General features: G+C 72.4%; 43 protein-coding genes and 3 pseudogenes. 23 read left to right on the top strand and 23 right to left on the bottom strand.

The window, feature by feature from the left end:
- Window positions 1-92 precede the first annotated feature (92 nt).
- Complete coding sequence (locus ACIQVZ_RS36340; protein ID WP_402456121.1) at window positions 93-500, top strand: hypothetical protein; 408 nt, start codon at window positions 93-95, stop codon at window positions 498-500.
- Between the two features lie 158 nt (window positions 501-658).
- Here the strand turns inward: ACIQVZ_RS36340 and ACIQVZ_RS36335 are convergent, their stop codons facing one another.
- From ACIQVZ_RS36335 to ACIQVZ_RS36315, 5 genes are all read right to left on the bottom strand, one after another.
- Entirely contained in the window at window positions 659-1,909 is a 1,251-nt protein-coding gene (locus ACIQVZ_RS36335) for a glycosyltransferase (RefSeq protein ID WP_402456119.1), read from the bottom strand.
- Between the two features lie 87 nt (window positions 1,910-1,996).
- Window positions 1,997-3,013 (bottom strand): polysaccharide deacetylase family protein, encoded by a 1,017-nt coding sequence (locus tag ACIQVZ_RS36330; RefSeq protein WP_350887825.1) that lies wholly within the window; start codon window positions 3,011-3,013, stop codon window positions 1,997-1,999.
- 107 nt (window positions 3,014-3,120) lie between these two features.
- Window positions 3,121-4,830: a carbamoyltransferase N-terminal domain-containing protein gene (locus ACIQVZ_RS36325; RefSeq protein ID WP_402456117.1), complete on the bottom strand. Its 1,710-nt coding sequence runs from the start codon at window positions 4,828-4,830 to the stop codon at window positions 3,121-3,123.
- 97 nt (window positions 4,831-4,927) lie between these two features.
- Window positions 4,928-5,824 carry a class I SAM-dependent methyltransferase gene (locus ACIQVZ_RS36320; protein WP_402456115.1) on the bottom strand — a complete coding sequence of 299 codons (897 nt, stop codon included), beginning with the start codon at window positions 5,822-5,824 and terminating at the stop codon, window positions 4,928-4,930.
- A 187-nt stretch (window positions 5,825-6,011) separates the two neighbouring features.
- Complete coding sequence (locus ACIQVZ_RS36315) at window positions 6,012-7,181, bottom strand: glycosyltransferase family 4 protein (protein WP_402456113.1); 1,170 nt, start codon at window positions 7,179-7,181, stop codon at window positions 6,012-6,014.
- Window positions 7,182-7,613: 432 nt separating this feature from the next.
- On the opposite strand from ACIQVZ_RS36315, the gene ACIQVZ_RS36310 reads away from it, so the two are divergent.
- The 3 genes from ACIQVZ_RS36310 (at window position 7,614) to ACIQVZ_RS36300 (ending at window position 11,708) form a co-directional block, all read left to right on the top strand.
- Window positions 7,614-8,291 (top strand): response regulator transcription factor, encoded by a 678-nt coding sequence (locus ACIQVZ_RS36310; RefSeq protein ID WP_350884960.1) that lies wholly within the window; start codon window positions 7,614-7,616, stop codon window positions 8,289-8,291.
- A gap of 435 nt (window positions 8,292-8,726) precedes the next feature.
- Window positions 8,727-10,235, top strand: a complete 1,509-nt coding sequence (locus ACIQVZ_RS36305) for an MFS transporter (RefSeq protein WP_402456110.1) — start codon at window positions 8,727-8,729, stop codon at window positions 10,233-10,235.
- A gap of 363 nt (window positions 10,236-10,598) precedes the next feature.
- A complete protein-coding gene (locus ACIQVZ_RS36300; RefSeq protein ID WP_402456108.1) occupies window positions 10,599-11,708 on the top strand; it encodes a Rieske 2Fe-2S domain-containing protein in 1,110 nt (369 codons plus the stop codon).
- A gap of 56 nt (window positions 11,709-11,764) precedes the next feature.
- On the opposite strand, the gene ACIQVZ_RS36295 is transcribed toward ACIQVZ_RS36300, so the two are convergent.
- From ACIQVZ_RS36295 to ACIQVZ_RS36265, 7 genes are all read right to left on the bottom strand, one after another.
- On the bottom strand, window positions 11,765-13,303 hold the full coding sequence (locus ACIQVZ_RS36295; protein ID WP_402456106.1) for an alpha/beta fold hydrolase: 1,539 nt from the start codon (window positions 13,301-13,303) through the stop codon (window positions 11,765-11,767).
- A gap of 176 nt (window positions 13,304-13,479) precedes the next feature.
- Window positions 13,480-14,202 carry a ribonuclease H gene (locus ACIQVZ_RS36290; RefSeq protein WP_350884950.1) on the bottom strand — a complete coding sequence of 241 codons (723 nt, stop codon included), beginning with the start codon at window positions 14,200-14,202 and terminating at the stop codon, window positions 13,480-13,482.
- A gap of 42 nt (window positions 14,203-14,244) precedes the next feature.
- Window positions 14,245-16,461 carry an MGH1-like glycoside hydrolase domain-containing protein gene (locus tag ACIQVZ_RS36285; protein WP_402456104.1) on the bottom strand — a complete coding sequence of 739 codons (2,217 nt, stop codon included), beginning with the start codon at window positions 16,459-16,461 and terminating at the stop codon, window positions 14,245-14,247.
- Complete coding sequence (locus ACIQVZ_RS36280) at window positions 16,458-18,554, bottom strand: beta-galactosidase (protein ID WP_402456102.1); 2,097 nt, start codon at window positions 18,552-18,554, stop codon at window positions 16,458-16,460. Before ACIQVZ_RS36280 ends, ACIQVZ_RS36285 begins: the two co-directional genes overlap by 4 nt.
- Window positions 18,555-18,562: 8 nt before the next feature.
- Complete coding sequence (locus ACIQVZ_RS36275) at window positions 18,563-19,459, bottom strand: carbohydrate ABC transporter permease (RefSeq protein ID WP_350884944.1); 897 nt, start codon at window positions 19,457-19,459, stop codon at window positions 18,563-18,565.
- On the bottom strand, window positions 19,456-20,388 hold the full coding sequence (locus ACIQVZ_RS36270) for a sugar ABC transporter permease (protein WP_350884942.1): 933 nt from the start codon (window positions 20,386-20,388) through the stop codon (window positions 19,456-19,458). Before ACIQVZ_RS36270 ends, ACIQVZ_RS36275 begins: the two co-directional genes overlap by 4 nt.
- An 11-nt stretch (window positions 20,389-20,399) precedes the next feature.
- On the bottom strand, window positions 20,400-21,806 hold the full coding sequence (locus ACIQVZ_RS36265; protein WP_350884940.1) for a sugar ABC transporter substrate-binding protein: 1,407 nt from the start codon (window positions 21,804-21,806) through the stop codon (window positions 20,400-20,402).
- Window positions 21,807-21,902: 96 nt separating this feature from the next.
- Between ACIQVZ_RS36265 and gcvPA the strand changes: the two genes are divergently transcribed.
- From gcvPA to ACIQVZ_RS36240, 5 genes are all read left to right on the top strand, one after another.
- Window positions 21,903-23,261, top strand: a complete 1,359-nt coding sequence (gcvPA, locus tag ACIQVZ_RS36260; protein WP_402456099.1) for an aminomethyl-transferring glycine dehydrogenase subunit GcvPA — start codon at window positions 21,903-21,905, stop codon at window positions 23,259-23,261.
- Window positions 23,258-24,856: an aminomethyl-transferring glycine dehydrogenase subunit GcvPB gene (gene gcvPB / locus ACIQVZ_RS36255; RefSeq protein WP_402456097.1), complete on the top strand. Its 1,599-nt coding sequence runs from the start codon at window positions 23,258-23,260 to the stop codon at window positions 24,854-24,856. Before gcvPA ends, gcvPB begins: the two co-directional genes overlap by 4 nt.
- Window positions 24,857-24,939: 83 nt before the next feature.
- The gene (locus ACIQVZ_RS36250; RefSeq protein WP_402456095.1) at window positions 24,940-26,088 is read left to right on the top strand and encodes an ATP-NAD kinase family protein; all 1,149 of its coding nucleotides are present in this window, start codon (window positions 24,940-24,942) and stop codon (window positions 26,086-26,088) included.
- Window positions 26,089-26,154: 66 nt separating this feature from the next.
- Window positions 26,155-26,901, top strand: a complete 747-nt coding sequence (locus ACIQVZ_RS36245; RefSeq protein ID WP_350884931.1) for a glucose 1-dehydrogenase — start codon at window positions 26,155-26,157, stop codon at window positions 26,899-26,901.
- Between the two features lie 49 nt (window positions 26,902-26,950).
- Complete coding sequence (locus tag ACIQVZ_RS36240; protein ID WP_350884929.1) at window positions 26,951-27,604, top strand: GntR family transcriptional regulator; 654 nt, start codon at window positions 26,951-26,953, stop codon at window positions 27,602-27,604.
- A gap of 25 nt (window positions 27,605-27,629) precedes the next feature.
- Here the strand turns inward: ACIQVZ_RS36240 and ACIQVZ_RS36235 are convergent, their stop codons facing one another.
- A complete protein-coding gene (locus tag ACIQVZ_RS36235) occupies window positions 27,630-28,367 on the bottom strand; it encodes an MgtC/SapB family protein (RefSeq protein WP_402456093.1) in 738 nt (245 codons plus the stop codon).
- Window positions 28,368-28,482: 115 nt separating this feature from the next.
- Entirely contained in the window at window positions 28,483-29,142 is a 660-nt protein-coding gene (locus ACIQVZ_RS36230) for a ScbR family autoregulator-binding transcription factor (RefSeq protein ID WP_402456091.1), read from the bottom strand.
- A gap of 114 nt (window positions 29,143-29,256) precedes the next feature.
- Here ACIQVZ_RS36230 and ACIQVZ_RS36225 point away from each other — a divergent pair, with 114 nt between their 5' ends.
- Both ACIQVZ_RS36225 and ACIQVZ_RS36220 read left to right on the top strand, forming a co-directional pair.
- Window positions 29,257-30,216 (top strand): ScbA/BarX family gamma-butyrolactone biosynthesis protein, encoded by a 960-nt coding sequence (locus tag ACIQVZ_RS36225; protein ID WP_402456089.1) that lies wholly within the window; start codon window positions 29,257-29,259, stop codon window positions 30,214-30,216.
- Between the two features lie 249 nt (window positions 30,217-30,465).
- Entirely contained in the window at window positions 30,466-31,158 is a 693-nt protein-coding gene (locus ACIQVZ_RS36220) for an HAD family phosphatase (RefSeq protein WP_350884921.1), read from the top strand.
- A gap of 238 nt (window positions 31,159-31,396) precedes the next feature.
- Here ACIQVZ_RS36220 and dhaL read toward each other — a convergent pair.
- Window positions 31,397-32,053: pseudogene (gene dhaL, locus ACIQVZ_RS36215) on the bottom strand (dihydroxyacetone kinase subunit DhaL); the annotation flags it as partial.
- Complete coding sequence (locus ACIQVZ_RS36210; protein WP_402456086.1) at window positions 32,050-33,087, bottom strand: dihydroxyacetone kinase subunit DhaK; 1,038 nt, start codon at window positions 33,085-33,087, stop codon at window positions 32,050-32,052. The gene ACIQVZ_RS36210 and the pseudogene dhaL, both read right to left, overlap by 4 nt.
- 350 nt (window positions 33,088-33,437) lie before the next feature.
- Here ACIQVZ_RS36210 and ACIQVZ_RS36205 point away from each other — a divergent pair, with 350 nt between their 5' ends.
- The 5 genes from ACIQVZ_RS36205 (at window position 33,438) to ACIQVZ_RS36185 (ending at window position 39,224) form a co-directional block, all read left to right on the top strand.
- Window positions 33,438-33,530, top strand: a complete 93-nt coding sequence (locus ACIQVZ_RS36205; RefSeq protein WP_317620150.1) for an Ms4533A family Cys-rich leader peptide — start codon at window positions 33,438-33,440, stop codon at window positions 33,528-33,530.
- Between the two features lie 144 nt (window positions 33,531-33,674).
- On the top strand, window positions 33,675-35,393 hold the full coding sequence (locus tag ACIQVZ_RS36200; RefSeq protein WP_402456085.1) for an ABC transporter substrate-binding protein: 1,719 nt from the start codon (window positions 33,675-33,677) through the stop codon (window positions 35,391-35,393).
- A 32-nt stretch (window positions 35,394-35,425) separates the two neighbouring features.
- Window positions 35,426-36,499, top strand: coding sequence for an ABC transporter permease (locus ACIQVZ_RS36195; protein WP_402456083.1), 1,074 nt, complete (start codon window positions 35,426-35,428; stop codon window positions 36,497-36,499).
- A complete protein-coding gene (locus ACIQVZ_RS36190) occupies window positions 36,496-37,485 on the top strand; it encodes an ABC transporter permease (RefSeq protein WP_402456082.1) in 990 nt (329 codons plus the stop codon). The genes ACIQVZ_RS36195 and ACIQVZ_RS36190 overlap by 4 nt, the downstream gene beginning before the upstream one ends.
- 11 nt (window positions 37,486-37,496) lie before the next feature.
- Window positions 37,497-39,224 carry an ABC transporter ATP-binding protein gene (locus ACIQVZ_RS36185; protein WP_402456123.1) on the top strand — a complete coding sequence of 576 codons (1,728 nt, stop codon included), beginning with the start codon at window positions 37,497-37,499 and terminating at the stop codon, window positions 39,222-39,224.
- A 76-nt stretch (window positions 39,225-39,300) separates the two neighbouring features.
- Here ACIQVZ_RS36185 and ACIQVZ_RS36180 read toward each other — a convergent pair whose 3' ends face one another.
- Window positions 39,301-39,828, bottom strand: a complete 528-nt coding sequence (locus ACIQVZ_RS36180) for an NUDIX hydrolase family protein (RefSeq protein ID WP_350884975.1) — start codon at window positions 39,826-39,828, stop codon at window positions 39,301-39,303.
- Between the two features lie 286 nt (window positions 39,829-40,114).
- On the opposite strand from ACIQVZ_RS36180, the gene ACIQVZ_RS36175 reads away from it, so the two are divergent.
- The 4 genes from ACIQVZ_RS36175 (at window position 40,115) to ACIQVZ_RS36160 (ending at window position 44,682) form a co-directional block, all read left to right on the top strand.
- Window positions 40,115-40,933 (top strand): BTAD domain-containing putative transcriptional regulator, encoded by an 819-nt coding sequence (locus ACIQVZ_RS36175; RefSeq protein WP_402456080.1) that lies wholly within the window; start codon window positions 40,115-40,117, stop codon window positions 40,931-40,933.
- Between the two features lie 83 nt (window positions 40,934-41,016).
- A complete protein-coding gene (locus tag ACIQVZ_RS36170; protein WP_350884904.1) occupies window positions 41,017-41,805 on the top strand; it encodes an SDR family NAD(P)-dependent oxidoreductase in 789 nt (262 codons plus the stop codon).
- Window positions 41,806-41,867: 62 nt separating this feature from the next.
- Entirely contained in the window at window positions 41,868-44,174 is a 2,307-nt protein-coding gene (locus ACIQVZ_RS36165) for a condensation domain-containing protein (protein WP_402456078.1), read from the top strand.
- A gap of 28 nt (window positions 44,175-44,202) precedes the next feature.
- Complete coding sequence (locus ACIQVZ_RS36160) at window positions 44,203-44,682, top strand: SRPBCC family protein (RefSeq protein ID WP_350884898.1); 480 nt, start codon at window positions 44,203-44,205, stop codon at window positions 44,680-44,682.
- A 138-nt stretch (window positions 44,683-44,820) separates the two neighbouring features.
- Here ACIQVZ_RS36160 and ACIQVZ_RS36155 read toward each other — a convergent pair whose 3' ends face one another.
- Complete coding sequence (locus ACIQVZ_RS36155; RefSeq protein ID WP_402456076.1) at window positions 44,821-46,407, bottom strand: FAD-dependent monooxygenase; 1,587 nt, start codon at window positions 46,405-46,407, stop codon at window positions 44,821-44,823.
- A 77-nt stretch (window positions 46,408-46,484) separates the two neighbouring features.
- Between ACIQVZ_RS36155 and ACIQVZ_RS36150 the strand changes: the two genes are divergently transcribed.
- On the top strand, window positions 46,485-47,027 hold the full coding sequence (locus ACIQVZ_RS36150) for a CGNR zinc finger domain-containing protein (protein WP_350884892.1): 543 nt from the start codon (window positions 46,485-46,487) through the stop codon (window positions 47,025-47,027).
- Between the two features lie 245 nt (window positions 47,028-47,272).
- Here ACIQVZ_RS36150 and ACIQVZ_RS36145 read toward each other — a convergent pair whose 3' ends face one another.
- The 4 genes and pseudogenes from ACIQVZ_RS36145 to ACIQVZ_RS36130 all read right to left on the bottom strand — a co-directional run.
- Window positions 47,273-48,346 carry a PIG-L deacetylase family protein gene (locus ACIQVZ_RS36145; protein WP_402456073.1) on the bottom strand — a complete coding sequence of 358 codons (1,074 nt, stop codon included), beginning with the start codon at window positions 48,344-48,346 and terminating at the stop codon, window positions 47,273-47,275.
- 507 nt (window positions 48,347-48,853) lie between these two features.
- The gene (locus ACIQVZ_RS36140; RefSeq protein WP_402456125.1) at window positions 48,854-49,300 is read right to left on the bottom strand and encodes a hypothetical protein; all 447 of its coding nucleotides are present in this window, start codon (window positions 49,298-49,300) and stop codon (window positions 48,854-48,856) included.
- Window positions 49,222-49,512, bottom strand: coding sequence for a transposase (locus tag ACIQVZ_RS36135; RefSeq protein WP_402456071.1), 291 nt, complete (start codon window positions 49,510-49,512; stop codon window positions 49,222-49,224). The genes ACIQVZ_RS36140 and ACIQVZ_RS36135 overlap by 79 nt, the downstream gene beginning before the upstream one ends.
- Before the next feature lie 54 nt (window positions 49,513-49,566).
- Window positions 49,567-50,943, bottom strand: a pseudogene (locus tag ACIQVZ_RS36130) (rhodanese-like domain-containing protein); the annotation flags it as partial.
- Between the two features lie 644 nt (window positions 50,944-51,587).
- Here ACIQVZ_RS36130 and ACIQVZ_RS36125 point away from each other — a divergent pair.
- Window positions 51,588-55,616 carry a hypothetical protein gene (locus tag ACIQVZ_RS36125; RefSeq protein WP_402456069.1) on the top strand — a complete coding sequence of 1,343 codons (4,029 nt, stop codon included), beginning with the start codon at window positions 51,588-51,590 and terminating at the stop codon, window positions 55,614-55,616.
- Between the two features lie 205 nt (window positions 55,617-55,821).
- Here ACIQVZ_RS36125 and ACIQVZ_RS36120 read toward each other — a convergent pair whose 3' ends face one another.
- Complete coding sequence (locus tag ACIQVZ_RS36120) at window positions 55,822-56,328, bottom strand: rhodanese-like domain-containing protein (protein WP_402456067.1); 507 nt, start codon at window positions 56,326-56,328, stop codon at window positions 55,822-55,824.
- Between the two features lie 322 nt (window positions 56,329-56,650).
- Here ACIQVZ_RS36120 and ACIQVZ_RS36115 point away from each other — a divergent pair.
- A pseudogene (locus tag ACIQVZ_RS36115) lies at window positions 56,651-56,992 on the top strand (hypothetical protein); the annotation flags it as partial.

The raw sequence follows: 56,992 nt of genomic DNA, 5'->3' as shown, positions 1-56,992 counted from the left end.
CTCCACCCCGTCTCCACCACCTCCGGAAATCGACTTCGAAAGAGTTCCGGAAAGCGGCGGGGAAGAAAACCACCGCCGGTGCGGAAATACGGGTGGAATTCCGGCGGGACACCGGGGCGGTGGCGACGGCGGGCCCCGGGAGCGCGTCCGGCACCTCGCACCCCGCCTCCCCCACCGCCGGCTCGCCGGACTACTGGAGCGGGACCCACCTGGACCCGTACCGCGTCCAGCTGATCGCCTGCCTGGGCTCACCCGACGAGGGCGAGTTCCTCACCGACTGCAAGTTCACCTCGGACACCCTCAAGCTCTACCGCGGCACGTACGAGGTGACCGTGTACGAGGCCAGGACGGGGAAGAAGGTCGGCACCGAACAGCTGCTCGGCAGCGCCAAACCCAGCTGCCCCAGCATGGTCTACCTGAAGAAGGACGTCTCCAAGCTGCACAGCGAGCCGGAGTTCGCGGACTACCAGCAGGTACTGCGCAAGTACGTCGAGCCGTAGCCCGGGAGCCGGCCGCACCCACCGCCGCAGGTCACCTCAGCCCGTCGAGGTGAGCGCGGAACAACCCGCCGAACCGATCGACGGCGGCGGATGCGGCCCGGTTTCGGCAGGCCGCGGTACCCGGACACCGTGTCCGAGCCGCCAACCTCCCGGCCGGATCACCTCGGCTCCGGCGGGCCGAGAAGATCGCCTCCGATCCGACGCGCCTCGGCCCGGATCGTGCTCTCCCACTGGTCCCACAACGTCCGCAGCCTCGATGTCACGAAGACGAGATCGACCGAGTTGTCCGGCAAAGCGGTGCGCAGCCCGATGGCATGGTTCACCTGGTACGCGGCTTTCTCGACGACCTCACGATCGAAGTCGAACAGCTCGGCGGTGGCCAGCCAGTCCGGCACGTCGTCGCCACAACCCAGAACGGCTATCCGGGCGCTTCCCGCCATGTGGCGCAGCTGCGCCAGTTCGTCGGTGACGTCGACCGATCTGGCCTTGGCGACCGCGTCGAGGACGAGCAGGTACTCGTCCTCGACGTTCCAGTCGTGGTGGATCTGGAACTGGGAATGCTGTTCACGGGCGAACCAGGACCACAGGAGTTCGACCACGGTGTCCGGGTGTTTGTGGAGGACCATCAGCATGTTGGCGCTGCCGCTGCTCAGGTTCGGCACGACCGTCCTGGGGTGCGGCGCCTCGATAGCCCACGCGGCCCGGCTCACGACGAATCGCGCGCCGCGCCCGAACAGCCGGTACGCCAACTCCGTGTCCTCGCCTCCCCAACTGCGGAAGTCCTCGTCGAATCCGCCGGCCGCCCAGAAGTCCGCTGCGCGCACCGAACAGTTCCCCGACCAGAACCACTGCCACGGAACCGCGCAGTTCCCGAGGTCGAAGCCGAAACGCTCGAACGCGAGGTGCCGAGCATCCCGGAACTCCGGCGAATCGCCGTGGTTCCGGATCAGCTGTTCGGGGTCCAGGGTCCACGTGGTCTCGTCGAGTGCGGCGACCGGGCCGTCCGGCTGGTAGCCGAAGATGTACCCGGCCACGGCCGAACCCGGCAGCTGAGCAGACAGGTGGGCGGACAGGTGGGCGGACAGGAAGTCCGGACCCGGCAGCACACCCGCGTCGAGGAACACCAGGATCGGTGCGGATGTGCGCCGGGCCCCGGCGTTCCGCGCGGCCGAGGCCCGGAAGCCGAGGTCCTCCTGGAAGTGGTACTGCAGCCGGAGTCGGTCGACGAAACCGGCGACCGTGTCGCTGGTGTCGTCCGAGGAGCCGTCGTCGGAGACGACGACCTCGAACTCGCTCACCGGAAGCCGCTGCCTCGCCAGCGCCGCCAGCGTGCTGCGCAGCAGCGCGGATCGGTTGTACGTGGGGATCACGACCGCGATCCGGGGCTGGTTCGCGCGTTGCGGTGACATCGCTGCTCCGATCTGCGGCAGGTGGCGACGGGGGTGGGCGCGACGGTGGCGGGGGCGCGGCGACGCAGTGGGCGACCCGCCGTGAGTTCAGGATCCCGGGTCGGGGAGCACCGGCCACAGCGTGTCGACGCCCACGAAGGCGTATTCCTCGGAGAGGAACTGCTCGATGATCCCGGGCAGGGCCGCCACGGTCTGCGACCGGTCGCCGCCGCCGTCGTGCAGCAGGGCGATGGGCCCGTGGTGGACTTGCCGGACGACCCGCTCGGTGATCTCCGCTGCCCCCGGCGCGGCCCAGTCCCGGCTGTCGTTGTCCCACAGCACGCAGACCAGGTCCCGCTCGACGAACCAGTCCAGCACTTCGGGCCGGCCGGCCCCGTAGGGCGGGCGGACCAGGCGGGGCCGCAGCCCGGTGATCCTGGAGATCGCCGTGGCGGTCGCCTCGACCTGGAAGGCGAGTTCGTCCTGGCCGAGGTCGGGCAGAAAGGGATGTGACCAGGTGTGGTTGCCCAGCGTGTGCCCCTCCTCGGCGATGCGCCGCAGCGTCGTCGGGTAGCCGACCGCGTTCAACCCGACGCAGAAGAAACTGGCCGTCACCCGGTAGGACCGCAGGATGTCCAGGATCCGGTCGGTGTAGGGCGGGCACGGGCCGTCGTCGAAGGTCAGCGCGACCTGGAGCGGCTGCCCCCCGCCGCGTTCCGGCAGGGTGCCGGCGGGAGTGGCGCGTCGCTGGAGTCCGGCCGGAATGCGCATGTGGTGGTCGGACGCGTCGGTGCGACCGCTGAGCATGCCCGCACCGGCCGTCAGCCGCGTGATCGCGGTCGGGTCGGCCGCGGCTGCCCTGGCCAACTCGGTCGCGGGCACCGAGCCGTCGACCGGCCTGCCGGGCAACAGCCCCGGATCGGCCCGGCACACGGTCAGACCCGCGGTCAGCAGGTGCAGGTCCAGCGTTCCGTTGGTGCTGTCGATGACGCAGCTCAACCCGCCGTCGGCGGTCGCCGTCCGCTCGCGCAGAAAGGCGATCAGGGCATCGAGCGAACCCGGTGGGAAGTCCCGGGCGAAGACCTCCTCGCCGGTCGCGTCCACTCCGGCGGCGCGGTATCCCACCGCCCCCCAGGAAATTCCACAGAAAAGCATCGGATCCTCCAGAAAGCGCTGCCGGGCAACGGAATTCGCCGGCCGGGCCGGGGCAGCACCCGTCCCGGTCCCGTCGGTCAACCGCTGCGGCGCTGGTAGAGCGTTCCGGCGCTCCAGACGCGGTCCACCTGTCCCCACTCGATGGCCGAGGCCACGTCCGGGAAGAATCCGCTGCCGTTGAGATTGGCACTGGTGTTGCACAGCACCGGAATCCCGCTGAGCCGGTGGTACTCGACGAGCACCTCGCCCAGGACCGGGTCGTCGGCCGGGTCGACCGTCTGCAGCCGGGCGGTGCCGTCGAGGTGCACGACCGCCGGGATGCGGTCCACCCAGTCCGGCCGCACGTCGTGGTCGAAGAGCATGTACGGGTCCGGGACGCCCGGGTCGAAGATCTTCGGGGCGGCGTCGACCAGACAGATCGGGGCGACCGGACGGTAGGGCTCGCGCGCCTTGATCCGGTTGAGTTCGTCCTTCATCCCGGGAGCGGTCGGCGCGGCGAGGATACTGCGCCCGCCCAGGGCCCGTGGCCCCAACTCCGCGCGCCCGCTGAGCACCACCACCGGATCGCCGGTCTCGTGCAACAGCCCGGCGAGTTCGGCCGGTGAGCACGGACGGGCCGACCAGCCGCCGGGGATGTTCGACACGGGCAGCAGTTCGGGCCCCAGCCGGGTGGACCAGTCGAGGGCCGAAAGCTTCGCGTGCGCGGCCCGACCCAGCGCCGCGGCGCCGATGGCCGAGCCGGAGTCGTTGGGAAACGGGGGCACCCACATCTCGCGGACGGCCGGCAGCGCGCGGAGTGCGCTGTTCCACTTGATGTTCAGCGCACAGCCGCCGGTGAAGCACAGGTTCACCGGCCCGGCCGCGCCGGCCGCGCGCAACGCACCGGTGATCCGCTCGCAGAGCAGGTCCTCGAAGAACTGGTGGATGCTGGCCAGCACGTCCTCGTCGGACACCGCGGCCGGGTCGGTCCTCGTACGCACCGCGGCGTAGAACTCGTGCACCGGCGGCATCGAAGGTTCGAACGGGCTGCCGAACCCGCCGGTGCGGCGCCGGTATTCCACTGCTTGAGGCTGTTCGCTCTCGAAAATGCGGTGGAACTCCTCACGCAACACGGCGAGCACCGGTTCACGGGGTGTGCCGAGCGCGATGTAGGCCATGAGTTTCCCGGCCACCGTCAGGTCCCAGGTATCGGGCTCGCCGGGCTTGCGGAACGGGCCGAAATGCTGGCCGGCGACCGCGTAGGCGTGTCCCAGCACCGGGAACAGGTCGCCCAGGTTGCGCACCCCGGTGGCGGGATCCACCGAGTACAGGGCCGGGAACAGACCACCGTCCCAGATGAGCACGAACGCGGGCTCCCCACGCCGGGCGAAGGGGCTGGTGCAGTAGGTGCTGGACAGGTGGCCGGCGGCATGCGTGTAGCTGGTGTACTGGTAGCCGTGGCCGTCGATGGTGAACTCGTCGGAGTAGCCGGGCAGGAGCAGATCCGGGCAGGCCAGGCACTCGCGGTACGGCGCGACGGTGATCTCGACCGGTTTCCCGTTGTCGTGCATGGTGAAGAAGAGCGGCCTGGGCTGGTCACCGTCCCAGCCGTCGATCACCCACTCGTCCACGTCCTCGGGCCGGTAACCGAAATCGGCGAGTATCCCGGGGATGATGTTGAGGTCGGTGATCCAGCTGAACCGCTTGCCGTTGCCGATCTTCTCCATCTCGACGCTGAACACCAGCCGGTCGCCGTCGATCAGCGCCACGGCGCCGTCGTGGGTGAGCTTGAGTCCGCAGGAAATCATGCATCACGCTCCTTGTGCGATGACGGTGGAGCCTCGACGGGGCAGCGGTGAGTGGCGTCCGCCTGCCGGCGCCGCGGATCGCACCGGACCATGGGTTCTACGCCGTGCCGGTGTTCGGGTTGTCCAGCCGCGGTGCCCGAGCGACCAGCACAGTGGCCTGGTCACCCACGGCATGGGGGCGGCGCGCGAAGTGCTCGCGCAGCGCCGGTTCCAGAGCGCGCCGCATGTCGGCGGCACGGGCATGGCCCTCGAACCAGAAGTCGACCAGCGTCGCCGCCGCGGCGGTGATCCGGTCCGGCTCGGAAACCTCCGGGAAGTGCAGCGCCGCCTCGGTACGCAGCAGGCTGAACTCGGAGAACCCGTGGTCGGAGAAGACCCGGGCGGCTTCGGCGAGGAGGAAGCCCTGGTGATCGGGCTGCTCTCCGGCGATCGGAACGCACACGTCGTTGAGCAGGCGGACGAGTTCGTTGTCGGGGGATCCACCGACTACGACGATCGTGGCCTCGGGGTTGGTGTCGTCGCAGACCCGGGCGATCTCTTCGAGGGCCTGCTGCAGGTCCTGCACGTAGTGAAGGACCCAGGCGGTGTACACCAGGTCGAAGGAGCGATCGGCGAAGGGCAAGGCCTCCGCTCGGCCGGGATGCACTTCGACCGCGGCCGCGGCCGGCCCCCCGGCGTCGAGGACGGCCACCCTGTCACGGTGTGGTTCGACGGTCGTGCACTTGCCGATCTGCGCTGCCACGGCCCGGGTCAGCTCGCCGGTGCCGCCGCCGACGTCGAGGACACGGGCGTGGCCCGCGGTGAGCGACAGGATGGTGGCGATCTCCTCGGATCGTTCCAGCCGCTCGGCGAAGTTCGCCCATCCGTTTCGGGAGAGCTGATGGGGTCCCCGGTACTTTCGAGGTGCTTGGTCAACTGGTCCGCAGTGGGGATGGGTACGAACAGCGTTCGCGTCGAGCGTGTGCGTTGCAAGGGTGCTGCTGCCTGACCACATCTCGGAACTCCTCGGGCGAAGGGGATTGCGGGACCGACGGGTGCTGTCGGGGTCCGTCGTCAAAGTGATCTCGGATGGTGGGGTGTGGAGTGGTGATACGCCGCCATGAACCGGCCGGCGCCGAGTGGGAACCCGTCCACCCCGTCGCGCTGCTCGTGAGGTGGGCGTGGCGCTCTGACGGCGACTCCTAGTCGTGGACGCCGACACAGCGGAGGAACGTGCTCGCCACCGCGGCCGGTTCGTAGCCGGCCACCTGACGCACCGCCTGCTCGGAGGCCGCGTGGTAGCCGTCGGGATCGGAGAGCAGCGCCGTGGTGGCCGCCCAAAGCCTCGCGAAGCCTTCCTCAGCGCCAGGTGGTTGAGCGTTCCGGCTGGTGACGGCGCTGATGTGGTGGACTTCGGCAGCGGGTCCGAGCTCGACCAGGGCTCCGGCCGTGCCCACGAGATGCGGCAGATTTCCGAGGTGGAAGCCGACCACCGGTGTTCCGGCGGACAGCGCCTCGGCCGCGACGTTGCCGAAGGTCTCCGGCCACGTGGTCGGCATCATGGCGAGTGCGGCCTCGGCGAGGAAGTCCTGCACCTCGTCCCACGGCAGAGGAGGCAGCAGTTCGATCTGGGGCCGTCCCTCGGCCAACTTCTGGCATTCCCGGCGGACATCGTCCTGCATACCTCGCCACAGCTCGAAGCCCGCGTCCGCGAGCACGACCTGCACCGGCCGGTCGAAGTCGTCCGGGATGGCGCGAAGCAAGCCGGTAATGCCCTTGACCGGGTCCGGCCTGGCCAGGGTCCGCAGCGGACCGGTGCGCCGAAGTCCTTCACGGATACCGGATGGTGGTGGAGTGCCCCGGCGTGGAAGCGGATTCGGCAACACCTGCCACCCTGTGGTGTCCACACCTGCCCGTGCGGACTCGCTGACGAGGAAGGAACTGGCAGCGAGCACGGCATCAGGTTTGTGTGCCAGGCTCTCGTGCATCCGGCTGTCACCCCGCACGAGGTGTGCCATGAGGGCGGTTCGCACCCCGTCCGGGGCCGGGGCCAGATAGCCGAGGCCGACCACCGCGTCGGCCCAGCACACCACGTCGACGTGATGCTCGACGAGTATTCCCCTGACCTCGTCCCGCACCGGGCCGGGATCGGCGAGCACACGTGGCAAGTCGTCGAACAGCATGGGGCGGACCAGCGTGACCGAGTCCAGCCGGACCAGGTCCGGCTTGTCGGTGGCGGACGCCGGTCCGGCTACGATGGTGATGACCTGGTGACCCAGCTCACGCAGGCCGGCAGCGAGCGACCCGACGCTGCGTTCGATCCCCGCCGGCTCGTCAGGGTTGTAGGTGAGGAGGACGAAGGCGATCTTCACCGGCTCTCCTGCTCCTCGACGCGACCCGGCCCGCCGGCGATGTGGAGCGCGCGGGTGGATCCAAAGGACGTGGACAGCCCGGTGCCGCTGAGCACAGGCGGAAGCAAGGGGATGGAGTTCACATACTCCACCTTCGTTCCCCGACGAGGCCGGTCGCCTCGGCCGACTGGCCGGTTCTGCGCCGCGACATTGTCCTTTCGGTCGAGGCCGTACCACGGGGTAGCCCCTATCCTTCGCCGCGAGCTGTGCGGGACATGGGCGATCACACCCCGGATCCCCCGGGGCCGACCGCCCCGGGCCGACCACCGGATCCGGCCCACCGAGCGCCCGCAGGTGCACTGATGCACACTCAACTGGACTGCATCACGCCATCTCTGGCGATCTTTCGTTCGTCGGGGGAACCTCAAACGGCGCTGTGGCAGGATCGCCTATATGACCAATGCCAGTGGACCGGCGATCCGGGTCCTGATCGCCGACGACCAGGAAATGGTCCGCACCGGCTTCCGGCTGATCCTCCAGACCCATCCCGGCATCGAGGTCGTGGGCGAGGCGGCCGATGGCGCGGAGTGCGTGGAGCTGGCCCGGAGACTGCGGCCCGACGTGTGCCTGGTCGACATCCGAATGCCGAAACTCGACGGCCTTCAGGTGACCCGGCTGCTCGCGGGCCCGAACGCGGTCAACCCGTTGCGCGTGGTCATCGTCACCACCTTCGACCAGGACGACTACGTCGACGGGGCGCTGAGCAGCGGGGCCTGCGGGTTCCTGTTGAAGGACGCCGGTCCCGCGCTGCTGGTGGAGGCCGTCCGCGCGGCGGCCCGCGGCGACGTACTGATCTCCCCCGCCGTGACCGTACGGCTGCTGGAGCGGATCGACACGCAGCGGCCCCCTCCCCCCGGCGAGGTGGACTCCGGTCCGCTGACGGAACGGGAGTTGGACGTGGCCCGACTGGTCGCCAACGGGCGGACCAATCAGGAGGTCTGCGCCGACCTCTTCGTGTCGCTCTCCACCGTCAAGACCCATCTGGCGAGCATCCAGGCCAAATTGGAGCTGCGGAACCGCGTGGAGATCGCAGCCTGGGCATGGCGCTGCGGCGTGGTCGGCGACCGCTGAACCGGTCGCCGCACCGCCCGGCAGGTGACCTCTACACGCCCTCCTGCTCCAGCGCCCCGCGGTCAAGACTCACCCGGTCGCCGTACACACCCGTCACGGAGATCAGCATCGCCTTTTGCCCACACCCTCGACGACGGCGGTGCGGGACACCGCCTGGTCCATCCTCGCCGCCAGCCCGCTCGGGCAGCTCACGGACGGCGCGCCGTCCACCGCCCGGGAGGGCGCCGCGGGCCCTGGGCGCGGCCCCGGCGCCGCGGGACGGGCCGCCGCCGCCCGGCAAGGGGAACGCCTCCCCCGGCGGCGCCCCCACCTTCGGGGCATGATGGCGGAGGGGGCGCGAACGCTCACCCACCGTGACGGGCGGGCACCCCGTTCGGTCCTGCGGAAAGCGGGCAGACGGGAGGCGTCCCGAAACGGCGAGCGAAGGAGACCCGTATGGCCGATCCGGCGAAGTCACCCGCGCAGCGGCCGCACGACGGCACGGCCGCCACGGCCGGAGCCGGGGTCATCGAGACCAACGTGACGGCCCGGCTGGACCGGCTGCCGTGGTCCCGCTGGCACTGGCGGATCGTGATCGGCCTGGGCACCGTCTGGATCCTGGACGGCCTGGAGGTGACGATCGTCGGCAACATGGCGGCCAGGCTCGCGCAGCCCGGCAGCGGCATCGCCATCTCGACGACGCAGGTGACGACGATCGCGGCCGCCGTGTACGTGGCGGGCGCCTGCTCCGGCGCGCTGTTCTTCGGCTGGCTGACCGACCGGCTCGGGCGCAAGAAGCTCTTCATGGTGACGCTCGCCGTCTACCTGGCGGCGACCGCCGTGACCTCACTGTCCTGGACGGCCTGGTTCTTCTTCCTCTGCCGCTTCTTCACCGGCTTCGGCATCGGCGGCGAGTACGCGGCGATCAACTCGGCGATCGACGAGCTGATCCCGGCCCGGGTGCGCGGCCGGATCGACCTGATCATCAACGGCAGCTTCTGGATCGGCGCCGCGCTCGGCGCCTTCGCCTCCGTCGCACTGCTGAACACCGCGCTGTTCGCCACCGACGTGGGCTGGCGGCTCGCCTTCGGGATCGGTGTCGTGCTGGGCCTGGTGATCCTGCTGGTCCGCCGGCACGTCCCGGAGAGCCCGCGCTGGCTGTTCACCCACGGGCGGGCGCCGGAGGCCGAGGAGGTGGTGGCCGAGGCCGAACGGGTCGTGGAGCGGGAGACCGGCCACCCGCTGCCGCCCGTCACCGACCGGCCGATCCTGATCCGCGAACGCGCCCCGCTCGGCTTCGTCACGATCGCCCGCACCGTGATCAGCCGCTACCCGCGCCGCACGGTGCTCGGCCTCGCGCTCTTCATCGGGCAGGCGTTCCTGTACAACGCCGTGACCTTCGGCTACGCCGTCATCCTGACCCTCTACTTCGACGTGCCGGAGGGCGACACCGGCTACTACTTCGCGGTCATCGCGGTCGGCAACTTCCTCGGCCCGCTGCTGCTGGGCCACCTCTTCGACTCGGTGGGGCGGGTGCCGATGATCGCCGGCACGTACATCGGCTCGGGGGTGCTGCTGTTCGGCACCGCCGCACTGTTCCAGCAGGGCGCGCTGAGCGCGGCCGGCATGACGGCCTGCTGGACGGCCGTGCTGTTCCTGGCCTCGGCGGGGGCGAGCGCGGCCTACCTGACGGTGAGCGAGATCTTCCCGCTGGAGACCAGGGCGATGAGCATCGCCTTCTTCTACGCCGTCGGCACGGCGGTCGGCGGCATCAGCGGCCCGCTGCTCTTCAACGGCCTGGTGAGCAGCGGGAAGGTCTCCGACACCACGCTCGCCTTCTGCATCGGGGCGGCGCTGATGACGGCCGCCGGGCTGGTCGAGGCCGCGATCGGCGTGCGGGCGGAACGGCGCAGCCTGGAGGACCTGGCGGCCCCGCTGAGCGCCGTCGAAGCGGCGGACCGCTAGCCAGCTCCTGTCCGGCCGATCTTGTCGGGCCGACCGCGCCAACTCGCGCACCCCTCACCGCGTTTGCCACCGTCCCGAAGTCCAGGGCGTGTCTTCGGACCCCGCCTGCGCGCCGACGCCGGGCAGGCCGCACGGCGCTGCGGTGGATCGGCCCGCCCGGGAATCGCTCAGCCGTCCGGCCGTCGAAGGTCGCATCGGAGATTTTCTGATGAATCATCAGACTTCTTTGGTATCAGCCATGTTGTTCGCACGGGCCCCGTCGATCTGCGGTTAGCATGCGGGGCGTTCCGTTCGGAGACGAATTGCCCGGGAGGGCCGGCTGAGCTGCCGAGGTCGGAGCCTGGCAGGCCAGGAGGAGAGTTCATGCGCGAGTCCTTAAAGCACGTCCGGCCCATCGGTGAGGGCCCCACCGCGGGCGACGTCGCGCTGCCGCCGGGCCTGCCGTACCCCGACGGGTGGGCCTCGGTCGGCTTCGCCGACGAGCTCAAGCCCGGCACGGTGCTCACCCGCCGGCTGGCCGGGGAGGACGTCGTGCTGTACCGGCTGCGGAGCGGGGGGATCCGCGCGATCCGCCCCTACTGCCCGCACCTGGGGGCCCACCTCGGCCTCGCCGAGGTGGAGGGCGACGACCTGGTCTGCCCCTTCCACCGCTTCGCCTTCGCCCCGGACGGCCGGTGCGTGCGGACCGGGTACGGCTCCGCGCCGCCGAAGGCCTCCCTGGCGCAGCTTCCGGTGCGCGAGGTGAACGACGCCGTCTTCGTCTGGCGCCACCACGACGGCCGGCAGCCGGACTGGGAGATCCCGGAGTGGCACACGCTCGGGCACCAGCCGTCCCGGCACGCCGCCTGGGAGATGGCCGGCTACGCCCAGGACGTCATGGAGAACGCGGTGGACCTGGGCCACTTCGTCACCCTGCACGGCTGGCCGAGCGGCGAGTTGGCGGCCCCGATCGACTGGGACGGCACGCGCTTCCACGTCTCGATGCGGGTGCAGGAGGACTTCCCGCTGCTGGGCCGGCGCCAGGTCGAGATCGAGGTCGACGGTTACGGCCTCGCCTGCCTGCACACCGACGTGCACACCCCGGCCCTCGGCCTGAAGATGTGCTCGCTGGTGATGGCCACCATGGTCGCGCCCGGCCGGATGCAGTTCCGGCAGGCGAGCCGGTTCTCCTTCGACGAGCCGTCCCGGCTGCCGCCCGTGCTCGGCAGGGCGGTCAGCCGGTCGCTGTCGCGCCTGCTGGCGGGCCCGATGTTCAAGCGGAGCTGCGAGTTCACGGCGGCCGACTTCCCGATCTGGTCCACCAAGAAGTACCTGTCACCGCCCCGGCTCGCCCCCGGCGACGGGCCGATCGGCGCCCTGCGGCACTGGGCCCGGCAGTTCTACCCGCCGGACCACCAGGAACTCCTGCCCGCGCCGGCCGCCCTCACGGTCCGGGCCGAGAACGGTGCCCGCAGCGGGCTCGCCAAGCCCTGAGCGGACGTACGGACGTACGGCCGGGGCCCGGGTCGGGGCCCCGGCCGTACGTCTGCTCAGCTCGGGAGCCGGCCGCCGAGGAGGAAGGCGGTGAACGGCGCGAGCACCTGCGGGTCGGTGAAGTCGACGCCGTGCGCGGTCGTGTCGAAGGTGACCATCGCCGCCCGGTGCCCGAAGGCGCGCTGGGTCTGCCGGGCGCCGTTGTAGGTGGTGTCGGGGTCGTACCGGTTCTGCAGCATCAGGATGTTGCGCGGGCCGTCCGGGTCGGCCCGGACCGGCGGTTCCTTCGGGCCGTAGTGCCAGAAGGCGCACGGCCAGACGTTGCCGCTCATGCCGTTGGTGAGCGGGTAGCGGGCCCGGTCGGCGGCGGTGCGGGCGGCGTAGACGGCCGGGTCGCGGGGCCAGGCCGAGTCGCCGCAGATCACCGCGAACTGGTCCGCGAGGAAGTTGTCAGGGATGACCTGCGGCAGCGGGTTGGCGCCCGAACCACCGGTGCCCGCGCCCTCCGGCGCCGGAGCCGTAACCGGGGCCGGAGCCGGAGTCGGAGTCGTGTCGCGCTCCTCGGCCAGTTGCAGGACCCGCGCGCCGAGGGGGTAGTAGCTCGGCTTGACCAGCGAGGCGTAGACGACGCTGCGCAGGCCGCCGCCGGTGAGCAGCCGGCCGCCCGACAGCGGCAGCGGGTCGCGGTCGACCTCGCCGGCCAGCCGCAGGTAGCTCGCCCGGACCGCCTCGGGGGTGGCGCCGAGGTGCAGGGTGGCGTCCTGGGCGGCGACGAAGCGGGCCAGGGCCGGGAAGGAGTCGGAGAAGCCTTCGCTGAACAGGCTGAACCCCTGCTCCAGCCCGCCCGGCGGCACCGTGCTGTCCAGCACCACGCGGTCGGTGTGCGAGGGGAAGAGGGTGGCGTAGACCTGGCCGAGGTAGGTGCCGTACGAGCTGCCCAGGTAGGAGATCCGGGGCAGGTGCAGGGCCGCCCGGATCCGGTCCAGGTCGCGGGCCGAGTTGGCCGTGGTCACGTCGGCCAGGTAGTCGCCGCTCGCGGCCGCGCAGTCGTCGGCCACCCGCCGGGCCTGGTCGAGGTTGGCGGTGATCGAGCCGTCGGGGCCGGGGAAGGGGTAGTTGAGCTGGGCGTCCCGCTCGGCGGCGGACAGGTCGCAGTGGACCGGGGTGCTGTTGCCCACCCCCCGCTCGTCGAAGCCGATCAGGTCGTAGGAGCGCAGGACGTCCGCCGGCAGCAGCTTCGCCATCGAGCCCGGGTAGTCCAGTCCGGAGCCGCCCGGCCCGCCCGGCACCACGGCCAGGGTGCCGCGCCGGTGGGCGGGGTCGGCGGTGCGCAGCCGGGAGACGGTGAGGGTGATCGTGCCCTCGGCCGGGTCATGGTAGTCCCGCGGTACCCGCAGGGTCGCGCATTGCTGGCGCGGGTCCCGGGGGAACGGCACGCCGTTGGCGTTCGGGGTCGGCGCGGGGCAGGACCCCCAGGCGAGTTGCGCCCTCGGGGCCGCGACGGCGGTCGGCGCGAGCGGTGCGGCGAGCAGGAGGGCGGCGGTGAGCAGCGCGCCGCCGGCGCGGGCCGTGGTGCGGCCGGTAGGTCGGGTCATGTGTCCGACGCTAGGACTGCTGAGGTCCCGTCAGCCTCGGCGCGGGGGTGGAGAATTCGCCGAGGCGCTTTCTCCACCCGGCTCCACCCGGCTCCACCCGGCTCCACCTGGCTCCACCCCTGGGGTGAGTCGGACCCGGGCGGGCCGGTGTCGGCCCGCCCGGCGTCGGGCCGGACCTACGCGTGGGCGCCCGCGCACTCCGGGTGCCCCCAGCTGCTGCCCACCTTGGTGATGGTGTCGCCCTTGGCGTACGAGCGGGTGCAGGGGCAAGTGCCGGGGAAGCGGGCGGCGAGGGTCCGCGAACCGCCCGACGAGCGCTTCTTCGCCGTGGACGAGCCGGCCGACGAACTGGCCGACGAGCCCGCCGACGAGGAGGCCGGGCGGGCGGCCCGCGCCGGGGTGGTCCGGGCCGGGTCCGGCTCGGGGAGGTCGGCGGCGGTTCCGCCCGCGGCCTGCTGCCGGCGGGCGGCGTCGCTGGCGGCCTTGTCGGCGATGGCGTTCAGCGGGTCGCCGTTCACCTGGTGGGCGGGGACGTACACGAAGGTGACGTCCCGCCCGGTCAGGAGCTCGTCGATGTGCTGGATCAGCTCGCGGTTGGCGACCGGCTTGCCGGCGGCGGTCTTCCAGCCGTTGCGCTTCCAGCCGACCAGCCACTTGGTCACCGCGTCGCGGGTGTACGTGCTGTCGAGCCGGACCTCCAGCGGGACGGCCGGGTCCGTCGACGCCAGCAGCTGCTCCAGTGCCGTCAGCTCGCCCACGTTGTTGGTGCTGTGCCCGAGCGGACCGGCCTGCCAGCGCTGGGGCACCCCGGCGGCGTCCGCCACCACGTAGGCCCAGGCCGCCGGGCCGGGGTTGCCCTTGGCTGCTCCGTCACACGCTGCAATGACTCGTTCGACCATGCCCCGATCATGCCAGGACGTGGCAGGCCCGGGCCAAATCGGTCAGGCCCGGAGCAGCAGCAGGAGCAGGGCGGCGGACCAGCTGAAGTTGGTCGAGTTCCGCCCCTCCCCCGTCAGCGGGTCGTAGTTCTCCCGCACCGGAGCGTCGCCGCCGAGCCCGGCGGCCGTCGCCAGCAGCCGGTCCGTCGCCCGGCGGGCGTCCTGGTTCCAGCCGTACCGGCGCAGGCCTTCGATGGCGAAGTAGGTCTGGTCGATCCAGGCCAGCCCCCGCCAGTACCCGGCCGGGTCGAAGGAGGGCGAGCTGCGGGCGACGGTCGGGAACGGCAGCGCGGTGCCGAACTCGGCCGGGTCGAGCAGGAGCCCGCGGACCGCGCGGGCCTGGGCGGGCGAGGCGGTGCCGGACCAGAGCGGGATCGCGCCCTCGATGCCGCGCCCGCGCGCGGTGAGGCGGGCGCCGGTGGCCAGGTCGGTGTCGTGGAACCAGCCCGTGGCCGGGTCGAACATGGTGTCGCGGACGGCCCGGTCGATCGCCTCGGCCCGTCCGCGCAGCCGCTGGGCGGCGGTGCGGTCGCCGAGTTCGGCGGCGATGGCGGCCAGGGCGCGGTGGTCGGCGGCCAGGTAGGCGTTCAGGTCGACGGAGCGCTGGGTGAGCGACCAGCCCAGCAGGGCGCCCTGCGCGCTGCGGTTGGCGACGACGGCGGCGCCGAGGGCGGCGTCGAAGCGCGGCGCGTTGTCCATACCGGACTCCCAGGCCGCCGCCGCCAGGCAGTCCGCCGGGGCGGCGTTGCCCGGGTCGACGGTGGCGCCGTACTCGCACAGGCCTTCGCCGTCGTGGTCCCGGGTGCGGTACCACCAGTCCTGGTAGGCGGTCAGTTTGGGCAGCAGCTCGCGCAGGAACGACCGGTCGCCGCCGCGCCGGTAGACCTCCCAGACCGCCCAGGACGCCAGCGGGGGTTTGGAGTTGCGCTCGTTCCAGTTGCCGCCGCCGGTGCTCGGGTCGTTGTAGAAGACGCAGTCCGGGATCATCCCGGCGTCCTGCGGGCGGTCGGCGGAGTCGGGCCGGATCTGGTGGTCGAACATCGCCCGGATCTGGTCGGCGGCCAGGTCGGGGGCGAAGACGGCGGTGCCGGCGGCCTGCTTCCAGGTGTCCCAGGCCCAGACCCCGCTGAACCACTTGTACGAGAGCGTGGGTGTGACCGCGTCGTGCCGGATCCGCCCGGCCGGGCTGCGCCAGTTGGTGACCAGGGTCTGCACGCATTTGACGGCCGTCCGGCGGCGCGCGGCGGGGACGCCCTCGGTCGCCCGGGCGACGTACCCGGCCCAGCGGGCGGCGCCCGCCGCGGCGACCCGGTCGGGGGCGCGCAGCGCGGCGTCCGCCTCGGCGACGGCGCGGGAGCGCTCGGCGTCGGTGAAGGTGTAGCTCTCGGCCCAGTCCAGGGTGCGGACGGCGCCCGGGGCCAGCCGGACGGGCCCGGCCAGTTCGGTGCGGTGGCCGTCGCCGCTGACGGTGGTGCGCACCGGCGCCGCGTGGCGGACTTCGAAGCGCTCGGTGCCGTCGGTGAGGTAGTCCCAGGTCTGCCGGACCCGGGCGAACCGGACGGCGACGCCGCGCTCGGCGGCGACCAGGGCGGGGGCGTCGTGCTGGGGACCGGTGGCCGGGCGCAGCAGTGTCCCGGTCCAGGCGACCTGGAGGGTCCGTGCGGCCGGGCCGCCGTTGGCCAGCCGGGCCCTGACCAGGGCGGTGCGGTTGCCGGCGAAGCGCAGTTCCAGGGTGAGCGCGAGGCGGCCGCCGAGGTCGTAGGACTGGCGCAGCAGCCCGGGCAGCGAGGTGAGCCGGGGGGCGCCGCCGGCGGCGAGATCCAGGATCCTTCCCCGCTCGGTCAGTTGGAGGCGGTTGAGGCCGTCGCTGAGCCACCACGGGTATTCCTGGGCGAGGTGGAGGGGGCCGCTGAAGCCGCCGAGCGGGTCCTGCGGGCGCGGCAGGGCGTAGGCGTGCCAGGCGCCGAGGTCGGCGAAGACGTTGATCGGGTTGTTCCCGGTGGCGTCGCCGGGGTAGGCCTGCGCCGGGGTGCCGTGCAGGTCGAGGACGTCGGCGTAGCGGTCGGACAGATCGGACAGGTCGGACGGGTCAGCCAGGTCGGACGGGGCGGCCTGCCGGTCGTCGGCGCGGGCGGCCGGTGCGACGCCGCCGGCCACGGCGAGGGCGGTGCCGGTGGCGGCGGTGGCGGCCAGGAGTCGGCGGCGGGACAGCGGCGTCATGTGCGCTCCTCGGCGGGCGTGGACGGAGACGGGGACGGGGAGGCCGGATCGGGGCCGGCCGCAGGGACGCGGACGACGGCGGCGCCGAGCGGTGCGAGGGTGAGGCCCCGGCCGGTGCCGGCGCCGGTGAGCAGGTCGGTGCCGGGCCGGTCCAGCGCCACCCGGCAGGCGGCGGGGCCGTGGTTGAGCAGGAACAGGTAGTCGGTGCCGTCGGCGGCGTGGCGGCGGGTGGCCTCGACGCCGGCCGGCAGACCGGGCAGTTCGGCGCCCACCCCGGCTTCGGCGAGCGGCAGGTCGAGCACCCGGCCGACGTCCGCGCCGAGGTGGCAGCCGAGGTACCAGGCGCTGCCGGTGCCGTGGCGGTGCCGGGTGACGGCGGGCAGGCCCGTCAGCTCGCCGGAGGCGTAGCGGGCGACGGTCTCGGCGCCCTCGGTGTCGATCCATTCGCTCCAGTGCTCGGCCCGCAGTTCCGGCCCGCCGCCGTCGAGCCGCACGGTGGTGGCGGCCCCGTCGGGGATCGGCCAGTGCTCGTCCACGACGAGGCCGAACAGCGGCCGCAGCGGCCCGGGGTGGCCGCCGGGGTGGAGGTGGTCGTGCCGGTCGCTGATGCCGCTGAACGGGCCGCAGACCAGGTGGCCGCCCGCCTGGACGAAGGCGGTGAGCCGGTCGGCGGTGGCGGTGTCGAGCAGGTACAGGTTGGGGGCGAGCAGCAGCCGGTAGCCGTCGAGGTCGCCGGTGGGCGGGACGAAGTCGACGGTCACGCCGCGGTCGTGGAGGGCCGCGTACCAGGGCCGGAGCAGGTCGAGCCAGCGCATCCGCGCGGAGGGGTGGTCGTCCAGCTCCAGCGCCCACCAGCTGTCCCAGTCGAGCAGGACGGCCGCCCGCCCGCGGATCCGGCTGCCCGCGATCTCGCCCAGTCGGCGCAGCTCGGCCCCGAATCGGACGGTCTCCCGCCAGCCGCGCGAGGAGGTGCCGCGGTGCGGGAGCATCGCGCTGTGGAACTTCTCGGCCCCGGCGACGGAGGCGCGCCACTGGAAGTGCAGTACGCCGTCCGCGCCCCGGGCCAGCGCCTGGAGCGACCACAGCCGGTACAGTCCGGGCGGTTTGGGCAGGTTGACGGGGCGCCAGCTGACGGCGGAGGGGGCCTGTTCCATCAGCAGCCACGGTTTGCCGCCCTTGAGGGAGCGCATCAGGTCGTAGTTCATGGCCGCGTTGACGTGTGTGCGGGGGTCGGCCGGGTCGGGGTAGGCGTCGTCGGAGACGAGGTCCTCGTGGCGGCTCCACTCCCAGTAGTCCAGCGACTTGAGCATCGACATGAAGTTGGTGGTGACGGGCACGCCCGGTGAGACCTCGTCGAGGACGGCCTTCTCGGTGCGGTGCAGGGCCAGCAGCGCGTCGGAGCAGAACCGGCGCCAGTCGAGCAGCTGGGTCGGGTTGACCGGTCCCGGCGCGGCGCGCGGCGGTTCGATCTCGTCGAACGAGCCGTAGCGCTGCGACCAGAACGCCGTCCCCCAGGACCGGTTGAGTTCGTCGACGTCGCCGTGCCGCTCGCGCAGCCAGCGCCGGAAGTCGGCGGCGGACGCGGGGCAGAAGCACTCCTGGACGTGGTCTCCGTACTCGTTGTGGATGTGCCACAGGGCGAGTGCGGGGTGGTCGTGGTAGCGCTCGGCGAGGGCCCGGGTGAGCCGGGCGGCGGCGGCCCGGTAGACGGCGGAGGAGGGGCAGTAGTGCTGGCGCGAGCCGAACTCCAGCCGGACGCCGTCGGCGGTGACGGGCAGCAGCTCGGGGTGGGCGCGGACCAGCCAGGCGGGCGGCGAGGCGGTGGCGGTGGCCAGGTCGACGGCGATGCCGTGGCCGTGGACGAGGTCGAGGAGGCGGTCCAGCCAGCCGAAGTCCCAGCTGTCGGAAGCGGGTTGGAGCCGCGCCCAGGAGAAGACCCCGACGGTGACCAGGTTGACCCCGGCCTCGGCCATCAGCTTCACGTCCTCGGCCCACACCTCCTCGGACCACTGCTCGGGGTTCCAGTCCCCGCCGTAGAGGAGGCCGGGGACGCGGGTGAGCGCGGCCGTGCGGGAAGGAGTGCGGGAGGTCATGCGGGGGGTCATCCTTTCAGCGCTCCGCCGAGCAGGCCGGCCACGAACTGCCGCTGGAACACCAGGAAGAGCAGCACCAGCGGGAGGGTGGCCAGCAGGGAGCCGAGCATGAGGCCGGAGTAGTCGACGTGGGTCAGCCCGGTCAGCGTGTTGAGCGCCACCGGCACGGTGTACTTGTCCTCGGTGTTGAGCATCAGCAGCGGCCAGATGAAGCTGTTCCACTGGCCCATGAAGGTGAAGATCACGAGCGCGCCCAGCTGCGGCCGCACGCACGGCAGGACCACCTGGTAGAAGGTGCGCAGTTCGCCGGAGCCGTCGATGCGCGCCGACTCCAGGAGTTCGTCGGGGAAGTCCAGGAAGCCCTGGCGCATCAGCAGGATGCCGAAGGAGTTGGCCAGGAAGGGCAGGATGACCGCCTGGTAGCTGTCGATCCAGCCGACGCTGGCCATCATCTGGAACAGCGGGACGAGCAGCACCTGGAGCGGGATCATCATGGTCGCCAGCACCAGCCCGAGCAGCAGCCCGCGGCCCCGGAACCGGTACTTGGCCAGCCCGTAGCCGCACATGGCCGACAGCAGGGAGCTCAGCGCGGTGTAGACGACGGCCACGCCGAGGCTGTTGAGCAGCACCCGGCCGAAGCCGATGCTCTGCTGGAGGTGCGCCAGGTTGCGCAGCAGTTCCCCGCCGGGCAGGAACGGCGGCGGGGAGTGGAAGAGTTCGGAGCTGCTGTGGGTGCTGGCGATCAGCATCCAGGCGAACGGCACCAGGCTGACGACGGCGCCGAGGGCGAGCACGGCCAGGACGGCGCCGCGGCCGAGCCGGGCGGTCAGCGGGCGGGCCACCGGTGGGCGGACGGACGGCGGTCGGGCGGGCCGCGGCCGGGGGCGGGCGGAGGTGGCGCTCATCGGCGGCGTTCCCTTCCGTAGAACCGGAACTGGAGGAGGGAGACGGCGGCGATGACCAGCACCACGACCCAGGCGATCGCGGCCGCGTACCCGAAGTCGAGCTGCTGGAAGCCGACCTTGTACAGGTAGACCACCGGGGTGAGGGTCGCGTCGCCGGGGCCGCCGCGCGTCAGCACGTAGTTCTCGTCGAAGAGTTGGAGCGTGCCGATGGTGGAGGTGATGACGCAGAACAGCACCACCGGCCGCAGCTGCGGCAGGATCACGCTGGTGTAGGTGCGCAGCGTGCCCGCGCCGTCGAGGGCCGCGGCCTCGTACTGGTCCCGGCCGATGGCGTGCAGGCCGGCGAGTAGGATGACGGCGTTGTATCCGGTCCAGCGCCAGGTGACCGAGCCGATCAGGGAGATCCGGGCCCAGGTGGGCGAGTTGAGCCAGTCGACGGGGCCGGCGCCCAGGGCGTGCAGGAGCTGGTTGGCCAGGCCGCCGTCGGTGCGCAGCAGCACCTGGAAGACGACGGCGTAGGCGACCAGCGTGGTGACGGCGGGCAGGAAGAAGACGGCCCGCCAGCCGGCTCGGAAGCGCAGCCAGGACTGGTTCAGCAGGACGGCCAGCACCAGCGCCAGGCCGATCATCACGGGCACCTGGACGGCCAGGATCATCCCGGTGTTGACCAGGGAGTGCAGGAAGGCCGGGTCGTCCAGCATCCGCCGGTACTGGTCCAGGCCGACCCAGACGGTGGCGCCGTCCCGGCGGGCGGTGAAGCTCTGGTAGAGGCTGGCGCCGAGCGGATAGGCGAAGAAGAGGATGAAGAGCACGGCCGTGGGCCCGGCGAAGAGCCAGGCCGCGGAGCGTGGCAGCCGTCGTCGCCGGGTGGGCGCGGTGCGCGCGGGCGCGGCGGCCACCCGGGGGGCGGGGGCCTGGAGACTGGTCATGGCGCGTGTCCCTACGGGGCCGGCTGGCGACTGGTCGCGGTGGCGATCTGGCGGGCGGCGGAGCGCAGCACGGTGCCGGGGTCGGCTCCGTTGTGCAGCACCTGGTTGACGGCGGTGTTGACGATGTCGCCGGCCTTGGAGTCGTCGGCGGTGCTCTCGACGGTGGGGATGGACCGGGCGAGGTCGGCGAAGAGCCGCATGGCGGGCTGGTTCGCGTAGTACGGGTCCGGCCGCTGGAAGTACGGGTCGTCCAGGGCCGGGAGGTAGGCGGGGAAGAGGCCTTCGTGCTCCATCATCGAGGCCTGGTTGGCCCGGTCGGCGAGCAGGAAGGAGAGGAATTCCCAGGCGAGTTCGGGGTTCTTGCTCTGGGCGGTGACGGAGAGGGTGGAGCCGCCGCTGTTGGAGGTGCGGCAGCCGCCGGGGTCGAAAGCGGGCAGGGGGACGACGCCGAACTCGCCGTTCAGGTCGGCCATGTCGCCGGTGAGGGTGCCGTCCCACCAGGCGGCGGTGGGGGTGGTGGCGGCCTTGCCGTCGTGGGTGCCGGAGACCAGGCCGTCCCAGCCGTTCTCGAAGTCGACCAGGCCCCGGTCGACGAGTTGCTTCATCAGGGTGAGCGCCCGTTCGGCGGCGGGTGAGGCGACGGCGACCTTGCCGTCGACGAACCAGCCCTGGCCCTGCTGTTGGAGCAGCAGGGCGAACATGCTGTCCTGCTTGGCGTCCAGGATGAGCAGTTTCCTGCCGGTGCGGTCCTTGAGGGTGGTGCCGGCGGCGAGGTAGTCGTCCCAGGTGGTGAGGGTGGCGGGGTCGATTCCGGCCTGCTGGAAGTGGTCGCGACGGTAGAACAGGGCGCACGGGCCGCTGTCCCATGGCAGGGCGAGGACGCGGCCGCCCGCGTCGGTGACGGTGCGCCAGGCGGACGGTGCGAAGTCCTTCGCGAGGCCGCCGGCCCGGCTGGTCAGGTCCACCAGCGCGTGGGGGAAGTTGCCGATGTAGGTGGGCATCCGGTGGCCCTCGACGGTCAGCACGTCGGGGAGTCCGCTGCCGGCTCCGAGCCCGACGGTGATCTTGTCGTAGGCGTTGTCGTAGCCGATGTCGACGACGTCGACGGTGGTGCCGGGGTGGGCCTGTTCGAAGGCCTTGCCGAGCCGTTGCATGGCCTTGGCGGCGACGTCCCAGGACCAGATGGTGATCTTCCCGGCGACCTTGCCGCCCGAACTCGCGTCCAGCCGTTTGGCGTCCGGGGCGCCGGCTCCGCCGGTGGCGCAGCCCGTCGCCCCGGTCAGCAGCAGCGCGCCGCCCGCGAGCCCGGCACCGAGGACCCGGCGCCGGGTGGGGCCCGGTCCGGATCCGGCCCGGCTGGCCGCCGGAGCGTCAAGGCGTCTGTGCCGGGTGCCGGTTGAGTTCTTTCCTCCCGACATCTTGCCTCCTGAAGAGTGAATGCCGAATGCTGTATACAGAACTCAGCACACACAGTGCCGTCAAGGCTTGTGACCGAAATCGCGGAAGGTGCCAGGATGACCGCACGCGCCCCCCGGACCCACCCGTACATCCCCAACTCCGCCCCCGACGTGAAGAAGGCCATGCTGGCGGCGATCGGCGCGCACAGCGTCGAGGAGTTCTACGCCGACATCCCCGCCGAACTCCGCCTGGACCGCCCGCTACGACTTCCCGAGCCGCTCGGCTCCGAGGCGCAACTGGTCGCCCACATGGAGGAGTTGCTCGCCCGCAACACCGCCGTCCCGCCCGGCCGCAGCTTCCTCGGCGCCGGCTGCTACCGCCACCACGTGCCCGCCGTGGTCGACGAGGTCGTCAACCGCAGCGAGTTCCTCACCGCCTACGCCGGCGAGCCGTACGAGGACCACGGCCGCTTCCAGGCCCTGTGGGAGTACCAGTCGCTGATGGCCGAACTGCTGGCCGTCGACGTCGTCAACGTGCCGACCTACGACGGTTTCCAGGCCGCCGCGACCGCACTGCGGATGGCCGGCCGGGCCACCGGGCGCCGCCGCCTCCTGCTGGTCGGCGACCTCGACCCGGACAAGCTCTCCCGGATCCGCGACTACGTGCGCGGCGTCCACGACCTCGTACCCGTCCCGGCCGAGCCCGGGGCCGTCCGCGCCGCCCTCGCCGCCGGCGACGCCGCCGCCGTCTTCGCCGAGCTGACCGACCACTGCGGCCGGGTCGACCCCGAACTGCCGCAGTACGTCGAACTCGCCCACCAGGCAGGCGCGCTGGCCGTCATCGGCGCCAACCCGCTGAGCCTCGGCGTGCTCGCCCCGCCCGCCTCCTTCGGCGCCGACCTCACCTGCGGCGACCTCCAGCCGCTCGGCATCCACCCCAGCTTCGGCGGCGGCAACGCGGGCTTCATCGCCAGCGCCGACGACGAACGCCTGGTGGCCGAGTACCCGAGCCGCCTCTTCGGCCTCACCCCCACCGACGTGCCGGGCGAGTACGGCTTCGGCGACGTCGCCTACGAGCGCACCTCCTTCGCCCTGCGCGAGGAGGGCAAGGAGTGGGTCGGCACCGCCGCCGCCCTGCACGGCATCGCCGCCGGGGTCTACCTCGCGCTGATGGGGCCGCACGGCATGCGCGAGATCGGCGAGACCGTCCTCGCCAACACCGCCTACGCCCGCCGGCGCCTCGCCCAGGTACCCGGCGTGGAGCTCGCCGACCCCGAGGCCGTCCACTTCGCCGACTTCACCGTCCGCTACACCGGCGGGCGCACCGCCGCCGAGGTCGCCGCCGCGCTGCTCGCCCGCGGCCTGCACGCCGGCACCCCGGCCGGGGAACACGAGGGCCGCTACTGCGTGACCGAGCTCCACACCCAGGCCGACATCGACCGCCTCGCCACCGCCCTTGAGGAGATCGTCAAGTGACGGACCGTCAGAACAGCGGTGGGACCGACCCGCGGATCGCCCCCAAGCCCGCCCTGCGCCGCTTCCACCAGGCCCGCTGGGACGAGAAGCTGATCTTCGAACTGGGCGCGCCCGGCGAGCGCGGCGTCCTGCCGCCGACCCCCGGACCCGGCGTCACCGCCGCCGTCGGCAGCCCCGCCGACCGCCTGCCCGCCGCGCTGCGCCGCGCCACCCCGGCCGCGCTGCCCGAACTCGGCCAGCAGCAGGTGCTCCGCCACTACCTGCGGCTCTCCCAGGAGAACCTCGGCGCCGACCTCAACGTCGACGTCGGCCAGGGCACCTGCACCATGAAGTACAGCCCCAAGGTCAACGACGCCTTCGTCCGCGACCCGCGCATCGCCGCCCTGCACCCGGCCCAGGACCCCTCGACCGTCCAAGGGGTGCTCGAACTCGTCCACCGGCTGGAGCAGTTGCTCAAGGAGGTCTCCGGCATGGACCGGGTCTCCCTGCAACCCGGCGCCGGCTCCGCCGCGATCTGGACCAACGTCTCCGTCATCCGCGCCCACTTCGCCGCCCGCGGCGAGCTGGAGCAGCGCGACGAGGTCATCACCACCGCCTTCTCGCACCCCTCCAACGCCGCCTGCGCCAAGACCGCCGGCTTCAAGGTGATCACCCTGCACCCGGACGCGGACGGTTACCCCGACATCGAGGCGCTGCGCGCCGCCGTCGGCCCGCGCACCGCCGCGCTGCTCATCACCAACCCCGAGGACACCGGGATCTACAACCCCCGGATCGCCGAGTTCGTCCGCATCGTGCACGACGCCGGCGGCCTGTGCGCCTACGACCAGGCCAACGCCAACGGCGTCCTCGGCATCACCCGGGCCCGCGAGGCCGGCTTCGACCTGTGCCACTTCAACCTGCACAAGACCTTCTCCACCCCGCACGCCTGCGGCGGCCCCGCCGCCGGCGCCTGCGGCGTCACCGCCGAGCTCGCACCCCACCTGCCCAGCCCCACCGTCGAGTTCGACGGCGAGCGGTACGTCCTGGACCACGACCGGCCGGAGTCCATCGGCAAGATCCGCCCCTACCTGGGCGTCGTCCCGAACCTGGTCCGCGCCTACGCCTGGATCATGTCGATGGGCGCCGCGGGGCTGCGCGAGGTGGCCGAGACCGCCGTGCTCAACAACAACTACCTGATGCACCAGGTCCGGCGGATCCGCGGCGTCTCCGTGCCCTACGCCAAGGGGCGCCCGCGCGTCGAGCAGGTCCGCTACAGCTGGCAGCAGCTCAACGAGGACACCGGCCTGCACAGCGAGGACCTCGGGTACCGCGCCGCCGACTTCGGCACCCACTACTGGACCAGCCACCACCCGTACGTCGTCCCCGAGCCGATGACGCTGGAGCCGACCGAGTCCTACTCCCGCGCCGACCTGGACGAGTACGCCGCGATCCTCGCCGAGGTCGCCCGCGAGGCCTACGAGGACCCGGAGACCGTCCGCACGGCCCCGCACAACTCCACCGTGCACCGCATCCGGCACGAACCGCTGGACGACCCGGCGGTCTGGGCCGTCAGCTGGCGCGCCTACCGCCGCAAGGTCCTCGGCGAGCGGCCGTGACAGCGGGCCCCGGGGCCGGTCGTCCGACTCCCGCCGTCCGCCCGGCAGGCGGGGACCCGACGACCCGCCCCACCGTCGGGCTCGTGGTCAACCCGGTCGCCGGACTCGGCGGCCGGGTCGGCCTCAAGGGCAGCGACGGCGCCGAGGTCCAGCAGCGGGCCCGCACCCTCGGCGCCCGGCCGGCCGCGACCTCCCGCGCCGAACTGACGCTTCGTCAATTCACGGTGCTCGCAGCACAGTCGGCCTTGCTCACGGCGGCCGGGCCGATGGGCGAGGACGCGGCACGGGCGGCCGGCCTCGACGCGACGGTCGTCCACCGGCCCGCGGGCCCGGGCACCACCGCGGCGGACACCCGCGCGGCCGTCCGCGCCCTCGTCGCGGCCGGCGCCGGTCTGCTGCTGTTCTGCGGCGGCGACGGCACGGCCCGCGACGTCCTCGACGCGCTCGGGTCGCTCGGGTCGCTCGGCATGCTCGGCATGCTCGGTCCGGAGCCAGGACCGCCCGTCCTCGGCATCCCGGCCGGGGTCAAGATGCACTCCGCCGTCTTCGCCGTCCACCCCCGCGCCGCCGCCGAGGTGGCCGCGGCCTGGGCGAACGGCGGCGTCCGGCTGGTGTCCGCCGAGGTCGTGGACCGCGACGAGGCGGCGCTACGGGAGGGCCGGGTGTCCGCCCGCCTGCACGGGTGGCTGACCGTCCCGGTCCTGCCCGCCCGGGTCCAGCAGCGCAAGACCGGCAGTTCCGCCGCCGACCCCGAGGCACTGGGCGGCATCGCCGCCGAGGTCGCCGAACGCGTCGGCCCCGGCGGGCTGCTCGCCCTCGGCCCGGGAGGCACCACGCACGCCGTCGCCACCGCGCTCGGCGCGGCGGACGCCTGCCTGACCGGCGTCGACGTGCTCCGCCTCCAACCGGGCGGCGGCGCCCGCATCGTGCTCCGCGACGCCCGGGCCGACCAGCTGCTGGCCCTGCCCGCCGCCCCGTGGATCGCGCTCTCACCGATCGGCGGCCAGGGCTTCCTGCTCGGCCGCGGCAACCAGCAGTTCACCCCCGAACTGCTGCGCGCCACCGGCCGCGAGCGGCTGCTCGTCCTCGCCACCGAGGCGAAGCTCGCCGCCCTCGCGGGCCGCCCGCTGCTGCTGGACACCGGCGACCCGGAGCTGGACGATGCCCTGTCCGGGCACGTCCGGGTGATCACCGGCCGCCACGCCGCCGCCGTCTACCGCCTGACCGCCTGAAACCCGCCCCCCTGAGACCTCCTGAGCCCCCTGACACCCCTGACACCCCCTGAAGAGGAGCCCCCAGTGATCGACCTCCACGGCAAGCGCGCCATCGTCACCGGCGCCGCCTCCGGCATCGGCCGGGCCACCGCCGCGCTGCTGGCCGAACTCGGCGCGGCCGTCGTCCTCGCCGACCTCGACGCCGACCGCGGCGAACAGGCCGCCAAGGAGACCGGCGGCACCTTCGTCCGCTGCGACGTCTCCCAGCGCGCCGACTGCGAACGGGCCGTACGCACCGCCGTCGACCTGCACGGCGGCGTCGACGTGCTGTTCAACAACGCCGGGATCATCCGCCGGTCCACCGTCCGCGACATCGCCGACGACGACTGGGACCTGGTGATGGCCGTCAACGTCCGCTCCGTCATGCTGCTCAGCGGGCTGGTCGTGCCGCTGATGGCCGCGAACGGCGGCGGCAGCATCATCAACACCGGCTCCGGCTGGGGCATCCGGGGCGGCGGCCGGGCCGTCTCCTACTGCGCCTCCAAGGGCGCCGTCGTCAACATGACCCGGGCCATGGCCATCGACCACGGCCCCGACAACATCCGCGTCAACTGCGTGTGCCCCGGCGACACCAACACCGGTATGCTCGCCGAGGAGGCCCGCCAGCTCGGCGAGAGCCCGGACGCCTTCTACGCCGACGCCGCCGACCGACCGCTCGGCCGCATCGGCCAGCCTCGGGACATCGCCCAGACGGTCGCCTTCCTCGCCAGTGACGCCTCCACGTTCGTCAGCGGCGCGATCATCGCCGTGGACGGCGCCGGGACCGCCTGACCAGTCGCCCGGCCGGTACGCTACGGACCGAGGAAGAAGGGAAAGCCCGATGGCGATCGAGCGGCGTCCGCTGCGCGAACAGGTGAAGGACGAACTCCTGGAGCGGCTGGGCCACGGCCGGTTCACCCCCGGTGAGTCGATCAACGAGGTCCACCTCGCGGAGGAACTGGGCGTCAGCCGCACCCCGTTGCGCGAGGCGCTGATCAGTCTGGAGCGCGAAGGCATCATCACCAGCGAGCGCGGCAAGGGCTTTCGCTTCGCACCCACCGGTCGGCAGGAGTTCCTCGACCTCACGGCCATCCTGATCGCCCTGGAGTCGCTGGCGCTGCGGACCTCCGACCGTGCGCACCTCTCGGCCATCGCGCCCCGGCTGCTGGCGGAGGCCCGCGCCTTCTCCGCGCCCCAGGCCCCGCACGGCACCATAGAGCGCTACGACGACGCCTGGCACGCGCTGTTGCTCTCCGGCTGCTCCAACACCCGGCTGCGCGAGCTGATCGACTCGCTCAAACTCACCCTCCACCGCTACGAGCGGGTGGTCGTCGGTGACCACGAGATCCTCGAACGCGCCGCCGAGGAGCACGAGCGGATCGCCCAGTGCCTCCTCGACGACGACGTGGAACAGGCCGTCGCCGCCCTGGAGGCGAACTGGACCAGCGGCATGGAGCGGATCATGGAGCGCCTGCCGGCCCTCGGCGTCCGCTGACGCGCTCTCCCCCGCGGCCGGGACGTCACTCCTCGTCGGACCGGCCGCAGACGCAGGTCAGCACTCCGGCCACGGCCGCGATCTGCGCGGTGAGCCCGCCGGCGTCGCCCTGCCCCTGCACCGACAGGGCGATCTCGACGGGCTTCTCGGAGGCCTCGCCGGGCAGTTCCCCGTCCGTGCCGGACAGCGTGCGCAGCTCGAAGACGGCGAAGCCGGCCCGGGTGCACTGGTCCAGCACGTCCCGAAGCACCCCCCTGCCCGGACGGTAGACGATGCGGTACGAGACCGCCGGCCGGTGCAGCGCGGGCAGGCGGTTGAGCAACGGCCTGATCGCGTAGGACGCGAGGAAGTACGCCGCGACGGTCAGCGCCGCGAGCAGCGGCAGGCCCGCGGCCGCGGCGGAGCCCACCGCCGCGGTGAGCCAGATCGTGGCCGCCGTCGTCAGCCCCTGCACCCAGCCCCGGTGCACGAAGATCACCCCGGCGCCGATGAAGCCCAGCCCCGACACGATCTGCGCGGCCATCCGCGACGGGTCCAGCTCGACGGTGCCCGCGCGCATCACGTCGGCGAAACCGTACTTGCTCACCAGGGTGAACAGCGCCGCGCCGCTGCCCACCGTCGTGTACGTCCGCAGGCCGGCGGACTTCTGGCGGATCTGCCGCTCGACCCCGATCAGGCCGGAGAGCAGGAAGGCGAACAGGAACTCCAGTACCTGGACAGACCCCTGACCGGACGGCCCGGCCGCCCATTGAACCGCTGCCATAGCCCTGACGCCTCTTCTCCGCCGCTTACCGCCGGCCCCGGACGTGGTGATTCATGCTAGGGCCCGGTACCCGACGGCGCGGCCTCCTCCCGGAAGACGGGGGGTCGATTCCGCGTCAATTCCCGCCGTTTCCCCACCCGTCGGCGCGCACGGACGCCCTGGGCCGGACCGAGGCGAGCAGGGCGGCCGGGTCGGGGTTCTTCTGGAGCCCCGGCAGCAGCAGTTCCCACAGGTCGCACAGGCGCTCCTCGATGGTGCGCCGTCCGTCGATCGCGTCGGAGACGGTGTGCAGCCCGAAGAACGCGCAGATCACGCCGTGAGCCGCGGTCGACGGGTCGACCCGGGCGGCGAGCTCGCCCTCGCCGCCCGCCCGTTCGAGCAGGACGCGCACGGTGTCGATCCACCCCACGAACGGGACCGGGAGGTCGGCGTCGATGGCCGCCCGCTCGGACCAGAGCCGGGCGCCGGCCCGGACCACGACGTCGTCGCGGAAGGCCCGCGCCACCGCGAAGCTCAGCCGGACGAGTTGCTCCAGCGCCGGCACCGGCGTGCGGGTGTGGCGCGCGACGAGCTCCGGCCAGGTGGCGAAGTGCGCTTCGATCACGGCACGGGCCAGGTTCTCCTTGCTGGTGTAGTGGAAGTAGATGGCCCCGCTCGTCCTGCCGGAGGCCGCGCTGATGTCGCTGATGCTGGTGCCCGCGTACCCGCGTTCGTCGAACAAACGCGCAGCTGATTCGAGGACTGACCTCCGTGTCGTCTCCGCCCGATTCTGCACGCGCCTCTGCCTTTTCAAGATCACCCCGGCTTTTCGCACGCACTGTAGTGATCTGCGGGCCGGAGCGCCAACTGACGACATGCGAAACCAAGGAGATTGATATTTTCTGTAAATATGAAGATGCTGGATTTCCTCCCCTCCTCGGCGGCCCGGCATCCTGCCCGACCGCTCAGCTGGTCCCGCACGGTCCCCCGTGAACTGGTCCACCGCGCCGCCGTGGCGGAGGTGCTGCTGACCGACGTCCGGGCCCGAGGCGGCGACCGCTTCGAGGCAGCGGCCCAGTGGCCCCGCTCCCACCCGACCTTCCCGCGCGGACGCGGAGAGCGGCACGACCCGCTGATCGCCGTGGAGACCGCCCGTCAGCTGGGCATCTACCTGCCGCTGCGCCACTACGGCGTGCCGGCCGACACGCACCTGCTGATCACCGACGTGTCCTGCCGGGTCGACCCGGCGGCCGAACCGCGCGGTGACGGCCCGGCGGCGGTCCTCTGCCGGGCCCAGGTGCACGACCTGCGGACCTCGGCCGAAAACCACCGGCCCACCAGCATGCGGCTGCGGGTCGACTGCTCCGCGCGGGGAGTGGTGTTCGCCCGGATCGAGGGCGGCACGCGCTTCGTCGAACGGCCCGTCTACCCGGTCCTGCGCGGCACCGCGCTGGCCGGGGATCCCGCGGACTCCGGCCCGCCCCCCGACCCCCCGTCACCGACGGAGGTCGGCGTCGCCCTGCCCTCCGACGTGCTGGTGACGCGCGCGGGCGGCCGTTCACGCACGGGCAGCGGTTCGCGGGCGGACGATGCGCTCCTGATCTGCCCGGCCGATCCGGCGCACCCGTTCTTCTTCGACCACCCGTCCGACCACATGCCCGGCATGGTGTTGCTGGAGGCGGCCCGGCAGGCCGCGGCACTGCGGAGCGCGGGGCGGCTGTCGCACCCCGTCGACTACCGGATGAAGGCCGTGCGGTTCACCGAGTTCGCCCCCCTCCCGGAAGTCGACATCACCGAGTACGAGCATTTGTGCGTTTTTCATATTCGTCAGAACGGTCATATCACCGCCGCAGGGTCGTTGGGCTATTGAAGTAAAGACCCGGCAAATCTACGGCCGCCAAGTTTGACCGCGAAACATATCGATCGTAACGTTGCGATCGTTATGTTCCGGGTCGTTTTCTCCGGCCCGGACGCCGAGGCGCGTCGTTGTGCCGCACTCCAGATTCCGGCCCCGGACAGGTCGGCAAGCGGCGACGGCCCCAGGCCGTGGCCGCCCCCCTCGTCCCGACGCGCACTCCGGCGAATCCCACAGAGCCAATCCCACCTGAAGGGCGTAGGCATGACCGTGGAGAGAATCAACGACTGGACCCCTGCAGCCGTCGTCTTCGACTGCGACGGCACGCTGATGGACACCGAGTCGCACTGGCACCAGGCCCGTGCGGAGGTGCTGCGGGGCTACGGACTCACGGCCGGACCGGAGTTCACGGCGCGCGCGGCCGGGCTGCACTACTCGGACTGCGGGCGACTGATGGCCGAGACCGCCGGCGATCCCTCGCTCGCACCGGAGCTGACCGACCGGCTGCTGGCGAGCTTCCGGGCGCTCGTCGACGCCGACCCGGTCCCGATGCCGGGCGCGGCCGAACTGGTCGGCCGGCTCAGCGGGTTCGTCCCGCTGGCGGTCGCCAGCAACTGCCCGCGCGACGTGATCGAGGCCGGACTCGGCGGCGCCGGACTGCTCGAACACTTCGAGCACATCGTGGTCCCGGCCGAGGGGATCGGGCCCAAGCCGGCGCCGGACGTCTACCTGACCGCCGCCCGGCTGTGCGGCGCCGAGCCCACCGACTGCCTCGCCGTGGAGGACACCTTCTGCGGCATCCGCTCGGCCGTCCTGGCGGGGCTGCGGGTGATCGGTGTCGGACCGCACCCGTCGGCCGAGGCCCGGGAGGCGGTCGACCTGTGGGTCGCCACCCTGGGCGAGCCGGGACTGCTCGACTGGGTCCGGCGCCGGAGCGCTCTCGCCCTCACCAGCTGAGCAGCCCCTGGCCGGGCAGCCCCTGGCCGAGCAGCGCCCGGCGGAGCGCAAGCCGGCTGGGGAGCCGGCTGGGCGCCGCCCGGCCGGGGCCCAGCGGTCACGGTCCGGCGGGGGCCGGCTCGGGGCCGCACAGCGGATCGGGTCCGCCGAACGCGGTGTCGGTGGACGTGGTGTCGGTGGACGCGGCGTCGGTCGGCGCGGCGTCGGTGGACGCGCTGTCAGCAGCGCTGTCATCGCACAGCACGCCGTCCAGCGTCCGCGGCACCGCGTGCGCCGAGGCGAACAGCAGCGCGATGCCCACGGCGCCCGGGTCGGGCACTCCCGAGGCCCGTTCGCCGAGATAGCTGGCCCGGCCGCGGCGGGCCCGCAGGGCCCTGGTCCGGCGGACGCCCGCCGCGGCGGCGGCGGCGGCCGCCGCGAGGCAGTCGTCCGGGCGGGCATCGGGAGTGCAGCCGCGCAGGGCCAGGGCGGCCGGGTGCAGGGCGTCGACGAGCGTCTTGTCACCCGGCCGCGCCTCCCCCACCCGCTGGACGGCCTCCAGCGCCGCCGTCGCTCCCCGGGCGAGGGCCGGGCCGGTCAGCGGGCCGGTGCCGACGGCCGCCGCCAGCTCCTGGAGCACCAGGCCGAACAGCGGCCCGCTCGTCCCGCCGACCTCGTCCAGGAACGCGCCCGCCGCCGCGCCCAGCGGTACCGCCGCGGCCTGGCGCCCCGGTGGCAGCCGGTCCAGCGCGGCCAGGGCGCACCGCACGCCGGTGAGCAGATTGACGCCGAAGTCGCCGTCCCCGGCGGCCTGGTCGAGCCGGGTGAGCTCCTCCTCGGTGACCGCGACGGTCTCGGCGAACCGCCGCATCCAGCCCGCCGTGAAGACGCCGTCGAAGGCCTTCGTGCCCGTCATCTCCTGACCTCCTGGTGACCGGGGGCCGGCGCCGATTGCGCGACCGGCCAGGCCGCCGTGTACGCGGGGGCGTCGAGCAGCGCGAGCGTCTGTTCGTCGGCGGCCAGCAGGGTGATCGAGAACCCCCGCATGTCGAGGGCGGTGACGTAGTCGCCGACCAGGCTGCGCGCCAGGCGGCGCCCGCCGGTGTCCAGGACGGCGGCCAGTTCGTACAGGACCGCGTACAGCTCCAGGCCGGTGGTCGCGCCCAGCCCGTTGACCAGCGCGACGAGGGGGGCGCGGGCCGGGCGCAGCGCCTCCAGCAGGCGCAGCGCCATCCGGCCCACCAGGACGGCCAGTGGTTCGCATTCCAGGGAGAGTTCGGCCCGTTCGCCGTGGATGCCGACGCCGAACTCGACCGTCCGGTCCGACACCTCGAAGGCCGGCCGGCCGGTGGCCGGGGAGGTGTGTGCGGCGCCGGCCACCGCGATGCTGCGGCAACGCCCGGCCAACTCGGCTCCCAGAAGGGAGAGTTCCGCCAGTCCGAGGCCGAGGTCGGCGGCCGCTCCGAGGATCTTCTGCACCAGGACGGTGGCCGCCGTCCCGCGCCGGCCCGCGGCGACGGACTCGGACTCGGAGGCGAGGTCGTCGTCCACCAGGACCCTGGCGCACGGTATGCCCTGGCGGTGCAGCCGTTCGGCCGCGATGCCGAAGTTGATCCGGTCGCCGGTGTAGTTCTTCACGATGTGCAGGACGCCGTCCTCGCCGGCGACCGCGCGCGAGGCCTCGAAGATCTGCCGGTTGTGCGGTGAGGCGAAGATCCGGCCCGGGCAGGCGGCGTCGAGCATGCCCCGGCCGACGAATCCGACGTGCAGGGGCTCGTGCCCGGAGCCGCCGCCGGAGAGCAGTCCGACCCGGCGTCCGGGGGCCCGGTCACGGGCGCGGACGAATCCGAGGTCGGGGTCGTGGACGACGAGCGATGGGTGGGCCCGGGCGAATCCGGCGAGTGCGCTCGCCACCAGGGCGTCCTGATCGGTTTCGAGGTAAGGGGCCACGTCCGGCTCCGCTCGGTAGGGCGGCCGCGCTGCGCGCGATCGCCGATCACGTTCACCCATGCTTGGGCAGGCGCCCGCGCGCGGCAACCCGCAGACGGAGGTGCGCGAGGGCCCTGGACGGCCGCCCGGCGGGCGGTTGCGGGCCTTCGGGGCGCCGGCGCCCCGAAGGGTCGCGGCACCCACTCGGGTGATGTCGCGCCCGCCGGTCCGGTGGGCACGGGCCCCGGGTTTCCCCCGCTTCCGCGCGATCTCCCGGCGCCCGGGCCGTAATCCGTTCCCGGCGTTCCCGTGGCGGCCGGATGTTATCCGGAGTTTTGACATTCCGCTTAAAGTCATACAGTCTTCTCGGCATGTCTGACCGTCACCCGATCGAGTGCGCCGCCATTGAGCTGGCGCTGATCGGCGTGGCCGCGCACTGCGTTTCCGACAATCTCTGTCGCTGAATCCGCCTGTCCCGACGCGTAGCGGTGATCGCCGCCCCGGGACGTCGCCCCTTCCTGCGGGCGCGGTGCCGCTCACTCTCCTCACAGCCTCACTGTCGCCCGCCTTCCTCCGTACACCATCGGTAGCGAAAGGCCCCCTTTCCGATGTCTCGAACCACCTTCACCCCCCGCCACCTCGCCGCGGCGACCGTCACCGTCGCCCTGGCCGTCGCAGTGGCGGCGTGCGGACCGAAGGGCGAGGGCGGTGGAAGCGCCGGCAAGGACGCCGCACCGCAGCAGGGCGGCACCCTCACCGTCCTCAACCAGCTCCCCCAGGAGCAGTTCGACCCCGCACGGCTCTACACCTCCGGCGGCGGCAACGTCCCCTCCCTGGTCTTCCGCACCCTCACCACCCGCAACCGCGCCGACGGCGCGGCCGGCACCAAGGTCGTCCCCGACCTCGCCACCGACACCGGCACCCCCTCCGAGGGCGCCACCGTCTGGACGTACCACCTCAAGGACGGCCTGAAGTACGAGGACGGCTCGCCGATCACCACCGCCGATATCAAGTACGGCATCGAAAGGTCATTCGCCCCCGAACTCTCCGGCGGCGCACCGTTCCTGAGGGACTGGCTGGTCGGCGCCGCCGACTACCAGGGCCCGTACAAGGACGGCCGCACCCTGGACGCGATCGAGACGCCGGACGAGAAGACCATCGTCTTCCGCCTCAACAAGCCCGAGGGCGACTTCCCGTACCTGGCCACCCAGACGCAGTTCGCCCCCGTCCCGAAGGCCAAGGACACCGGGACGAAGTACCAGGAGCACCCCGTCTCCTCCGGCCCCTACCAGGTCGTCAAGAACGAGAACGACGGCGCACACCTCGTCCTCAAGCGCAACCCCAACTGGTCCGCGGCCAACGACGACCAGCGCAAGGCGTACCCGGACACCGTCGACGTGCAGTCCGGGCTCGACCCGGCGGTGATCAACCAGCGGCTCACCGCCGGCACCGGCGCCGACGCGGCCGCCGTCACCACCGACACCAACCTCGGCCCCTCCGAGCTCGCCCAGGTGAAGGACGACAAGGCCCTCGCCGCCCGCGTCGGCACCGGCCACTTCGGCTACGTCAACTACCTGGCGTTCAACCCCAAGGTCAAGCCCTTCGACAACCCCAAGGTCCGGCAGGCCGTCGCCTACGCGCTCAACCGCACCTCGGTCGTCAACGCCGCCGGCGGCTCCTCGCTCGCCGAGGCCGCCACCACCTACCTGCCCACCCAGGAGACCTTCGGGTACACGCCGTACGACCCGTTCCCGGCCGGCCCCACCGGAAACCCGGAGAAGGCCAAGGAACTGCTGAAGGAGGCCGGCTACCCGGACGGCCTGACCATCACGCTCACCCACTCCAGCGCCGCGGGGAAGGGCTACGGCCCGGACCTGGCCACCGCCGTCCAGGACGGCCTGAAGGCGGCCGGGATCACCGTCCAGCTCGACGCCCTGGACTCCACCAGGTACTCCAAGACGATCCACACCGTCAGCACCGAACCCGGCCTCTTCCTCTCCGGCTGGGGCGCCGACTGGCCCTCCGGCGGCCCGTTCCTCGCGCCGATCTTCGACGGCCGGCAGATCGTCACCGACGGCTACAACTTCAACTCCGCGCAGCTGGACGACCCGTCGGTGAACGACGAGATCGACCAGATCAACAAGATCACCGACCACGCCGAGGCCGCCAAGCGCTGGGGCGCCCTGGACAAGCGGATCGGCGACCAGGCCCTGACCGTCCCGCTGTTCCACCCCGTCTACAAGCGGCTGTCGGGCAAGGACGTCCGCAACATCGTCATCAGCGACTGGACGGGCGTGCTCGACATCTCCCAGGTCGCGGTCAAGTAGCGGACGGGATCGGACGGATCGGTCAGACAACCATGGCTCCACAGGAACCCCGGGCCGGGGAGGCCCTCGCGGCCTCCCCGGCCGCCGGGGGCCGGACGGTGTGGCGGCGGCTGCTCGCGCGGCGCGCCGTCCTCGCCGCCTGCCTCGTCATCGCCCTGCTCGCCCTGATCGCGGCAGCGGCACCGCTGCTCAGCGCGATCGAGGGCCAGGACCCCACCAGCTACCACAACGACCTGCTCGACTCGGCGGCCGGCGGGGTGCCCACCGGCTCCTTCGGCGGCGTCAGCGCCGAACACTGGCTCGGCGTCGAACCCGGCACCGGGCGCGACGTGTTCGCCCGGCTGGTCCACGGCGCCCGGATCTCGCTGCTCGTCGCCGTCGGCGCCACCCTCGTCCAGGTCACCATCGGCGTCCTGGTCGGCCTCGCCGCGGGCCTCGGCAGCCGGCTGCTCGACCAGCTGATCGGCAACACCACCGAGGTGATGCTCGCGCTGCCCACGCTGGTCTTCGCCATCTCGCTGATGGCCGTCGTGCCCTCCGACTTCCCCCGCCCGCTCCTGCTGACCCTGGTCATCGGGCTGCTCGGCTGGGCCGGCACCGCCCGGCTGGTCCGGGCGCAGACGCTCAGCCTCCGCCAGCTCGACTACGTGGCCGCGGCCCGGCTCGCCGGCGCCACCCGGTGGCGGATCGCCCGCCGGGAGCTGCTGCCGTCCCTGGCGGCGCCGGTCATCACCTACGCCGCGGTGCTGCTGCCGTCCAACGTGATCGCCGAGGCCGGGCTGTCCTTCCTCGGCGTGGGCGTCAAGCCGCCGACCTCGTCGTGGGGCCAGATGCTCTCCGGCGCGACCACCTGGTTCCGCGCCGACCCGATGTACGTGCTGCTCCCGTCCGCGCTGCTGTTCGCCACCGTGCTCGCCTTCACCGTGCTCGGCGACGCCGTCCGCACCGAGCTCGACCCCCGCGCGGCCTCCCGGCTGCGGGTCGGAACGGCGCGCGGCGCCGGCTCGTCGGGCAGCGACACGCCGGGCACCGCATCGCCGGGCGGCGGCACGCCGGACCCCGCCCGCCCCGGCCCGTCGACCACCGCCGAGGAGGCCCCCGCATGACCCGCTTCCTGCTCCGCAGGGCCATCGGCATGGTCGGCGTCCTGCTCGCCATCTCGCTGATCGTCTACGCGGTCTTCTACATCGCCCCCGGCGACCCCGCCCAGCTGGCCTGCGGCGAGAAGTGCAGCCCCGCCCAGGTCCTCCAGGTGCGCGAACGCCTCGGCCTCGACGCACCGGTCTACCTCCAGTACGCCCACTTCCTCCAGGGCGTCGTCGCCGGCCGCGACTTCAGCGCCGGGACGGGCCTGCTGCACTGCCCGGCGCCGTGCCTGGGCGTCTCCTACCGCAGCGGCGAGCAGGTCACCGACATGATCGCCGCCCGGCTCCCGGTGACGGCCTCGCTGGCACTCGGCGCGATGGTGCTCTGGCTGGCCCTCGGGGTCGGCACCGGGCTGCTCTCCGCGCTGCGCCGGGGCCGGCTCGGCGAGCGGCTGCTGACCGCGCTGACGCTGGCCGGCAACTCCATCCCGGTCTTCGTCATCGGCCTGGTGCTGCTCATCGTCCTGTGCGCCCAGCTCCAGTGGCTGCCGTTCCCGAGCTACGTACCGCTCACCGAGGACCCGCAGCAGTGGTTCTGGGGCCTGCTGCTGCCCTGGGTCTCGCTCGCGCTCATCGAGTCCGCCAAGTACGCCCGGCTGACCCGCTCGTCCATGCTGGAGATCCTCGCCGACGACCACATCCGGACCTTCCGGGCGTACGGCGTCAGCGAGCGGCGCCTGGTGACCAGGCACGCGCTGCGCGGCGCGCTCACCCCGGTGATCGCGCTCACCGCCATGGACCTCGGGACGATGTTCGGGTCCGCCGTGCTGACCGAGTCGCTGTTCGGGCTCCCCGGGCTCGGCAAGCTGCTGGTCAGCTCGGTCAGCCTGATCGACCTGCCGACCGTCGTCGGCCTCACCCTCGTCACCGGGTTCGCCGTGGTCCTCGCCAACGTCGTCGCGGACGTGCTCTACGCGGTGACCGATCGAAGGGTGGTCCTGACGTGAGCGCCGAACCCCTGACTCCTCCCCTGGTCGACGTCCGGGACCTGGTCGTCGACTTCCCGGTCGGCGACGGGCACGTACGCGCCGTCGACGGCGTGGGCTTCACCCTGGAGGCCGGGCAGGCGCTCGGCATCGTCGGCGAGTCCGGATCGGGCAAGAGCACCGTCGCCTACGGACTGCTCGGCCTGCACCGCGGCACCGGCGCCCGGGTCGGCGGCTCCGTCCGGGTCGCCGGCGTCGACGCCGTCACCGCCGAGGGCGACGAACTGCGGCGGCTGCGCGGCGGGTTGGCGGCCATGGTGTTCCAGGACCCGCTCTCCGCCCTCGACCCGTACTACGCCGTGGGCGACCAGATCGCCGAGGTCGTACGGGTCCACCGGGCCGTCTCCCGCCGGGCCGCCAGGGCCCGGGCCGTCGAGGTGCTCGGCCGCGTCGGCATCCCCGATCCGGCGCGGCGCTCGCGGTCGCGCCCGCACGAGTTCAGCGGCGGCATGCGCCAGCGGGTGCTGATCGCGATGGCCCTGGCCTGCGAGCCGCGGCTGCTGGTCGCCGACGAGCCCACGACCGCGCTGGACGTCACCGTCCAGGCCCAGATCCTCGACCTGCTGCACGAGTTGCGGGCCGAGACCGGGGCCGGGCTGGTCCTGGTCACCCACGATCTGGGGGTGGTCGCCGGGAGCGTCGACCGGGTGCTGGTGATGAAGGACGGCCGGGCGGTGGAACACGGCCCGGTCACCGAGGTGCTGGGCGCGCCGCGCGAGCCGTACACCCGCGCGCTGCTGTCGGCGGTGCCCCGGGTCGACGCTCCGGGCGCCCTGACCGGGCCTGCCGGGCCTGCCGGACCCTCCGGACCTGCCGGACCTGCCGGAGGCACCGCCGCCGACGGAGTCGCCGAGCGCACGGACAGCGACGTTCTGCTCGAAGCCACCGACCTGCGCCGGGAGTTCGCCACCCGCGGCGGCCTCACCCGCCGCGCGGCCCCCGTGGCCGCCGTGGACGGCGTCTCGCTCACCGTGCGCGCGGGCGAGACGCTGGGCATCGTCGGCGAGTCCGGCTCCGGCAAGACCACGCTCGGGCGGATGCTGGTCCGGCTGCTGGAGCCGACCGGCGGCCGGCTCCACTACCGCGGCCGGGACATCGGAGCGCTCGGGGAGAAGGAACTGCGCCCGCTCCGGCGGGAGTTGCAGATGGTCTTCCAGGACCCGGTGTCCTCGCTCAACCCGCGCCGCAGCATCGGGGAGTCCATCGCCGACCCGCTGCGCATCGCCGGTGAGAGCGACGAGCGCCGCATCCGCGCCCGGGTCGGCGAGCTCCTCGAACGGGTGGGCCTCGACGCCGACTGGTACCACCGCTATCCGCACGAGTTCTCCGGCGGACAGCGCCAGCGGGTCGGCATCGCCCGGGCGCTCGCACCGCGGCCGCGACTGATCGTCTGCGACGAGCCGGTCTCCGCACTGGACGTCACCACCCAGGCCCAGGTGGTCGCGTTGCTCGGCGAGTTGCAGCGCGACCTCGGCCTCGCGCTGGTCTTCATCGCCCACGACCTGGCCGTGGTCCGGCAGGTGAGCGACCGGGTCGCGGTGATGCGGGCCGGGCGGATCGTGGAGCAGGGCGACGCCGACGCCGTGTACGACTCCCCCCAGCACGCGTACACCAAGGGCCTGCTGGCGGCCGTGCCGGTGCTGGACCCGGTCGAGGCGACCGCCCGGCGCACCGCGCGCCTGGCGTCCGCCGGAGCCTGACGGGCTCCCCGACCAGCCCTGACCGACTCCCGGCCGGGGCCCGCATCCGGCGAGGTGCGGGCCCCGGCCGGAGGGCTCAGCTCAGGCAGCCGACGTGCGCCAGAGCCCGCTTGAGCAGCGCCCCCTGACCACCGGGCATGTCCTGCTGCACCAGCGGGGAGGCGGCCTCCTGCGGGCTGAACCAGACCAGGTCGAGCGCGTCCTGGCGGGGCCGGCAGTCGCCGGCCACCGGCACGACGTACGCCAGCGACACCGCGTGCTGGCGCGGGTCGTGGAACTCGGTGATCCCCAGGGTCGGGAAGTACTCGGCGACCGTGAACGGTTGCAGCGAGGCCGGGATCCGGGGCAGTGCCACCGGGCCGAGGTCCTTCTCCAGATGGCGCAGCAGGGCGTCGCGGATCCGCTCGTGGTGCAGCACCCGGCCGGAGACCAGCGTGCGGCTGACCGTCCCGTCCGGTCCGATCCGCAGCAGGAGGCCGATCTGGGTGACCTCGCCGGCGTCGTCGACGCGGACCGGCACGGCCTCGACGTACAGGATCGGCATCTTGGCGCGGGTGGTCTCTAGTTCCTCGGGGGCGAGCCAGCCTGGCGTGGTTTCCGTCATGTCAGCCATTCGCCGATCGTACGTTCCCGGGCCCCGTCCGCGCCGGGCGCCCCGCCCGTCACACCGTCGGCCGCCGGCCCGCCGCACCGGCCCGCCGCGCCGCGCCGCCCGGAGGCGCCCCACCAGAGCGCCCGGAACCGCGCTCGACGGGCACTTGAGGAATCCGGCCCCCACCCCTCGGCCCAACTAGGGTGCGACGCGTCCGCCCCACCATTCCGTCGACCCGAACAAGCAGCCGAATGACGCCCACCCGAGCGGACGCCCCGCGCCCGAGAGGAGAACCGCCATGCACCTCAAGGTCCTCGGCCCCCTCACCGCCGACCTCAACGGCATCTCCGTCGTCCCCACCGCCGCCAAGCAACGCCAGATCCTGGCCCTCCTCGCGCTCTACCCGAACCGCATCCTGCCCACCGCCACCCTGATCGAGGAGATCTGGGGCGACGACCCGCCCAGACAGGCGCTCACCACCATGCAGACGTACATCCTGCAGCTGCGCCGCCGAATCACCCAGGGCCTCGGGCCGACCCCGCACATCACCGCCAAGGACATCCTGACCACCCGGCACGGCGGCTACCAGCTCACCACCCACCCGGACAACCTCGACGTCCACACCTACAGCCTGCTCACCACCCAGGGGCAGCACGCCTTCAACCACGGCCACGACCACCAGGCCGCCACCCACTTCCGGCAGGCCCTCGCGCTCTGGCACGGCCCGGCCCTGGTCGACGTGCGGCCCGGGCCGATCCTCGCCATCGAGATCATGCGCCTGGAGGAGAGCCGCCTGATCACCCTGGAACGCCGTATCGACACCGACCTGCGGCTCGGCCGGCACAACGAGCTCATCCCCGAACTCACCCACCTCACCCACCAGCACCCGCACCACGAGGGCCTGCACGCCCAGGCCATGGTCGCGCTCTACCGGGCCGGCCGGCAGACCACCGCCCTCGCCACCTACCACCACCTGCGGCACCGCCTCACCACCGAGCTCGGCATCCAGCCCTCCCCGCACCTGCAACACGTGCACCACGCGATCCTCACCCTCGACCCCGCCCTCAACACCCCGACCACGGCCCACCCGACCACCTACAACCTCTACCCGGCCTGAGCTCCCGCCCCGACCACCCCACCGACCCCGACCACCCACCACCGGCCCGAGCTCCCAGCCCGCCCTCACCCCCAGGACCCGCCATGACCACCGCACCCGAGCAACCCCTCGCCCTGATCACCGGCGGCACCCGCGGGATCGGCCTCGCCATCGCCCGCGAGCTGGGCAGCCGCGGCCACCGCCTCTTCATCTGCGCCCGCACCGGCCCGCACATCACCGACGCGCTGGCCACCCTGCGCGGCGAGGGCCACCGGGCCGACGGCACCACCTGCGACGTACGCGACCCCACCCAGGTCAGCGCGCTGATCCGGCGCGTGGTGGCCGAGCACGGCCCGATCACCGTGCTGGTCAACAACGCCGGCCGCACCGGCGGCGGGCCGATCGCCACCACCACGGACGAGCTCTGGTACGACGTCATCGACACCAACCTGAACGCCGTCTTCCTCGTCACCCGGGAGACCCTCAAGCACGGCCACCTCACCGGCACCGCGCACCCGCGGATCATCAACATCGCCTCCACCGCCGGGAAGCAGGCCGTCACCCTCGGCGCCCCGTACACCGCGAGCAAGCACGCCGTGATCGGCTTCACCCGGGCACTCGCCAAGGAACTGGCCCCGACCGGCACCACCGTCAACGCCATCTGCCCGGGCTACGTGCACACCCCGCACACCACCCGGATCCACCACGAGTACGCCACCGCCTACAACACCACCCCCGAGACCATCCACCAGCACTTCCAGACGCACATCCCGCTCGGCCGCTACACCACCCCGGAGGAGGTCGCCTCGCTGGCCGGCTACCTCACCTCCCCGACCGCCGCCAGCATCACCGCCCAGGCGCTGAACGTCTGCGGCGGCCTCGCCACCCAGTAACCCCGGCGCAACCCTGGCCGGCCCACGGGAAGGAACCGGGCTCCGGTGCCCGCTGATCAGCGATGACGAACCGTCACTTCTCCAGCGCACCCGTCACCCTGCTGGTGGCCGGCGCCCCGTCGCCCGAGCCCTGCCTGCCCGCCGCCCGCCCGCCGAGACGGCTCGACACCGGCGCGGTCAACGCCGCGCTGGCCCGCACCGCCACCCGCCCGTTTCGGCCGCCGCAGCCGCGCGGGGCCGGCCGGCCGCCGGAGTTCCTGCTGGTCGAGCTGCAGCAGACGTACGAGGCCGACGTGCTGCGCGCCGCCCTGCGCGCCGTCGACGGGGCCGGTCCCACGCCCCAGGACCGGGCGGACGCGCTCTGGGAGCGCACGGTGGACGGCCCCGACGGACTCGACCGGGTCCTGGCCGACCTCGGACGCGCCCTCGCCGCCGGAGTGCGGCTGCGCGCCGTCCTGGTCGAGGACCGCCGGCACGGCCTCCGGCGCCTGTTCGTCGGCATCGCCGCCGGACCGTCCGCGCGCGCCGCCGCACTCGTGGAGCGGCTGAGGGAGGCCCTGGCGCACCCGCCGGAGCCCGTCACGGTGCCGACCAGCGCGCTGCAACGGGAGATGCTGCGCCAGGTCATCGGGCGCGCCGACCACGGCGGGCGGCACGTCGAACAGCTGTCCTGGAACTGGCACGGGCCGCTGGACACCGCCCGGTTCACCGCCGCCTGGCAGTCCGTGTTCGACCACGAGACGGTGCTGCGCGCCGCCTTCGACTGGGACGACACCGCCGGCGACCCCTGGATGGTGCTGCACGAACGGGCCGTCCCCGACGTCACCCGGCACCCGCACGGCGCGGTCGGCTGGGACGACCTGCTGGAAGCCGACCGGCACCGCGGCTTCGACCTGCGCCGACCCGCCCTGCTGCGCGCCACCCTGCTCGACTCCGGCCCGCAGGACGCGGACGAAGGGCCGGTCACCCGGGTCCTGCTCACCTACCACCACGCGATGCTCGACGGCTGGAGCGTGCGGCTGCTCCTCCAGGCCTTCTATCGCGCCTACCTGACCGGCGGCGTCCTGCCCGGCGGCGAGCGCCGCCCCGACGTCCGCGACCACGCCCGCTGGCTCGACGCCCAAGGGAGCGACGCCGCCCGGCAGTTCTGGGCCACCCGGGCCGCCGCCGGCGCCGTCCTCCCGCTCGCCCCCGACCCGACCCGGCGCGGCAGCGGACGCGCCCGGCGCCGGCTCACCCCGTACGAGGCGGTCCGGCTGCGCGGCTGGGCGGCCGACTGGGGGGCGGGCGAGAGCAGCGCCCTCCAGGCCGCCTGGGCGCTGCTGCTCTACCGCGCGGCGCAGCCCCACGAGCAGAGCCGTCCGGCCCGGGCGGTGCGGGTCGGCTTCGCGGTGACGGTCTCCGGGCGGGGCATCCCGCTGGACGGCATCGACCGACTGCCCGGCGCGCTGCGCAACCCGCTGCCGATCTCCGTCCGGGTCCACCCGAGCACGACGGTGCCGCAACTGCTCGCCGCCCTGCGCGACGGCGTGCTCGACCTCGCCGCCTACGAGTGGGTCTCGCCCGGACAGGCCCACCGCTGGAGCGCCACCCCGCGCGGGCAGCGGCCGCACAGCCTGGTCGTCCTGGAACACCAGCCGACCGCCCCGCACCACCTGCGGCTGGAAACCGACCTGGCCGCGCACGGCATCCACGTGGAGAACCCCGTACCGGCCGGCACCTTCACCTCGTACCCGATCACCCTCGCCGCCCACTACGACGCCACCGGCGGACTCGTCCTCACCACCACCCACGACCGCGCCCTGCTGGCCGACCGGGACGCCGTCGAACTCCTCAGCCAGAGCGCCCACCTGCTGCGCACCTTCCCCGACCTGCCGAGCGGGCTCAGCACCTCGGAGGTGCTGCGCTCCACCCTCGCCGGACACCCGGCGCCCCGGCCCGGCGGGCCCGCCGACCACCCGCCGGGCCCGGACGGCCCGACGGACGGCCCGGCCGTCCGGCTGGAGGTGCTGCGCCGGGCCGCCCGCCCCGGAGCGGGCTGGGTGCTGCTGCTGCCCCCGCCCGACGCCCCGCACACCCGCTACCCCGGCACCGCGCGCGGCTGGCCAGGGCCGCAGGCCCTCGGCGTGCTCCGCCCGGCCGCCGGCCCGCCGTCACCGGCCGCCTACCGCCCGGTCCTGGCCCCGCTGCTGGAGTCCCCGGCCCCGGTCGCCCTGGTCGCCGCGCCCGGCAGCGGCGTCACCGCCTACGAGGTCGCCCGGCTCGGCCCGCAGGCCCGCCCCCCGCTGGTCGTCCTGCTCCCCGACGACGCCGCCCCGTCCGACCTGTTCGCCCTGGCCCCCCTCCTCGGCGGCACGCCCCCGCCGTGACGCCCTGCCCGCAGCCGTACCGTGAGGCATGGCCCGCTTCGTCCTGACCCGCCGTTCGCCCCTGTCCCCGGCCGTCTGCTGGGAACAGCTGACCGCCTGGCCCCGGCACGGGGACCGGGTGCCGTTCACCCGGGTCACCGTGGTGCGGGGCGGTGGCGGGCGGGCGGGGGACGCCATCCTGGCCCGGACGGTCATCGGGCCGTTCCGGTTCGACGACCCGATGGAGATCGTCGGCCTGACCGCCCCCTCGGCCGGGCGCGACGGGCTGTGCCGGCTGGAGAAGCGGGGCCGGCTGGTACTCGGCTGGGCCGAACTGCGCGTGCGGGCCCCCGGCCCGGACACCGGGCAGGCCGGGGAGACCGGCGGATCCGAGGTGACCTGGACGGAGGAGCTCCGGGTCGCGCGCCTGCCCGCGCTGTTCGACCCGCTCGTGGCCCGCGCCGGGCGCCTGGTCTTCGGCCGGGTGCTGGACCGGTTGCTGGAGCCGGGGGCGGCGGCTGCGGCCTGACGTCGCGCCGGAGCCGTCACGGCCGGCGGACGTACCCGCGCGGGTCGCCGTCGACCGTGACGCGGTCGTGCTCCGCCGGCGTTCGGTGACGGGGCCGGCCGGTGGCGCCGGGCCGGCCGGTGGCGTCGGGTCGGCCGCCTACGCCGACAGGATCCGCCGCAGGACTTCCCGCAACTCGGCGCCGTCGGCGGGCGGGTGGGGCGCCTGCCAGGCGATGTGGCCGTCGGGGCGGGTGAGGAGCGCGCCGGTGGCGGGGAGGCCGGAGAGACCGGGCCAGTCGGCGGCGGGCAGTGGCCGCAGCACGACGGGCAGGCCTGCCGCCGCGGCGGTGTCGGCCTGGTGTTGCCAGGCGGGATCGCCGGCGGCTGTGAGCAGGGCGAAGCCGGGGCCGACGAGGTCGAGCGTCGACGCCGCCCCGGGGAGTCCGGCCGGGCGCAGGTGCGGGAGGCGGCCACCGGGCCCGCCGTCGGGGTGCTCGCCATCCGGGTCCAGCGGCGGGCGGGCGGGGGCGTCGGGGTCGGCGTGGACGGCGGTGGACCGGTAGGCCGCGGTGAGCAGCAGTTCGTCGTCGATCCGGTAGCCGGTGCGGGCAAGGGAGTTGGCGAGGGACAGGTCGATGACCTGGCGGGCGACGGGGCGGCGCTCGGCCTGGTAGGTGTCCAGCAGCGCTTCGCCGGCCGACCCGGCCACGACCGCGTCGAGCTTCCAGGCCAGGTTGTCGGCGTCGCCGATGCCGGTGTTCATGCCGTGCCCGCCGGTGGGGGGCGTCACATGGGCCGCGTCGCCCGCGAGCAGGACCCGTGACCGGCGGTAGGTGTCGGCGAGTCGGGCGTCCAGCCGCCAGGTCTGGGTGTCCCGGACGGTGACGTCGAGGTCGGGCAGTCCGGCGGCGTCGCGCACCAGCCGGGCCAGCTGCCGGTGGTCGCCGAGGAGGTCGGCGAGGTCGCCGCGCCCGGGGTCGTAGGGGTGCTGGTAGATCCAGTGCCGGTCGTTGTCCACGGCCAGGAAGCCGCCGCGGCCGGGCTCGGTGAGGAAGTAGGACGCGCTGGCCCGGTCGGCGACGACTTCGCCGAGCGGCGCCTCGAAGCGGATGCTGAGGAAGTGGCCGAGGCCGGTCGGCCCTGCCATGGCGATTCCGGCGCCGGTGCGGACGATGCTCGCGGCGCCGTCGCAGCCGATCAGCCAGTCGGCGCGCACGGTGTGCCGGTCGCCGGTGGCCCGGTCCTCCAGCACCGCGTGCACGCCCTCGCCGCCGCCTGCGGATGCGCCGGCGGCGGCGGGCTCGGTGAACTCGGTGAAGGAGAGCAGCCGGGTGGCGAACCGCACGCCGTCCGGGGCGAGTTCACGGGCTCGGCGCAGCAGCACGGCCTCCAGGGCGTCCTGCGAGCAGATGAGCCCCGGCGACGGGGTGCGCTCGGCGCCGCCGTCCGGGGCGGCGGCCACGCCGGTGCGTACGAAGTCCGGGTCGACGAGGTCGCGGCCGCGGTAGAAGAAGACGTGCGAGGCCGGGAGCCCGGCCTGCCGGACGTCGGCCTCCAAGCCGAGCCTGCGGAAGATCTCCATCGAACGCGCGGACACGCCACGGGCCTTGGGGTGGCGGGAGGTGCCCTGGTGCGCCTCGACGAGCAGGTGCGGCACGCCGTACCCGGAGAGCAGGAGCGACATGGTCAGGCCGACCGGGCCTGCGCCGACGATCAGGACGGGCGTCGTTGCCGGGAATCGCATGCCACTCCTTCGTAACGCCTAATTGTGGATTTCGACGTTACCATGGGGTGCGCAAACGATCGGAAGGGGCGCACCCCATGACCCAGGACCACGACGGCGGCAACCCCCGCGGCCTCCACTTCGTCACCGAGCTCGCGAACACCGTCCGCGCCGACCCCGAGGCGGGCGCCGCCGACCTGCAAGCCCTCCTGGAACGCCACGGAGGCCCGCCCTTCCGCCTCACCGACGCCGACGCCCGCGAGCTGCGCGAGGCCACCGCCCCGCTGATCGGCATCCTCGCCCTCCACGACGAGGACGAGGCGGCCGAAGCGATCAACACCCTGCTCGACCACTACCCGGCCCGCCCCCGCCTCGTCCGCCTCCCCGGCCGCCCCTGGTCGATGCACACCCAGGCACCCCCGACCGCCGGACTCACCCACTGGCTGCTCTCCACCTCCGCCCTGGCCCTCGGCCTGTGGCTCAGCGAGCGCGGCACCTGCGCCTGGGGCGAGTGCGCCGCCCCCGACTGCGACCGCTTCTTCATCGACACCGGCCGCCGCACCCCGCAGCGCTTCTGCACCCCGCGCTGCGCCACCCGGGTGCGGGTCGCCGCCCACCGGGCCCAGCGCGCCACCGGCTGACGGCCCGCCCCTCCCCCACCGTTCAGTCGGCCGAGGCGGACCTCCAGGCCGCGTAGCCGCCGAGCAGGTCGCAGGTGGCCCGGCGGCCGTGGTGGCGACGGCGGCGGCCGCGCGCCGGGGGTGAACGGGCATGAACGGGCTTTCCGTCGAGGCGTGGTGCAGCGCTCGACGACCCGACCGGCGGTTGGGAAACGAACCGCCCGGGGCGGTCGGCGGTGCGGCGCCGACACGCGCCCGGCGGTCCGTCAGGACCACCCCCACTGCGGCTTGCCGCTGTACTTGCCCCCCTTCTTGAAGCCGATGTCCCCGTACTCGTAGTCGTCGTTGGGGACGGCGAAGACGTACTCGTGCGGGTCGGCCGCCGCGCCCTCCAGCTTCTCCGAGGCGCTGTGGTAGCCGAGCGCGTAGAGGTTCTTGGACGGCTTCCAGGTGTTGTAGCAGGCGATGGCGTTGAGCTTGGTCTGCATGTGGGCCGCGGGGATGTTCAGCACGTAGGCGGCGCCGTTGCCGCGGGAGGCGAGCGGGTAGTCGTAGGCGTAGACGAAGTTGAAGCGCACATCGGTGAGCTTGCCCGCCCTCGCCAGCTGCACGGCCGCGTCGGAGATCGCCTTGTGGGTCGCGCTGACCTCCAGCCAGCCCGCGGTGAACTTGTGCGAGGCACCCGGGTACTGATCCGCGATGGACGCGATCTTCGACTTGACCGTCTTGGTGAACTTCTCGAAGGCGTCGTCCCCGTTCCACGCGGAGTCGGAGATCTTCAGGTTGATCACCTTGTCGACGCCGAGGACGGCGGCCGAGGCCATGAACTCCGCGGTCCGGGAGGGCACGATCATGCCCACACCGTCGGTCGGCCAGTCCAGCCCATGGGGGCCGTGAGCCGCGCAATGGTTCTTCTTGCGCAGCTCGCACTCCATCTTCTCGCCCTCCTCGTCCTTCTCGTTCATGATCCTCGCCAGCCCGTCGTTCTCGCCCAGCGTCACCAGCACCAGGTACACGGGCCGTCCGGCAGCCTTGTGCTCCAGGATCGACCCGGCCAGGCCCAGCACCTCGTCGTCCTGGTGCGGCGAGTAGAAGATCGCCGGGGCGGACGCGGCCGAGGCCTTGCCTCCCGTCAGGCCGGTGCCCAGGAGCGTTGCCCCGGCCAGCGCACCCGCCGTCAGCACCCGCCGCCGGGACAGGCCCTCGCGGCCGATGTCGGCCATCGCCGCCTCCTGCCGACCCCACCGGGCCGTCCCGTGCTCCGCACCGCCCAGCCCGGCGGGACCGGCACCGGTGGAAGCCGAGGTGTCGAGGCGGTGGCGGAAATGACGATCGGCCATGGGCAGGCTCCTTGGACACGGCGCCACGAAGGCGGCACGGGGGCAGTACGGGAATGAGAGTCGAAGGTGACGGCGGCCCGCCCCACGGGCGAGCCGCCCGGCGGACGAACCACCAGGTCACGCCCCCGACACTACGAAGCGCTCTCGCCACCGGGCGTCACCCACCGGAACGAGGACCAGGCTCCCGTTCCCGCCCCGGCCCGGCACCCTGCTCCCCGGTCCCGGCCCGCCCATCGGCAGGGGTGGCTGCCGGTGCGTCGTACCGGTTCCGCGGCCGGTGGATCCGTTCTGCCGGACGCCCCGCCCTGCCCCGCCCGTTCGTGCGGGAGCACGGGACGTCGGACCGGCGACTCTGCTGGCGAAGTAGCTGATTGGGGTCAGGCCGCGAGGAGCCCAGGTCCGCGCGGAATGCTCGACTTCCAGGCCTTGATCCTTCGAACTGAGCCTGGTTCGCGCGACCCGATCGCGCCGGCTCGGAACCAGTCCTGCCTCTATCCCGCCAAGCAGCTACGGGCGTTCATCGGCGCGAACGCTGGACGGGCCGCCCTGCTCCCAAAAATCGTACAGCGCCTTTTCCATGTCGGCCTTTAGCTCGTACAGCTTCCCCGACAGAAACTGCTCATGCTCCGACAGGAAATCGCCTGATGCGGCTCGCTTCTGCAAGTCGCCGATCGTCTTCGCCAGGATTTCAACACTTATATTGGCTGCTTCGTTGTAACCGTCCGCAAACTCGTCATCAAGGCGCCTATTTCCCGACTTCCTCGCATGGTCGATGAAGTCGCCGATGAGACCTTTCGCGTTCATTGAACCCTCCCCGCAACTGATGTTGCGCCTGATGCTACTTGAAGATAAATCGATGGCGCTGGATGAGATGTTCACGAGGACGCTCGCCACGTCGTCCAGCAGTTCGATGGTGCAGGGCCGGCCACCTGCCGGCTGTGGGTGCTCACCCACAGCCCGAACCTCTCCGACAGGTCCATCCATGGAGTGCCAGTACGGTACTTGAATGCGATCGCGTCGATCAGCTGCCGGTGATCGCGCCACAGATCACCCCGCTTCGACGTCCGGTCCGGCAGCAACGGCTCGCCTGATGCCGCGCCAGAAAAACAGCAAAAGGTCAGCAGCCGGCGTCCCACTCCGAGACCGGGGTGGCGCCCTGAGGCCATGCGGCGAGGCACTGCCTTCGGGAGCTTCCGAGGCCTGGGTGGAAGGTGCTGGGGTCAGGGTCGGGCTGAGTGAGTGAGGGTGTGCCAGGCGCCGTAGCCGCCGAGGAGGTCGGAGACGTCGGGGTGGCCGTGGTGGCGGAGCAGGCTGGCGGCGGTGGAGGAGCGGTGGCCGCTTGCGCAGTGGACGACCAGGGGGCGGTCGGTGGGGATCTCGTCCAGACGGGCGAGGAGTTCGGCGAGGGCGATGTGCAGGGATCCTTCGACGGAGCCCGCTTCGCGTTCGCCACAGGTGCGCACGTCCAGGACGGTGGGGGGCCGGTCGCCGGTGAGGGCGGTGCGGAGTTGGTCGGCGGTGAGGCGGTTGGCGGGGGTGAGGTCGTCGGCGAGGGCGGGCAGGGCGTTGCCGGGGTTGCGCAGGTAGCCGGCGATGTGGTCGAAGCCGATGCGGGCGAGGCGGGTGACGACCTCGTTCTCGCGGTCCTGCGGGGCGATGATCGCGATGGTGCTGTCGGGGGTGAGGACGGTGCCGGCCTGTTCGGCGAAGCGGCCGTCGAGGGGGACGTTGATGGCGCCTCGGATGTGTCCGGCACCGAAGTCCTCGGGGCTGCGGGCGTCGAGGACGACGGCGCCCGCGGCGCTGGCCTCCTTGAAGCCCTCGGGGCACAGCGGACGGGCGGCGTTCGCGCGGTCGAGCAGCGGGCGGTCCTGCCGGTTGAGGGCGGCGTCGTGGCCGAAGTAGGCGGGGGCGGCGGACTGTCCGGCGGTGACGATGCGAACGAAGGTGTCCTGGTCCATGGGCTGGCAGGCGTAGTTGGTGCGGCGCTGGGTGCCGATGGTGGACCGCTTCTCGGTGGAGAGGTTCTTGCCGCAGGCCGAACCGGCGCCGTGGGCGGGGAAGACCAGGGTCTCGTCGGGCAGGCCCATCAGCTTGCGGTGGACGCTGTCGTAGAGCATGGCGCCGAGTTCGTCGGCGGTGACGCCGGTGGAGGCGAGCAGGTCGGGGCGGCCGACGTCGCCGATGAACAGGGCGTCGCCGGTGAGCACGCCGTACGGGACGGTGTCGTCGGGCTGCTCGAAGACCAGGATGCTGATCGACTCCGGGGTGTGGCCGGGGGTCTCCATGATCTGGAGGCTGACGTCACCGAGGACGATCCGTTCGCTGTCGGCGAGCTTGCGGATCGGGTACTCGGTCTCCGCCCGCCGCCCGTACCCGATCCAGGCGCCGGTGCGGTCGGCCAACTCCAGGTGGCCGGCCAGGAAGTCGGCGTGGAAGTGGGTGTTGATGACGCCGACGACGGTCAGGCCGCGCGCCGTGGCGTCGGCGACGTACTCGTCGACGTCGCGGCGGGGGTCGACCACGACGGCGCGGCCGGTGCGCTCGTCGGCGATCAGGTACGAGGCCTGGGAGAGGCAGTCGAGGTAGAACTGGGCGGACTACATCGACCGATCCAGTAAGCGGATCGTACAGGCGAGCGAGAGGCAGGGGAAGAAGGTGAGGTCCGGGCGAGGTGCGTGGCTAGGCGGATAGCCAGGTGCACGGCAGATACTGCTGGCGCCTTGGACATGAATACGCTGACCTGCGGAGATGCCTCGCCGATCGGCTGTCAGGGGTTACCACGTGACGAATCTGAAACGATCTCGCCCGAGTCGCACGAGGGAGCCTAGAGCAGACCTCCGGACGTCCCATCGCAACACCGGGCGGATGATGAGCGCTCTCATGTTTTCGCATGTACAGCAGGGTGTACTCATCCCGATGCTGACCTCTTGCTGACTCACCTGACGGAGCGTCGACTCGCGACTGTTCACTCCCGTGGCCGCGCACCCTGACCGGGCAGCGCCCGGCCATCGTCGACAGCGGGCCGATACTGGCCACCGCATGTGGCTGAAGCCGATGGCTTCGCTGAAGGAGGATCCGAAGCGAGACGCACATGCCCGCCGAGAGACCGGCACCGGCGACGGAAGTGGTTTGAGGTGTTGTCGGCCGTGGTTGCGGCCAGGCCCGCACCGCCTCCGGCCACCAACGTAATCAACACCTGCTGGGGCGGGAACGTACATCGAACTGCGATGATTGGTCGATGGTCGGTGAAAGCGGTTCGTCACGCAAGCAAGTTCGGCCCTCCATTCGTATTCAGCAGGACAATCCGGACAATGAGCCTGCCGAGGCGCTGTGGATGGCGACGCGTTCAGGAGCTCAAGCCGGCCGCGGATTCCACTACCAGGATGCTGTCGGAGCATGGCTGTGCGGCCGTGTTCTGTCCGGGAAGCTCGACGCTGATCGCGTCGTCCCGGAGGGGCTGGAAGACCTGTGCTGCGAAGGGCCAACCCCCTGGCACGTGCAGGTGAAATCCCGCCAGGCACGAATCGGTGACTTCACCGTTGCCGACGTTGCCGGACACCTCCTCGCTATGGCCCAGGCTCATGCGAAACGCCAGGATGCGGGAGTGACCGGCCGATCGCTCTTGGTCCTCGAACGTCCGGTGAGTGGCGAGTGGTTCACCCGCTGGGGTCAGCCGTTGAGCAGTCTGCCGCACGATCACCCCCTGGTGCGGTCCGTCAAAGCGAAGGCACTTCGGGCCGGACTGAGCACCGAAGCGATCAACGCTTGGCTCGATATGGTCAGTCTTTATGTACTCCCGTGGCGTGTTGCGGCTGAAGAAGCCCGGGCCACGGTCGTGCAACGTCTCGGGCTTCCTCCCGCGCCGGCGGAAGCGGTGGTACTGGCCCTACGCAACGCCGTGGCGGGCCATGCCGACGCCAATGCCTCGAACAGCCTGGTGGAGGCAACCGGGCTGAGCCGCACGGGTATCGAGTGCGTCGTGACCGAGGTCGCGGAATCCATCGATCGCACATCCTTGGAAGAAGCACTGGCCGAAGGTCTCTGCGAACCGGTGGACTTCGACCGACCACTGCACTCGGACAGGTTCTACGAGGGTGTCGAGGTTCAACCCGGGCATGTCGCGGCGGGTCTGCCGACTCCGCGACCGCTCCTGACCGCCCAGGTCGCCGAGGCGGTCGCCCGGGGGCAGAGCGTTCTCGTGACGGGCCCCTCCGGAGTGGGAAAGTCCGCCGTGATGTGGACCGCCGCCTATTCGACGAGGCACGTGCTCTGGTACCGGATCAGACGACTCCGGGCCGAGGACACCGCTCCGCTGGTACGGCTCGCGAAGGCCCTGAAGCCCTCGTCTCGGTCCCCGGTCGGGTTCGTGGTGGACGGAATCGGAATCGGCACGGCCGAAGCTTGGGACATCCTCCATCGTGAGCTCGCTCCGCTTCCCGGTGTTCTGCTGCTGGGCTCCGTCCGGAGCGAGGATCTACTCCCCCTGCGAAGCCGTGCCGAATGCACCCAGGTCACGGTGACACTCGACGAGGAGGTCGCGGAGCAGATCCACGCCGGGCTGTCCGCCTCCGGCGCTACAGCGGCTCCGCACTGGCGGGAGGCGTACGACGCGGCGGGCGGACTGACGCTGGAGTTCACCCACCTCCTCACCCGTGGACGACGACTGTCGGACGTCCTGTCGGAGCAGGTCGAACGACGGGTCGTCGAAGGACGGCAAACGGAGATCGAGATCCTGGCGAGGATCTCCGTGGCCCATCGGTGGGGTGCCGACCTGCCCGTGCGGTCGCTTCAGCAGCAACTCGGGGTCGGGGACAGGGACTTTCGCATCGCGCTGTCCCGCCTGGCCGAAGAGCATCTCGTCCTCGAACGGATGGGCCGCCTGTCAGGGTTGCACCAGCTGCGCTCGGGCCGGCTGGTCGATGCCGTGCATGCGGTGCCGCCACCGGTGCTGGACGACACTGTGGTGGCGGTGATGCAAATGGTGTCGGATCCGCAACTGCAACCGTTCGTCGCCGGTGTCCTCGCCGACTGCCCCGATCTGGATTCCATTGTGCTGGACCAGGCGGTGGTCGAACTCCGGCGCAGATCCGGCGCCTCGGTCGTGACCGGCGTTCTTCAGGCTCTTCGGTTGGTCGACGCCAGACGCTGCGCCGACGGCTGGGCGTTGATCCTAGACAGGCATCGGGTTGCACCTGCGTTGCGGCGCACCACCTTGCAGTTCTCGCTGTTGGATGGGGATCCGCTGCCCATGCTGAAGCCCGAGATTGCCTCGGCCATGGCCGAGATCCGTGCGGCCGGCGAGGTCGGCTTGCCGCTTCGCGATGCGCTGGCGAAGCAGTTCGGGGCAGACGCAATCGGCCGCCTACTGGCCCAGTGCGACGAGCCGAGCGAGGCACAGAAGCTCCTGTCTGTGCTCGCCGGATCAGACCTGGATTCCGAAGGTTGGTCGACGGTGGTGTCCGACTCGCCCTTCGGCCGACTGCTGGCAACGTCGCCGGCCGACTCGCTGGGAGAACTCCTTGGTGCGGCCCGCGCGGTCTCAGTCCCGTTGGCCGAGAGCCTTCTGGAGGTGGCGGGCGGTGAGGAAAGCGTGTTGAGCCGCTTCGGGGCCTACTCACCGTGGCTGACAGAAGCATCCGTGATAGAACGCGACGGCGGCCCAGTCGCCTACGCCCGCCTGTTGCACGTGTCGGATCAGGCCCATCCCGAGGTGGAACAGGACGTGGGGACGCTCGGGCAACTGCTGCTGCGCTGCCTGCCGCGGTGCGAGAGCGTAGACGTCCAGAACCTGTTGCCCGGTGGGATTCCCCTGAGGATCGGCGACTACACGAGCGGGATCAGCCTTCTGCCTCGTCAGAACGACAGGTCACCGAGCCAGGTGGCATGGACTCGTACTCAGGCCCTGATCGGCGCGGCAGCGGCCGGCACCACCGACTGGACGACTCGAACGGCCACGGCGGTTGCCATCCTCCCTGCATTGCACCTCTACCTCGCGACTCTGACCCGGGTCTGGTGCACCGGTCGCGGTCGCCCGCAGGACGCCGCCGAGCTTCGTGCGACTCACGCGATGCTCCAGGCCTGGGCCGACTCGCTGACACTACCCGCCGACACCGCATTTCTGTCCTCGCTGCCGGTTGGCAACACCGTTCCAGGTAGTGGCGCCGATCACCTGCAACTGCTCGTCGACGGCATCGCCAAAAACCTCACAAGCCGACTTCCCGAATCTCAGAACGACCGGGCACTCGCGTCCTATGTCTGGAGCAATCTTCGGAAGCAGATCTCGCACGTACGCACTGCGGAACGCTGGCATCTCATCGGGCAGGAGCCGCCGGACGTCCTTGACCAGTTGGAGGAGACCCTCACCGACCTGCACGCCGTTCTCGCGGAACTCACCTGGGGCAGCCTCGATCCGAAGCAGCTCAGGGCCGAGGCTCGATCGGGGCCCTCCGCTCGGGCCCTTTCCCGTGCGGCGGAGCTGGCTCGCAGGACCGCCAACACACGCGCCGAGTCCGTTCCGCAAGCACTTCGCACAGGCGCCCTCGCCATGGGGTTCCGTGCCCAGGTCTATACCCGACCGGTCCACGACGCCGACGGAGCGGAATGGCCGGCTCTGGAGCTGGCCGTGGGCGTGGAGCTTGACGATCTCGCCGAGTGGCAGGTGGCAGTGGAGCAGCTGTGTACGCTCCTACGACACGATCCCGGCTCGCAGGGCTTCCGCAGAGCCGTCCTCCTCGTGCCGCTGATCGGTGGCAAACCGGTCAGGCTCGTGGCACACCAACTCCAGAGCACGCTATGGCCGGGTACTGGTCTCTTCGACACCTGGAAGGCGGCGCTTCCCGAGGCGCACCCCACTCCCCTCGCCGATGCCGTCGTCGAGGCCCACCAAGCGTTGCAATGCCTCTCCGGCCTCATCCACCTTGTGACCCTACGAGACACGGACCAGCGGCATCAGTCCATCGCCGACCAAGCCGTTGAGCAGTTCCAACGGGCGCACCACGTGATCACGCATCTCCGGCCGGGAGACCCGGTCATCGGCGAAGTCGCGGGCCTTCTCAACGGGCTCGCCCGCCGGGTGGAGAGCGAGAGCGACACTGGGGTCGACCGCCGAGACACTGAGGATCCAAACCTCGCGGTTGCCATCGCTCGTGGCGCCATCACCCAACCGACGGAGGACTTCCTTCAGCTGAGCGGTCTGATCACGATCGCCATACAGTGGGATCTCGATCCCGACCGCGCGGCGCGGATCCTTACCGAGCTTGACAGCTGACCTGAGTCAGGGATTCGGTGGGCAGTAGGCGGCGACTTTGTCGAGGATCTCGTCGGCGATGAAGTCCCGGAGGAGTTCGGGATCTCCCTGCCGCGCCAGCGCGGCCACGACCCAGCAGGGGAACCACCCCGAGCCGGCCGAGGAAATCCAGCCTCGGCGCCGCATCCCAATGAACCACAGTGGGCGGGGATAGCTGGGCTCAGCCTCAGGCGGGGTGGGTGAGGGTATGCCAGGCGCCGTAGCCGCCGATGAGGTCGTAGGTGTGCGGGTGGCCGTGCCGACGCACCAGGCTGGCGGCTATGGAGGAGCGACTGCCGCCGGCGCAGTGCAGGACGACCCGGCGGTCGGTGGGCAGTTCGCCGTGGCGGGCGGGGAGTTCGGCGAGCGGGAGGTGGAGCGAGCCGGGGCTGGCGCCGACCTCGCACTCACCGGCGAAGCGGTCGGCGTGGTCCGCCCCCAGCGCCCGGATGAGGCATCCCAGCCGACGAACTCGCCCTCGTCCGGCCGGACCTGCGCTCCTTGCCGCTCCCCGACGTGGCGAGGCGGGCGATCCTCCGCGTGCAGGACCACTGGCCGGCCCGTATGTCCGAACGGCCAGACGGCCGGTCGCCGGCCACCCTGGCGGCGAGCAGGAGTACCTGCCGACGCCAGGACGCCGGCCTCGGCCCGTCTGACCCGCAGGTCCGGGCCGCGGACGTGCTCCCGCGGACATCACCGGCCCGGCCGGGAGGCCGGTCCTCTCGACGGTGCCAGGGCAGCGGCCGGCCCGCCGGATGCGGCCCCGGCCGTCATGGGGATGGACGCGCCCCCGCTCTGCCGCCGAGCCCCGTCCGGAGCAAACGGCGCGGCCGAAGTCCGTTCGCGGGGGCGTGCGGCGCTCGGCCCTTTCGAGTGCAGGATTCCCGTTGCGGGCTTGCGGCGCCCGGAGGTGGGTTTCGGTCCGGTTGCCCCGTCGGCTCGGCTCGCTTCGAATGAGGTGAGGAGGTCTGCCGAGCCTGCACGGCTACCGGCGCGTCCGGGAGCGCGCGCACGCGATGAGCGCCCAGGGCCAGGCCGGGCGGATCCTCGGCCACCTGCTGGGCTACCTCGACTCCGGCCGCGGCCGGCCGGATGCGCCGCGCGTCCTGGCCAACCGTCACGGCCAGTACCTCCACCTGATCGGGCACTCCTTCGGCGGCCGGTTCCTCTGCGAGGCCGTCCAATACGCGGCCGACCCCCCTGGTGCTGAGCTGGTCCTCTCGGCCCGGCGACCCGAGCCATCCGTTCACCGTCGACAGCGCCCTAGTGCTGCTCCGCGCAAGTTCGTGGAGGGGTCAGGCCCATTCCTTGAGTGGAGTGCCCTGGTAGGTCCAGTGGAACGGGCGGGCATGTTCGTT

Source organism: Kitasatospora sp. NPDC098663 (genome assembly GCF_044760075.1).
Classification (GTDB): Bacteria; Actinomycetota; Actinomycetes; order Streptomycetales; family Streptomycetaceae; genus Kitasatospora.
The sequence above is the reverse complement of the archived record's forward strand: the minus strand, read 5'-3'. Positions and strand labels throughout refer to the sequence as shown.

What these genes read in the sequence shown, in the direction of transcription:
- ACIQVZ_RS36335 (WP_402456119.1), bottom strand. Translation starts at nt 1,909, where the DNA reads ATGTCACCGCAACGCGCGAACCAGCCCCGGATCGCGGTCGTGATCCCC.
- ACIQVZ_RS36325 (WP_402456117.1), bottom strand. Translation starts at nt 4,830, where the DNA reads ATGATTTCCTGCGGACTCAAGCTCACCCACGACGGCGCCGTGGCGCTG.
- ACIQVZ_RS36320 (WP_402456115.1), bottom strand. Translation starts at nt 5,824, where the DNA reads ATGTGGTCAGGCAGCAGCACCCTTGCAACGCACACGCTCGACGCGAAC.
- ACIQVZ_RS36310 (WP_350884960.1), top strand. Translation starts at nt 7,614, where the DNA reads ATGACCAATGCCAGTGGACCGGCGATCCGGGTCCTGATCGCCGACGAC.
- ACIQVZ_RS36305 (WP_402456110.1), top strand. Translation starts at nt 8,727, where the DNA reads ATGGCCGATCCGGCGAAGTCACCCGCGCAGCGGCCGCACGACGGCACG.
- ACIQVZ_RS36300 (WP_402456108.1), top strand. Translation starts at nt 10,599, where the DNA reads ATGCGCGAGTCCTTAAAGCACGTCCGGCCCATCGGTGAGGGCCCCACC.
- ACIQVZ_RS36295 (WP_402456106.1), bottom strand. Translation starts at nt 13,303, where the DNA reads ATGACCCGACCTACCGGCCGCACCACGGCCCGCGCCGGCGGCGCGCTG.
- ACIQVZ_RS36290 (WP_350884950.1), bottom strand. Translation starts at nt 14,202, where the DNA reads ATGGTCGAACGAGTCATTGCAGCGTGTGACGGAGCAGCCAAGGGCAAC.
- ACIQVZ_RS36285 (WP_402456104.1), bottom strand. Translation starts at nt 16,461, where the DNA reads ATGACGCCGCTGTCCCGCCGCCGACTCCTGGCCGCCACCGCCGCCACC.
- ACIQVZ_RS36280 (WP_402456102.1), bottom strand. Translation starts at nt 18,554, where the DNA reads ATGACCTCCCGCACTCCTTCCCGCACGGCCGCGCTCACCCGCGTCCCC.
- ACIQVZ_RS36275 (WP_350884944.1), bottom strand. Translation starts at nt 19,459, where the DNA reads ATGAGCGCCACCTCCGCCCGCCCCCGGCCGCGGCCCGCCCGACCGCCG.
- ACIQVZ_RS36270 (WP_350884942.1), bottom strand. Translation starts at nt 20,388, where the DNA reads ATGACCAGTCTCCAGGCCCCCGCCCCCCGGGTGGCCGCCGCGCCCGCG.
- ACIQVZ_RS36265 (WP_350884940.1), bottom strand. Translation starts at nt 21,806, where the DNA reads ATGTCGGGAGGAAAGAACTCAACCGGCACCCGGCACAGACGCCTTGAC.
- gcvPA (WP_402456099.1), top strand. Translation starts at nt 21,903, where the DNA reads ATGACCGCACGCGCCCCCCGGACCCACCCGTACATCCCCAACTCCGCC.
- ACIQVZ_RS36240 (WP_350884929.1), top strand. Translation starts at nt 26,951, where the DNA reads ATGGCGATCGAGCGGCGTCCGCTGCGCGAACAGGTGAAGGACGAACTC.
- ACIQVZ_RS36235 (WP_402456093.1), bottom strand. Translation starts at nt 28,367, where the DNA reads ATGGCAGCGGTTCAATGGGCGGCCGGGCCGTCCGGTCAGGGGTCTGTC.
- ACIQVZ_RS36225 (WP_402456089.1), top strand. Translation starts at nt 29,257, where the DNA reads ATGAAGATGCTGGATTTCCTCCCCTCCTCGGCGGCCCGGCATCCTGCC.
- ACIQVZ_RS36220 (WP_350884921.1), top strand. Translation starts at nt 30,466, where the DNA reads ATGACCGTGGAGAGAATCAACGACTGGACCCCTGCAGCCGTCGTCTTC.
- ACIQVZ_RS36205 (WP_317620150.1), top strand. Translation starts at nt 33,438, where the DNA reads ATGTCTGACCGTCACCCGATCGAGTGCGCCGCCATTGAGCTGGCGCTG.
- ACIQVZ_RS36200 (WP_402456085.1), top strand. Translation starts at nt 33,675, where the DNA reads ATGTCTCGAACCACCTTCACCCCCCGCCACCTCGCCGCGGCGACCGTC.
- ACIQVZ_RS36195 (WP_402456083.1), top strand. Translation starts at nt 35,426, where the DNA reads ATGGCTCCACAGGAACCCCGGGCCGGGGAGGCCCTCGCGGCCTCCCCG.
- ACIQVZ_RS36190 (WP_402456082.1), top strand. Translation starts at nt 36,496, where the DNA reads ATGACCCGCTTCCTGCTCCGCAGGGCCATCGGCATGGTCGGCGTCCTG.
- ACIQVZ_RS36180 (WP_350884975.1), bottom strand. Translation starts at nt 39,828, where the DNA reads ATGACGGAAACCACGCCAGGCTGGCTCGCCCCCGAGGAACTAGAGACC.
- ACIQVZ_RS36175 (WP_402456080.1), top strand. Translation starts at nt 40,115, where the DNA reads ATGCACCTCAAGGTCCTCGGCCCCCTCACCGCCGACCTCAACGGCATC.
- ACIQVZ_RS36170 (WP_350884904.1), top strand. Translation starts at nt 41,017, where the DNA reads ATGACCACCGCACCCGAGCAACCCCTCGCCCTGATCACCGGCGGCACC.
- ACIQVZ_RS36165 (WP_402456078.1), top strand. Translation starts at nt 41,868, where the DNA reads ATGACGAACCGTCACTTCTCCAGCGCACCCGTCACCCTGCTGGTGGCC.
- ACIQVZ_RS36160 (WP_350884898.1), top strand. Translation starts at nt 44,203, where the DNA reads ATGGCCCGCTTCGTCCTGACCCGCCGTTCGCCCCTGTCCCCGGCCGTC.
- ACIQVZ_RS36155 (WP_402456076.1), bottom strand. Translation starts at nt 46,407, where the DNA reads ATGCGATTCCCGGCAACGACGCCCGTCCTGATCGTCGGCGCAGGCCCG.
- ACIQVZ_RS36150 (WP_350884892.1), top strand. Translation starts at nt 46,485, where the DNA reads ATGACCCAGGACCACGACGGCGGCAACCCCCGCGGCCTCCACTTCGTC.
- ACIQVZ_RS36145 (WP_402456073.1), bottom strand. Translation starts at nt 48,346, where the DNA reads ATGGCCGATCGTCATTTCCGCCACCGCCTCGACACCTCGGCTTCCACC.
- ACIQVZ_RS36135 (WP_402456071.1), bottom strand. Translation starts at nt 49,512, where the DNA reads ATGGCCTCAGGGCGCCACCCCGGTCTCGGAGTGGGACGCCGGCTGCTG.
- ACIQVZ_RS36125 (WP_402456069.1), top strand. Translation starts at nt 51,588, where the DNA reads ATGGTCGGTGAAAGCGGTTCGTCACGCAAGCAAGTTCGGCCCTCCATT.
- ACIQVZ_RS36120 (WP_402456067.1), bottom strand. Translation starts at nt 56,328, where the DNA reads ATGTCCGCGGGAGCACGTCCGCGGCCCGGACCTGCGGGTCAGACGGGC.